Source organism: Synechococcus sp. C9, from assembly GCF_022984075.1.
In the GTDB taxonomy this organism is placed as follows: Bacteria; Cyanobacteriota; Cyanobacteriia; order Gloeomargaritales; family Gloeomargaritaceae; genus Gloeomargarita.
The window spans coordinates 2290364-2348034 of record NZ_JALAAD010000001.1; the positions used below are offsets into that span (position 1 = coordinate 2290364).

Annotated in this window: 46 protein-coding genes, 1 tRNA gene and 1 pseudogene (2 of these 48 running past the window's edge); 28 read left to right on the forward strand and 20 right to left on the reverse strand. The window is 52.1% G+C overall.

What is annotated here, in order from left to right; genetic code table 11:
- The 5 genes from hemH to MLD66_RS11245 form a co-directional block, all read left to right on the forward strand.
- On the forward strand, positions 1 to 530 hold the 3' portion of the coding sequence (hemH, locus tag MLD66_RS11225; RefSeq protein WP_247217916.1) for a ferrochelatase. The gene continues 637 nt to the left of window position 1, outside the view; the window shows 530 of its 1167 coding nt (coding positions 638–1167); the start codon falls outside the window, past its left edge; its stop codon occupies positions 528 to 530.
- 71 nt (positions 531 to 601) lie between these two features.
- Positions 602 to 1072, forward strand: a complete 471-nt coding sequence (locus MLD66_RS11230; RefSeq protein WP_247217918.1) for a hypothetical protein — start codon at positions 602 to 604, stop codon at positions 1070 to 1072.
- A 43-nt stretch (positions 1073 to 1115) separates the two neighbouring features.
- Positions 1116 to 4502, forward strand: coding sequence for a transcription-repair coupling factor (gene mfd / locus MLD66_RS11235; protein ID WP_247217920.1), 3387 nt, complete (start codon positions 1116 to 1118; stop codon positions 4500 to 4502).
- A 550-nt stretch (positions 4503 to 5052) separates the two neighbouring features.
- Positions 5053 to 9180 (forward strand): NINE protein, encoded by a 4128-nt coding sequence (locus tag MLD66_RS11240; RefSeq protein ID WP_247217922.1) that lies wholly within the window; start codon positions 5053 to 5055, stop codon positions 9178 to 9180.
- Positions 9181 to 9337: 157 nt separating this feature from the next.
- On the forward strand, positions 9338 to 9646 hold the full coding sequence (locus MLD66_RS11245; protein ID WP_247217924.1) for a DUF760 domain-containing protein: 309 nt from the start codon (positions 9338 to 9340) through the stop codon (positions 9644 to 9646).
- Here MLD66_RS11245 and MLD66_RS11250 read toward each other — a convergent pair.
- Genes MLD66_RS11250 through MLD66_RS11275 form a run of 6 tightly spaced genes read right to left on the reverse strand, consistent with a single transcriptional unit; the run spans position 9625 to position 14082 of the window.
- The gene (locus tag MLD66_RS11250; protein WP_247217926.1) at positions 9625 to 10215 is read right to left on the reverse strand and encodes a hypothetical protein; all 591 of its coding nucleotides are present in this window, start codon (positions 10213 to 10215) and stop codon (positions 9625 to 9627) included. The two genes, MLD66_RS11245 and MLD66_RS11250, sit on opposite strands and share 22 nt — an antisense overlap.
- Before the next feature lie 44 nt (positions 10216 to 10259).
- Positions 10260 to 11057, reverse strand: a complete 798-nt coding sequence (locus MLD66_RS11255) for a hypothetical protein (protein WP_247217928.1) — start codon at positions 11055 to 11057, stop codon at positions 10260 to 10262.
- A gap of 8 nt (positions 11058 to 11065) precedes the next feature.
- Positions 11066 to 11503 carry a DUF488 domain-containing protein gene (locus MLD66_RS11260; protein ID WP_247217930.1) on the reverse strand — a complete coding sequence of 146 codons (438 nt, stop codon included), beginning with the start codon at positions 11501 to 11503 and terminating at the stop codon, positions 11066 to 11068.
- On the reverse strand, positions 11496 to 12137 hold the full coding sequence (locus MLD66_RS11265; protein WP_247217932.1) for a DUF488 domain-containing protein: 642 nt from the start codon (positions 12135 to 12137) through the stop codon (positions 11496 to 11498). Before MLD66_RS11265 ends, MLD66_RS11260 begins: the two co-directional genes overlap by 8 nt.
- A 52-nt stretch (positions 12138 to 12189) precedes the next feature.
- Positions 12190 to 13341: a homocysteine biosynthesis protein gene (locus tag MLD66_RS11270; RefSeq protein WP_247219092.1), complete on the reverse strand. Its 1152-nt coding sequence runs from the start codon at positions 13339 to 13341 to the stop codon at positions 12190 to 12192.
- A 24-nt stretch (positions 13342 to 13365) separates the two neighbouring features.
- A complete protein-coding gene (locus tag MLD66_RS11275; protein ID WP_247217934.1) occupies positions 13366 to 14082 on the reverse strand; it encodes a heme oxygenase (biliverdin-producing) in 717 nt (238 codons plus the stop codon).
- A 122-nt stretch (positions 14083 to 14204) separates the two neighbouring features.
- Between MLD66_RS11275 and def the strand changes: the two genes are divergently transcribed.
- The 6 genes from def (at position 14205) to rsmA (ending at position 20142) form a co-directional block, all read left to right on the forward strand.
- Complete coding sequence (gene def / locus MLD66_RS11280) at positions 14205 to 14744, forward strand: peptide deformylase (RefSeq protein WP_247217936.1); 540 nt, start codon at positions 14205 to 14207, stop codon at positions 14742 to 14744.
- 81 nt (positions 14745 to 14825) lie between these two features.
- Positions 14826 to 15104, forward strand: a complete 279-nt coding sequence (locus MLD66_RS11285) for an NAD(P) transhydrogenase subunit alpha (protein WP_247217938.1) — start codon at positions 14826 to 14828, stop codon at positions 15102 to 15104.
- A gap of 62 nt (positions 15105 to 15166) precedes the next feature.
- Positions 15167 to 16576: an NAD(P)(+) transhydrogenase (Re/Si-specific) subunit beta gene (locus MLD66_RS11290; RefSeq protein WP_247217940.1), complete on the forward strand. Its 1410-nt coding sequence runs from the start codon at positions 15167 to 15169 to the stop codon at positions 16574 to 16576.
- A 247-nt stretch (positions 16577 to 16823) separates the two neighbouring features.
- Positions 16824 to 17480, forward strand: a complete 657-nt coding sequence (locus MLD66_RS11295) for a Uma2 family endonuclease (protein WP_247217943.1) — start codon at positions 16824 to 16826, stop codon at positions 17478 to 17480.
- Positions 17481 to 17707: 227 nt separating this feature from the next.
- On the forward strand, positions 17708 to 19318 hold the full coding sequence (locus MLD66_RS11300; protein ID WP_247217945.1) for a DUF2079 domain-containing protein: 1611 nt from the start codon (positions 17708 to 17710) through the stop codon (positions 19316 to 19318).
- Positions 19315 to 20142: a 16S rRNA (adenine(1518)-N(6)/adenine(1519)-N(6))-dimethyltransferase RsmA gene (gene rsmA, locus MLD66_RS11305; RefSeq protein WP_247219094.1), complete on the forward strand. Its 828-nt coding sequence runs from the start codon at positions 19315 to 19317 to the stop codon at positions 20140 to 20142. The genes MLD66_RS11300 and rsmA overlap by 4 nt, the downstream gene beginning before the upstream one ends.
- Here rsmA and MLD66_RS11310 read toward each other — a convergent pair.
- Together MLD66_RS11310 and MLD66_RS11315 are read right to left on the reverse strand one after the other, a co-directional pair.
- On the reverse strand, positions 20113 to 21363 hold the full coding sequence (locus MLD66_RS11310) for a hypothetical protein (RefSeq protein WP_247217947.1): 1251 nt from the start codon (positions 21361 to 21363) through the stop codon (positions 20113 to 20115). The two genes, rsmA and MLD66_RS11310, sit on opposite strands and share 30 nt — an antisense overlap.
- A gap of 171 nt (positions 21364 to 21534) precedes the next feature.
- Entirely contained in the window at positions 21535 to 22215 is a 681-nt protein-coding gene (locus MLD66_RS11315) for an FHA domain-containing protein (RefSeq protein ID WP_247217949.1), read from the reverse strand.
- 139 nt (positions 22216 to 22354) lie between these two features.
- Here MLD66_RS11315 and MLD66_RS11320 point away from each other — a divergent pair, with 139 nt between their 5' ends.
- Positions 22355 to 23254 carry an alpha/beta fold hydrolase gene (locus MLD66_RS11320; RefSeq protein WP_247217951.1) on the forward strand — a complete coding sequence of 300 codons (900 nt, stop codon included), beginning with the start codon at positions 22355 to 22357 and terminating at the stop codon, positions 23252 to 23254.
- On the opposite strand, the gene glgX is transcribed toward MLD66_RS11320, so the two are convergent.
- On the reverse strand, positions 23172 to 25244 hold the full coding sequence (glgX, locus tag MLD66_RS11325) for a glycogen debranching protein GlgX (protein ID WP_247217953.1): 2073 nt from the start codon (positions 25242 to 25244) through the stop codon (positions 23172 to 23174). The genes MLD66_RS11320 and glgX overlap by 83 nt on opposite strands.
- Before the next feature lie 156 nt (positions 25245 to 25400).
- Here glgX and MLD66_RS11330 point away from each other — a divergent pair.
- A pseudogene (locus MLD66_RS11330) lies at positions 25401 to 26381 on the forward strand (IS630 family transposase).
- A 231-nt stretch (positions 26382 to 26612) separates the two neighbouring features.
- On the opposite strand, the gene rfbB reads toward MLD66_RS11330, so the two are convergent.
- Complete coding sequence (gene rfbB / locus MLD66_RS11335; protein ID WP_247219096.1) at positions 26613 to 27698, reverse strand: dTDP-glucose 4,6-dehydratase; 1086 nt, start codon at positions 27696 to 27698, stop codon at positions 26613 to 26615.
- A gap of 339 nt (positions 27699 to 28037) precedes the next feature.
- Here rfbB and MLD66_RS11340 point away from each other — a divergent pair, with 339 nt between their 5' ends.
- Entirely contained in the window at positions 28038 to 28259 is a 222-nt protein-coding gene (locus MLD66_RS11340) for a hypothetical protein (RefSeq protein WP_247217954.1), read from the forward strand.
- 185 nt (positions 28260 to 28444) lie between these two features.
- Complete coding sequence (locus MLD66_RS11345) at positions 28445 to 29119, forward strand: NAD(P)H-binding protein (protein ID WP_247219098.1); 675 nt, start codon at positions 28445 to 28447, stop codon at positions 29117 to 29119.
- Here MLD66_RS11345 and MLD66_RS11350 read toward each other — a convergent pair.
- Positions 29090 to 29197 (reverse strand): photosystem II reaction center protein Ycf12, encoded by a 108-nt coding sequence (locus tag MLD66_RS11350; protein ID WP_247219100.1) that lies wholly within the window; start codon positions 29195 to 29197, stop codon positions 29090 to 29092. The genes MLD66_RS11345 and MLD66_RS11350 overlap by 30 nt on opposite strands.
- Before the next feature lie 125 nt (positions 29198 to 29322).
- Between MLD66_RS11350 and MLD66_RS11355 the strand changes: the two genes are divergently transcribed.
- Positions 29323 to 30189 carry a peptidoglycan recognition family protein gene (locus MLD66_RS11355; RefSeq protein WP_247217956.1) on the forward strand — a complete coding sequence of 289 codons (867 nt, stop codon included), beginning with the start codon at positions 29323 to 29325 and terminating at the stop codon, positions 30187 to 30189.
- Between the two features lie 8 nt (positions 30190 to 30197).
- Here the strand turns inward: MLD66_RS11355 and corA are convergent, their stop codons facing one another.
- The 4 genes from corA to MLD66_RS11375 form a co-directional block, all read right to left on the reverse strand.
- On the reverse strand, positions 30198 to 31388 hold the full coding sequence (corA, locus tag MLD66_RS11360) for a magnesium/cobalt transporter CorA (RefSeq protein WP_247217959.1): 1191 nt from the start codon (positions 31386 to 31388) through the stop codon (positions 30198 to 30200).
- 27 nt (positions 31389 to 31415) lie between these two features.
- Positions 31416 to 32798 carry a 16S rRNA (cytosine(967)-C(5))-methyltransferase RsmB gene (rsmB, locus tag MLD66_RS11365; RefSeq protein WP_247217961.1) on the reverse strand — a complete coding sequence of 461 codons (1383 nt, stop codon included), beginning with the start codon at positions 32796 to 32798 and terminating at the stop codon, positions 31416 to 31418.
- On the reverse strand, positions 32764 to 33897 hold the full coding sequence (locus MLD66_RS11370; protein WP_247217963.1) for a glycosyltransferase family 4 protein: 1134 nt from the start codon (positions 33895 to 33897) through the stop codon (positions 32764 to 32766). The genes rsmB and MLD66_RS11370 overlap by 35 nt, the downstream gene beginning before the upstream one ends.
- 337 nt (positions 33898 to 34234) lie before the next feature.
- A complete protein-coding gene (locus MLD66_RS11375; protein WP_247217965.1) occupies positions 34235 to 35932 on the reverse strand; it encodes an extracellular solute-binding protein in 1698 nt (565 codons plus the stop codon).
- A 44-nt stretch (positions 35933 to 35976) separates the two neighbouring features.
- On the opposite strand from MLD66_RS11375, the gene MLD66_RS11380 reads away from it, so the two are divergent.
- The 9 genes from MLD66_RS11380 to MLD66_RS11420 all read left to right on the forward strand — a co-directional run bounded on the left by MLD66_RS11380 (position 35977) and on the right by MLD66_RS11420 (position 47311).
- The gene (locus MLD66_RS11380) at positions 35977 to 36822 is read left to right on the forward strand and encodes a transglutaminase family protein (RefSeq protein WP_247217967.1); all 846 of its coding nucleotides are present in this window, start codon (positions 35977 to 35979) and stop codon (positions 36820 to 36822) included.
- 213 nt (positions 36823 to 37035) lie between these two features.
- Positions 37036 to 38757: a M61 family metallopeptidase gene (locus MLD66_RS11385; RefSeq protein ID WP_247217968.1), complete on the forward strand. Its 1722-nt coding sequence runs from the start codon at positions 37036 to 37038 to the stop codon at positions 38755 to 38757.
- A gap of 60 nt (positions 38758 to 38817) precedes the next feature.
- Positions 38818 to 39042: a DUF6761 family protein gene (locus tag MLD66_RS11390; protein ID WP_247217970.1), complete on the forward strand. Its 225-nt coding sequence runs from the start codon at positions 38818 to 38820 to the stop codon at positions 39040 to 39042.
- The gene (locus tag MLD66_RS11395; RefSeq protein ID WP_247217972.1) at positions 39042 to 40487 is read left to right on the forward strand and encodes an FAD-linked oxidase C-terminal domain-containing protein; all 1446 of its coding nucleotides are present in this window, start codon (positions 39042 to 39044) and stop codon (positions 40485 to 40487) included. The genes MLD66_RS11390 and MLD66_RS11395 overlap by 1 nt, the downstream gene beginning before the upstream one ends.
- A gap of 441 nt (positions 40488 to 40928) precedes the next feature.
- Entirely contained in the window at positions 40929 to 42200 is a 1272-nt protein-coding gene (locus MLD66_RS11400; RefSeq protein ID WP_247217981.1) for a glycosyltransferase family 2 protein, read from the forward strand.
- A gap of 40 nt (positions 42201 to 42240) precedes the next feature.
- Entirely contained in the window at positions 42241 to 43758 is a 1518-nt protein-coding gene (locus MLD66_RS11405) for a UbiD family decarboxylase (RefSeq protein WP_247217983.1), read from the forward strand.
- A 29-nt stretch (positions 43759 to 43787) separates the two neighbouring features.
- Positions 43788 to 43869: transfer RNA gene (locus MLD66_RS11410), tRNA-Leu, on the forward strand.
- A 634-nt stretch (positions 43870 to 44503) separates the two neighbouring features.
- Positions 44504 to 46459, forward strand: a complete 1956-nt coding sequence (locus MLD66_RS11415; RefSeq protein WP_247217986.1) for an iron uptake porin — start codon at positions 44504 to 44506, stop codon at positions 46457 to 46459.
- A gap of 369 nt (positions 46460 to 46828) precedes the next feature.
- Positions 46829 to 47311, forward strand: a complete 483-nt coding sequence (locus tag MLD66_RS11420; protein ID WP_247217988.1) for an SRPBCC family protein — start codon at positions 46829 to 46831, stop codon at positions 47309 to 47311.
- On the opposite strand, the gene MLD66_RS11425 is transcribed toward MLD66_RS11420, so the two are convergent.
- The 4 genes from MLD66_RS11425 to MLD66_RS11440 form a co-directional block, all read right to left on the reverse strand.
- Positions 47308 to 47535, reverse strand: coding sequence for a hypothetical protein (locus MLD66_RS11425; protein ID WP_339396988.1), 228 nt, complete (start codon positions 47533 to 47535; stop codon positions 47308 to 47310). The two genes, MLD66_RS11420 and MLD66_RS11425, sit on opposite strands and share 4 nt — an antisense overlap.
- A 9-nt stretch (positions 47536 to 47544) precedes the next feature.
- Positions 47545 to 48120, reverse strand: coding sequence for a 3-isopropylmalate dehydratase small subunit (leuD, locus tag MLD66_RS11430; RefSeq protein WP_247219104.1), 576 nt, complete (start codon positions 48118 to 48120; stop codon positions 47545 to 47547).
- Positions 48121 to 48296: 176 nt separating this feature from the next.
- A complete protein-coding gene (locus MLD66_RS11435) occupies positions 48297 to 49172 on the reverse strand; it encodes an alpha/beta fold hydrolase (RefSeq protein ID WP_247217990.1) in 876 nt (291 codons plus the stop codon).
- The gene (locus MLD66_RS11440; RefSeq protein WP_247217992.1) at positions 49160 to 51280 is read right to left on the reverse strand and encodes a transglycosylase SLT domain-containing protein; all 2121 of its coding nucleotides are present in this window, start codon (positions 51278 to 51280) and stop codon (positions 49160 to 49162) included. The genes MLD66_RS11435 and MLD66_RS11440 overlap by 13 nt, the downstream gene beginning before the upstream one ends.
- 393 nt (positions 51281 to 51673) lie before the next feature.
- Here MLD66_RS11440 and MLD66_RS11445 point away from each other — a divergent pair, with 393 nt between their 5' ends.
- Genes MLD66_RS11445 through MLD66_RS11455 form a run of 3 tightly spaced genes read left to right on the forward strand, consistent with a single transcriptional unit; the run spans position 51674 to position 56854 of the window.
- Positions 51674 to 52297, forward strand: a complete 624-nt coding sequence (locus tag MLD66_RS11445; protein WP_247217994.1) for a hypothetical protein — start codon at positions 51674 to 51676, stop codon at positions 52295 to 52297.
- A 51-nt stretch (positions 52298 to 52348) separates the two neighbouring features.
- Positions 52349 to 55597: a carbamoyl-phosphate synthase large subunit gene (gene carB, locus MLD66_RS11450; protein ID WP_247217996.1), complete on the forward strand. Its 3249-nt coding sequence runs from the start codon at positions 52349 to 52351 to the stop codon at positions 55595 to 55597.
- 3 nt (positions 55598 to 55600) lie between these two features.
- Positions 55601 to 56854: a folylpolyglutamate synthase/dihydrofolate synthase family protein gene (locus MLD66_RS11455; protein WP_247217998.1), complete on the forward strand. Its 1254-nt coding sequence runs from the start codon at positions 55601 to 55603 to the stop codon at positions 56852 to 56854.
- Between the two features lie 249 nt (positions 56855 to 57103).
- On the opposite strand, the gene MLD66_RS11460 is transcribed toward MLD66_RS11455, so the two are convergent.
- Positions 57104 to 57671, reverse strand: partial view of a 2OG-Fe(II) oxygenase gene (locus MLD66_RS11460; RefSeq protein WP_247218000.1) — the 3' portion only. 17 nt of this gene lie beyond the right edge of the window; the window shows 568 of its 585 coding nt (coding positions 18–585); the start codon falls outside the window, past its right edge; the stop codon is at positions 57104 to 57106.

Sequence of the window (57671 nt, forward strand, 5' to 3'; positions counted from 1 at the left end):
AACAGATTGAAACCGGGGTGGCGCTGATTATCAAAGCCCTCAATCGTCCCAACGCCCATACCCTCGCCTACCAAAGCCGGGTGGGTCCGGTGGAATGGTTGCAACCCTACACGGAGGATGTGATCCCCGAGTTGGGGGCGCGAGGGGTGCGGGATTTGCTGGTGATTCCCATCAGTTTTGTTTCGGAACACATCGAAACCTTGCAAGAAATTGACATGGAATACCGGGAACTCGCCCATCAGAGCGGGATTATCAATTTCCATCGGGTACCGGCTTTGAACGTCCACCCCCGGTTTATTCAGGATTTGGCTGAAGCGGTGGTTCAAGCCAGTACATCCCCACCCGTGCCGCTCAATCAGGTGATCAACATTCAAAAACCGGTGAAAATTTATCCCCAGGAGCGTTGGGAATGGGGTTTAACGCCCACCGCCGAAGTTTGGAATGGTCGGTTAGCAATGTTGGGTTTTATATTTTTGTTAGTCGAAATGATTACCGGCTGGGGACCTTTGCATTTAGTGGGTTTGATGTAATCGCTAGGTAATGGTGAAGGGATGGGCAAGTGGGGTTACGTTAAGATAGACAACATACCCCAAGCAAACCCATGAGCAATCCGGTTACGTTAGAAAGCATTGCCGAAAGTGTTGCCCAAAATGCCCAGCGCATTGAGCAGGTAGCGGAAAACGTTGCCCAAAACACCCAGCGCATTGAACAACTTGCAGAAAATGTTGCCCAAAACACCCAAAGCCTTACCCAGACCAACCAACGGGTGGAGGACATTGCCCACAGCCTTACCCAGACCAACCAGCGGGTGGAGGACATTGCCCACAGCCTTACCCAGACCAACCAGCGGGTGGAGGACATTGCCCAGAGCCTTGTCCAGACCAACCAACGGGTGGAAGCGATTGGTCATGATTTATCCCAGTTGCGGATTGAAGTCACCAAATTTAACGACCGCATGGAAACCTATCAACGGGCGAATGACCGTTTGGTGAATTTAGCACTTTCGATCATTACTGGGGGGACAGTAGCGTTGATTGTGGGGATGATTTTACTAATCGTGCGGGAAGTTTAGGGGATGACCGCCCTAAAATAAAAATCCCTGCCCTTTGCGAGCTATGGTCTGCGCTTCCCTGTGCCAATATCTGGCGCACCTGCCCCTGGTGCAACAGTGGGCACAAAAAATTCACCCCAGTCATCCCCTGGTGCTGTCCGGTCTGCCCCGATTTGGTAAGGTACTGCTGGTGAATGCCCTGGCGCAAATACGGGCACAACCCCTCCTGGTGATCACCCCCAATTTGGAAGAAGCGGCGCAATGGACGGCTTTAACCGAACAGATGGGCTGGTCGCAAGTAGCTTGTTATCCCACCGCCGAAGCCTCCCCCTACGAACCCTTTGACCCGGAACCGGAAACCCTCTGGGCGCAGTGGCAGGTACTCACCGACTTACAAAGTCCTAACCCGCCCAATGTCATCATTACGACCGACCGGGCATTGCAACCCCACCTGCCCCCGCCAGAAGCCTTTGCGGAACTATGTATCACCATCAATCTCCAAGACAGCCCAACCCTGGCGACGCTGGTGCCAACCTTAACCGCCCTGGGTTACAAACGGGTGGAACAGGTGAACGCCGAAGCCGAATTTAGCCAGCGGGGGGACATTTTGGATGTGTACCCGGTTGCCCATGAATTGCCGGTGCGCCTGGAGTGGTTTGGGGATACCCTGGAATCCCTGCGGGAACTCGACCCCCTCACCCAACGGGCGTTGGAACCCCTGACCGAAGTGCGCCTCACGCCGGTGGATTACCGAGCCTTGGTACTGCCCCGAATGCCTGATTTGGCACCCCATTTCACCGGCTACCGGCGGTTTCTCCCCCAAGCCTTTCCCCAGGTAGCGTCCCTGCTGGACTATCTACCCAGCCACACCTTATGCGTCATTGATGAACCCCAGCAATGTCGCCTGCACCATCAACGCTGGTGGGAACACGCCCAGGAACAATGGGAACGTTCGGCGCAATCCGAGGGGATTTCCCCCATCCATGCCTCCTGGGAAACGATACAAAATCAGTTGGTGAACCAGCCGCAAATTCACTGCCACGAGTGGAGTAGCGGAGAAGGCATTAACCTCAATCCCCGCCCAATTCCCAACACCCCCCACCAGTTTGCCCCCCTCGCCGAACTGATCCGCCAACATCGCTCCCAGTGCCGCACCTGGATTTTTTCGGCGCAACCCTCCCGCTGTGTCGCCGTACTCCAAGAGCATGACTGTCCCGCCCAGTTTGTCCCCAACGCCCAAGACCTGAATGCCATCCAACGGCTGGGGCAGGAACATACCCCCATCGCCCTCAAATACACGGGTTTGGGGGAATTGCAGGGGCTGTGGTTGCCCGCCTTGAGCCTGCTGGTACTCACGGATCGGGAACTATTCGGTCAACACCATCTGGGCACCCCCACAGCGAACCGCCGCCGCCGCCAAGCCCAATCGCTTCAAGTTGACCCCAACCGCCTGCAACCGGGGGATTATGTCATCCATCGGCATCACGGGTGCGGGCAGTTTTTACGCCTGGATAAATTGGAAATTGACGGGCAAATTCGGGAATATCTGGTTTTACAATATGCGGACGGTTTACTGCAAGTGGCGGTGGATCAGGTGGGTAGCCTGTCCCGGTATCGGGGGGGCGGAACCCAGAAACCCGAACTCCATCGGTTGGCGAATAAAACCTGGGAAAAAACCCGGGAAAAAGTCCGCAAAAGTCTAAAAAAATTAGCCGTTAATTTACTAGAATTATACGCCAAACGGGCGGAACAGACCCGGACTCCCTATTCCCCAGATAGCCCTTGGCAGAAGGAATTAGAGGATTCTTTTCCCTATGCCCTCACCCCGGATCAAGCCAAAGCCATTCAAGCGGTGAAAGCGGATTTAGAAGCCCCCCGTCCTATGGACCGTTTGGTGTGCGGGGATGTGGGTTTTGGCAAAACCGAAGTGGCAATTCGAGCCATTTTCAAAGTATTACTTGCAGGCAGACAGGTGGCTTTACTCGCCCCCACAACCGTCTTGGCACAACAGCATTATCACACCCTTAAAGAGCGATTTGCCCCCTACCCCATTCAGATTGCTTTGCTCAACCGGTTTCGCAGTCCCCAGGAGCGCAAACAGATTCTTGCCAAACTCAAAACCGGGGAATTGGACTGTGTGGTAGGCACCCATCAATTATTAAGTAATACGGTGACATTCCGGGATTTAGGATTATTAGTCGTGGATGAGGAACAGCGGTTTGGGGTCAATCATAAGGAAAAAATCAAAGCCTTAAAAACCACCGTAGATGTATTAACCTTAACCGCCACCCCCATCCCCCGTACTTTGTCGATGGCTCTATCGGGATTGCGGGAAATGAGCCTGATTACCACGCCACCCCCCTCCCGTCGCCCCATTAAAACCCATTTGATTCCCTACCAACCGGAGACCATTCGTGCCGCCATTGCCCAGGAGTTGGATCGGGGGGGACAGGTGTTTTATGTTTTACCCAAAATTGCGGGGATGGAAGCCGCCATTGCTCAAATTCAACAGATGATCCCCACTGCCAAAATTATGTTGGCGCACGGACAATTAGCCCCAGAGGAATTAGAAGTCGCCATGCTGGCATTTAGTAACGGCGAAGCCGATATTTTGGTTTGCACAACCATTGTGGAATCCGGGTTAGATATTCCCCGGGTGAATACGATTATTATCGAAGATGCCCATCGGTTTGGTCTGGCGCAACTCTATCAACTGCGGGGGCGGGTGGGGCGAGCGGGGGTACAGGCGTATGCTTGGCTGACCTACCCGAGCGAGGAATTGCTCACGGAGGAAGCCAAAGCCCGTCTGCGTGCCATTCAGGAGTTTACGCATCTCGGTTCCGGTTACCAACTGGCACTGCGGGATTTGGACATTCGGGGGGCGGGGGATATTTTGGGAGCGGAGCAGTCGGGGCAGGTCGCCGCCGTCGGGTTTGACCTGTATTTAGAAATGTTACAGGAGGCGATTCAAGAGGTACGGGGGCAGGAAATTCCCAGCGTGGATGACACCCAAATTGACCTGAATTTAACCGCCTTTATTCCTGCGAATTATATGCCCAATTTAGAGCAAAAATTAAGTGCCTATCGTACCCTGGCGACCGCAGAAACTCCCCAGGAATTAACCAAAATTGCCCAGGAATGGGTGAATTCTTACGGTGAGTTGCCAGTGCCAGTAGTGCAGTTGATCTTAGTCATGCGGGTGAAATTACTCGCCAAACAATTGGGCATCAGCCGTATTCGCCCCGATAAACCCCACGTCATTTTAGAAACGGCGATGGCGGCACCCGCTTGGCAACAATTGCTGACAGGATTATCCCCAAAACTCCATTCCCGGTTTGTCCACACCCCCGGCAAAATCACGGTGCGGGGACTGGCGACCCTACCCCCGGCGCAGCAGTTGGAACAATTGCTGAACTGGTTTCAGGCAATGGTGCAACGGCGGTCGGAGTGACCACTCCAGTTGGTGCGGGTACAGCCATATCCCCCGGCAAAAAGGAACGGGCGGTGACAGCAACCAAAGCCACCCCAAAGGTAAGTACCAGCAAAAATGGCAAAATGAAACGGGTAAACCACGTCATCGCAATCCACTCCTGAAGGGGGATAAAAACACTGTTTTCAAAATTTTAACAAATCTTAAATCGTAGGTATAGAGGCATTCTACTTGATTTACAAACAGAAATTCCCCAGAACCATACACCGCAGGTGCTTCTTTTACGGGGGCGATGCCCTGCGACCCTTATTCTAAACTGAGTTGAGATGACTATGTCTGTGAATACCAAGGTTACTAAAAACCAGCACGGGGCGGTGCCCTGCGACCCTTGATTTTGTCAGGATATTTGCAAGTATAAAACTTTTGCTCATAATTCATAATTTGAATGATATTGCTATAGCATTGGCGATAGATTCAACCCTACCCATTTTCACAGCCAGCCAGCCCCACGTATGCAACACATTTGCGATACATTCACGAGATCAATCCGTCACCCACACTACCTTTTACCATGAACGTCAAACCAGGGTATGTCCTGAAATTTTCGCCCCCAACCGCACGGGCACTGGTCGCTGGTATCCAAGATTGGCAGGAGCGGGGATTACTCCAGGGGGCAACGGTGGCACTCCAAATCCAACAACACCAGGGGGAAACGGATTTAATCTTAAACGCTACGACTTCCACACAAATCTCTGAACTGGCACAGGGATTAGCGGCTTGGGCGGAACTGAATCTCATTACTTCGCCCATCCAATGTAAAGTCATTTTACCCCAGTTGTCTGAATCTTTACTCATGGGTTTAGACCATTGGTTAAGCAGTGGATTGGTTGCCGATCAAGTCGTGCGGCAGTTTTGTCAAACCTATTGGTGGCAACCCTTGACCGGGGTAGGAACTCCGGCGGCTGGAGGGGGGAAACCCCTTTCAATGGTCAGAGCTTATGCCTTGTGGGCGTTGGGATTTTTGGGGGTGTGTGGTTTACATCGTCTGTACTTGGGACAGGTAGTGCCGGGGTTGTTGTGGCTGTTTACCCTGGGGTTGTGCGGTTTCGGGCAGGTAATTGATGTATTTTTGATCCCCAATTTGACCCAATCGGCTAACCGGCGGCGGGGTTTGGTTCCGGCTACGGTTACTCCTACTTCTGAGCGAGCGCCCCAACCCCAATTGTTGCGGTCATTTCGGGCGGAATTAAGCGTCCTCTGGCTGGCGCTGGTGGGGGTATTTTTGGTACTGCTTTCTTCGGTGGTATTGGCGGCGAGTGTGTGGGATAGCTTGGGAACCCTGGGGCAATATGGGCTTTTGTGGTTCTATACCCTGGGATTTGGCGGTATGGCATTGTGGTTACGTTCTAAGGACAATGTGCCATTAACTGCCCTCATGCTCCAGGTGGCAACCGTACTGCTGATTCCCGTTAATTTTTGGACAATTGACCAGTTGGGGTTATGGTCGCAGGGCTTGCCAATTGTGCCGTTGGGGGCGGGCTTGGTGTTGACCGGGCTGGGGTTTTGGTTGCAGGGGCGGACGGCGATGCCCTGGGGGTTAGGACTGGTCTTGCTCCTGCCCTGGTTGCAATCTGGCTGGCAAAGTCCTGGCATCATTTACAGTACAGTGTATGGCGGAAGTTTACTAACAACTGCTGTACTTTGGCGGGGTCGCCATGCCCCTTGGTCGAGTCTGACTTGGGTGGGCATTTTTGGTGGGCTGGGTTTGCTGATTGTCCGAGCCATTGATACGCTTGAGCCGCCGTATTATAACCTGGCATTGGCGATTGGTCTCAACGGTTGGTTAATTGTTTGGTTAACCCGTTCTCAATCATTACAAATGTGGGGGTTGGTGGGGTGGATTTTAACGTTTTTGGGTTGGTTTTTGGCGATCCCCACTGGTTTTTTGCCTGATGGTCGTTGGTCATGGCAGGCTTTGGTGATGGTCATTTTGCTGGGTGAATTGCTCTACTATCGCCTGCGTTCACGGCAAGAATTTTCCGCACTGTTGGGCTTGTTTGGTCTGCAACTGCAAGCCCTCTGGTTACTCTGGGGAGCAATTCCTAGCCCGGGACGGGCGCAGATTTTGACCTGGGCGGAACAGGTGGGGGGAACCCTGGGGATGCCTACCGTATTGCTCAGTATTTTGTGGTTACCGGCGGTGGGGTCAACCATGCTGGCAAGACAATTATTTGAGAGTTGGTCAGCCCCAAAGTTAACCAAATTGACTGGCATTTTCGCCCTGGCTTTGGGCAGTAGCTTGTCCATACTTAGTTTGAGCAATCCCACCTGGCGGATTTTGGTTTGGGGGGGCTGTGGGTGTTATTTGGTGTTCTGGTTACGCCGTCAATTGCAGGTGCAACTGGGGTGGATTTACCTTCTGCAAACCCTGTTTTTAAGTACGCTTTTATTTGCAGTGGATCGGCTGGCACCAAATTTGCCAACGGCGATTTGGGTACTGCTTTTGTTTGCACTGGCGGCGGGGCAATGGTGCTGGAGTTGTACCGATCACCCCTGGGGGCGCACCGGTTGGCTGGTGGGGCTGGTACTGATGGGGTTGGGGTATAGGGAATGGTTGCCCTGGGTATGGGGGGGGACTGCCGTCAATGGCTGGGTGTTGAGTGCGTTTATCCCTGGAATTTTTCTCAGTATTTTGTCCTGGCAGTCGCAGTGCATAGCTCCCCGCTGGTGGGTGGGAATTTCCCTGGTGAGCGTGGTGGGGAGTGCCATGTTTCTACCCCCTGGATGGGAAATGCCGGGACTTTGGCTGGCGACGGGGGTGGCGGCGCTGGGGGCTTGGCGGTGGCGGCATGGATTTCCCGGCGTGGTGGCACTGAGTCTGGGGTTCGCCCTATGGGCTAAACTGGTTGCCCAATTTTTGCCCCAGGGCAGTTGGTCGGCGGGGGTCGTCTGGGCTTATGTGCTGTGGGTCTGGGCGTGGCGGCATTACCTCACCCAGCGGTTGCGCTCTGTCAATTCTATCAATAACGTTTATGCCCAAATTTGTGACGCTTGGGCAGGGGTTGTCACGGGAATAATGTTAGTATTTTTTACATATGAAATTTATACAGATTACCGGTATTATTTGGCGGATATGTCCCCGCCATCGGTGTGGTCGCTGTGGGTGGTGGGGGTGCTGACCCTGGGCTTGGGGTATCGCCTCTATCAGCAGGTGCATCCCTGGGTGGGGTATGGGTTGGTGTGGAGTTTGGAAGTGGGGCTGGCTTTGAGTGCATTATTCACCCCCAATCCTTGGCTGATTTTGGGCTTGGGTAATGCGACTTTAGGTACACTTGCACTACTGCTGTTGGTATGGCGGCAGGCTTGGGGTACGGCGTTGGTTGGCGTTCCCCTCTTTTATGGGGTCATCGGTGCGTTGGTGGGGTTGGGGACGAGTTTGACGGCGTTCACCGGTTGGATGTCGGTGGCGTTGGGGGGGATGAGTCTGGGGGTGGGGTGCAGGCGGGAGCGGTGGCAACCGTTGACCTATGTGGGTATGGGCATCATTACCCTGGGCTTGTACCAATTTTTGGTGTACCAATTACTGCAATTACCAGCGGGGAAACCGGGGGATGGGTGGATGATTTTGGCTGGCTTGGGGGTGATTTTGAGCTATGCCTATATGGGCTTGAGGGTGGGGTTAAGCCATTGGTTGGTGCGGTGGAATGTGCCGGTTTTAGCGGTGACACGCATGGGGCATGGGCATTGGGGGCTGGCGGTTGGGTTGGCGGCGATCCGTTTTGGCTTTCCCACCAGTACCAATGGGGTGATTGGTAATGCAATTGTATTGGTTTTATGTGGCGTTTATGCGCTAGGATATGGTCGGCAGTCAGGGCGGTGGGTGTGGGGCGGTTTGGCGACCCTATTGGCAACGTGGGGGGATATTTTGGTGTTGGTGGTGCCGGAACATACCTTGGTAAATTGGGCGGGGACAGGGGCGAGTTTACTGGGTGTACTGCTGATGTCTGCACCCTGGGTTCGTTGGGGTTGGTCGGATGTCCGCCCTTGGCAACAGGTGGGTCTGCTGATTCCGGGGGTGAATGTATTGTTACTCGCTGGGATTGCTGGCGGGGAGATGGTCACTTGGGCAAACCTTTGGGTAACGGCGGCGTTTTATGCCTGGTCTGCCAAGCGGGATGTGCGCCGGAGTTATGTGAGTTTGCTGTTGTTGGATTGGGGGTTGCTGAAATTTTTGCGGGAGCAGGGTTGGCGGACGTTTTTAATTTATGGGCTGATTGTGGGGGTGTCTTTACTTTATATTGCCCAGATTGATCCCTATTGGCGCAGGGATGACACCCGAGAACGGCGGCATTTTCTCCGCTGTGTGGCGACGGGTTTGCTTGGGCTAACGGCGATTTGGGAATCCCAGGGGGCTTGGGTGCCGGGGTTCTTGACGATGGGTTTGGGGTTGGGCTTGGCGGGGTTGGGCTTAGGACTGCGGGTGCGGGCTTATTTGTTTAGCGGTACTTTGATTTTTGCCCTACAAGCCTTAATTCAAGTTTGGATTTTTATCACAACGTACAGTATTTTGCTCTGGGCACTGGGGCTGGGGTTGGGTATGGCAATGCTCTGGGTGGCGGCTACCTTTGAAACCCGACGTACCCAGGTCATGGCACTGATGCAGACCTTTTTTCAGAGGGAATTGGCAAGGTGGGAGTGATCGGGGTAATCGGGATGTCCATTGTAACCATTACCAGGATAGTATTCTCCTAGAATTAATTAAAATGAACCAAGCTAAACAAAGTTCGGTTTCTCCCACTGTAGTTGATGCTGGGGTTTGTTAACGTGATCTTAGGTTGTTATTCATACTTTTGCCTATGCTTGGAGCAAATGAACTAGAGACCAACCATCTTTGGGAATATGTTCAATCCCTGTCCCCGGAGGTCGTGGAACAATTGTCCCTGCCCACCAGCCCGGAAGCCCGTCAGGTGATGGAACGGAACATTTTGGGGCTATTGGGGCATCTGCCTGCGGAACATTTCCGGGTGCAAATTACCGTAGATCGGGAGCATTTGGGGCGGTTGCTGGCTTCAGCGATGGTGAGTGGTTATTTCCTGCGGAACGTGGAACAGCGCTATGCCCTCGACAACTATTATCGTTCCCTTCAGGATTCCAACCCCTCCTGACCAAATTCCTGTAGTGCCCGCACCAATTCCCCGTAGGCATCCGGTGACATCCGTTCTGCCAGCAGGGTGAGCAGAGGTCGAAAAGCGGGTTGGGGTGGAGCCAGAGCCTTGCGCCCCAACTCACTAATCAGTTGTACCAGCTGGGTGACATCCCCCAGACTCCAATTCATCGGTTCAATAATGACGGTCTTGCCATCCCTAACCGTGCGTTGGCGGGTGACAGGCAGGCTCAAAATGGTATCCACTTTTCTTTGTAATGCCCGCACGTAGTCCCACTCGGTTTCCCGCCACTGTTCCTGCCGTTGCCGCCAAACGTCCTGCTGGTGCTGTTGCTGGTTATTGTAATGCTGTTGCCATAACATCGCTAAATACTGATCCCAGGCGGCGGCACGTTCGACCCACTGCCAGCGGTTGAGCCATTTGGACAACTGTGCGAGGGGATAATTCTGACACAGGGGTTCCAAGCGGCGCTGGGCACCCATTTCCCGATAGCGGCAAAACATTTGGTATGCCCGTTGGGGTTCCCGGGGTTGCCGCTCCCAAGCCGGTTCGTGCAGGAGTAACACCATAGCTCTAGTGTAAACCAGAACTTTTCTCCGTTCCAATGGTACTTTTACTCAGGGGTGGGAAGGGTTTGTAGAAATTGCACAACAGCTTGGGCTTCGGAGGCTGTCAATTGGTAGCGGGATTCTTTAGAAAATTGGGTTTGTAAATAACTCCGTCCTTCGGTAATGGTCCATCCTACCCGTTGCATTTCCTGTCCAATGATTTCAATTTCGGGGAGTAGTTCAATGACTCCAGCAACCAAGCGATAACACATCGGTTCTGGATCATTTTCCCCTTGCCAAGGTTGACCAAAACTCATAGATAACAAGCAATGATTACTAATCGATTGCCCCTGGTTTAATTTATTAATCGTGATTGGGTCGGTAACGCTAAAACCTATTTTTTCGGAATCATAAATATCATCTAAAATAAATACTTTACACTTACCATATTGATTCCGTTCCCATCGTAATTGTTTGGCTTCAATAAGTTGCAACGTCTGAGCGGGTTTAATTTTATTCAAATAAGCAGAAGGAATTTTGCGACCAAATTCTGGATAAAGTAATTGCTGTTCACGGTAACGTAGAATCTGAATAACCTCTGCTTTTCCTACAATGTTCCAGTCCTGACTTTTATAGAGGCGATTTTCTCTTTCATACCCAGAACTTCGTTCGTTGGTAAGCGGTATATCTACAATGTCTAATAGGTTAATTTGCTCCGATGGTATCGTACTGTCATTCGTAGGAATTCGTCCATCATCTAACTCGGATACAGGGCGCACCCATTCACCAGAATCAACAGTAATGCCAGCAATACATCGCCCTTGATGTTTATAGGAATTCGCCAAACAAATGACCCGCCGCATAACCACTCCTAAAGATGAATGATTTGGAGATTATTTAACCGAGATTGCAGATATTCTGCCGCTAAACGCCGATGGCAGTAATGGGGTTTATCTTCGCTACACAAAAAGCAAGCCTGGTCTAAATCTTCTGGTTTTAACAAGGATTCTATCTGCCGTTTTTGAATCAGTTCTAAATAGGCTTTTTCGTACTCATTCCAAGAAATTTTTTTCTTTTTATATCCATCTAAAACATCTTGGGTTGGAGCCAATGGTAAACAATGTTCATATCTGATTTGCCCAATTTTATCTAGGAAATACTCCAGGTCAGATTGTTTAGCAAACCCTGATAATTGGGAGGTATTATTTAACCGAGTATCAATTAGTTTTTTCACCCCAGCTTGTTTTAATCCCTCAAAAAATTGAGCGGCAGATTTACGGGTGAATCCAATCGTAAATAATTTAATCATCGTGGTTCTCACCTTGTTCTTTTTCTACATAAGCAATCTTTAACCCTTGGCGGCGGTAGGCTTCCTTTAATCGTTCTTCTTGGGTTAATTTGGGCGTGGGATCATCCGCAAATAAAGAAAGTTGGTCTCCCAATTTTTCCTCCTGTAAGTGGTGTAGTTTTAACATTCGTTCCTCTAAATCCTCGTGATATTCTAAAGAACCATCATGGAGAATATGACCGATTTCTAAGTTAAAGGGCATTAAATGTTGACAAACTAAAATCGCCCGATGGCAGGTGATCGGGTCTTTTTCGGCACACATTAGCGCAATCCGATGGCTTTGCACCCCTTTCAAAATCCGTTTAATTCCCTGGGAAAATTCTGGGGTAGCGGCGATATGTTCATATAGGGCTTTTCCATCCACATAGCAACTGGGATTTTCAGGACGGGCACCTAGTTCTTTCCCCAAAAATACATAACGAATTTCCGCTTGGGGTAAATGTTTTTCTAAAACTTGGCGATTAAATTGCGGCAACCGTCGGCTGTAGGGCATGGAACGCACATCCGCCAAAGCCGTTACATTATGTTGTTGAAGCAGGGCAATAAAATTCTCCAGCGAATGATGAGAATGCCCAATGGTAAACAACGGTTGCATGACCCGTTAAGAATTAATTAAATTCATACCAACTAATAACTCTAGTATAGGGTTACTCCAGACCGTCCTGGGACAAAAATGCCCGGTCCATCGGCAGGGGCGCAATTGGTTCATTCAAGGTAAATTCCCCCCGCTCAATCCAGGATTTGAGAATTTCCGCCACCTCCAGAGACCAGGAAATGCTGGCGAGGGGGGCAGTACGGACTTGTGTCCCGTTAATCGTAATTCGCCCGGACTTGAGTTGGGCATAACTCACCAGTCCAAAGCTGGGACGCACTCGGCGGGGAATGGCAAAATCCATCACCGGCACGACAATATCCTCATCCTGTACTGCACAAGCGACAATCACCTGCTCATCCAGAACCGGGAAGGGTACCCCCACCCCCAGGTACAGCGAGGAACCGTAATGTTTGAAAAAACAGCCCCGCACCCACCGGGATTGCATCTGCTGGGCATCCCCAATCAGTGCCACCGTCGCCGCTGGTCCAATGGGCACCCGATTCGGGAGCCGTTTTTGCAAAGGGAAATGTTGCGTCCCTTCCCAGGCGATGTACCCCACCCCGCCCCCCAGAAATACCTTGGTGCCAATCCCCACACACCGCAAGTCCGGGTCGTTCAACAGGGGAGAAAGGGCACCCGTGCAGGCATACACTGCATTCCCCAATTGCGGCAGGAGGGGTCCCAGATAGGTGTAAAGCGTCCGGTCTCCCCCATTCACCCCCACGATAAAATTTTGGTACAAATTACGGGGATTGTACAGATAAAATTGGTTGATCGTATCTTTGCTAATCCGGGTTTCTAAGGTTGGGCGGGGATAACAATCTGTACTTTGCCCCACCGCCTTGAGGGCAACCGTGTTCCCGGCAATCAAATCGGCAATCACATGACCGCCCCCCCGCTCCGCTCCCTCGTCTTCTCCCAGTTGGGACGCCCCAATCACCACATCCACCGCCCCAAACCCGGTGTAGCACGGTACCCCATCCAACCAACATTGGCGCAGTTTAATCGGCGGGTCCGTCTGCCCCAGATTCAGCACCGCCCCGGAAGCCTCCATCGGCTCGAAGGTTCCCGTAGTAATCACATCCACGGTACGGGCACAGCGGGCGACCCCCCATTCCTTGACCCGGGCTTTGAGTTCTGCCGCCGTCCACACCACCGCTTGTTTCGCCTGGATTTTGGCGTTGATCTCTGCCCAGGTACGCAGGGTCATCGTTAGGAATAATGGGGATTATTCGGTGGCAGGTGCCAACTCCGTACTGCCCTTTTGCCGTCCCCTGACGATGGAGTTGTAGAGCATAATTCCGATGGCTTTGACCAGATTTCCCTCTAGTTCCTGGAACATTTTCATATTCAAGCCAAAGGCGGCGTTGGCTTCCTCCACAATCGCTTGAACCGTGCCCGCATCCACAGGCAGGGTATCCAAAATCTGGCGGTACTGGGCTTTGAAGGCTTTTTCGTCGGGAATTTGCTCAAAGTGGTAAAAAGCCACCCCTTCGTCCCCCAAATTCATGGCGTTTTGGGCAATTTTTTTGAGAATTTGTCCGCCCGATAAATCCCCCAAGTAGCGGGTGTAGGCGTGCGCCACCAACAATTCCGGCTGGGTGCGTGCCAATTCCTCAATGCGATGCACATAGGTCTGACCGGCTGGGGAAAGCCGAATTTCCTCCCGCCATTGGGCACCGTAGTAAAAGGCTAAATCCCGCTCCAGAGCCGGTTGACGCACCAATTCGGGGAAATACAATGGACCAACAACCGGATGTTCCCGGTGCTGTGCCATCGCCGCTTCCAACGCCCCATAGACGAAATAGAAATTCGCCACCAATTTGCGGTAGGACTGCTTTTCGACCACCCCTTTGAGGAAACAGCGGACAAAACCGACGTTTTCCGCCATCGTGTGGGCTTTTTTGGTGCCTTCCCGTAGTGCTAATGCCAATTGACTACTCATGTTAAGAATCCGTTATGATAATGTGAACAGGAACCAAAGCGTGGATACGTGCCTTCGTTCTCCCCCATTAATTAAAAATAAAGCCTGGACTCCCCCAATACTATTAAAAATCGTTAAGCATTATGACGCACACCATTCTGCAACTGGGGCATCCCACCCTCCACCACCCAGCGTCACCCGTTGAGCATTTCGCTGACCCTACCGTCCAGCAACTGATGGGGGATTTGGTGCGGGTATGTCAGGAAGCAAATGGCGTGGGCTTGGCGGCTCCCCAGGTGGGTGTGTCATTACAAATGCTGGTAGTGGCTTCCCGTCCCAATCCCCGTTATCCCCATGCACCCCTGATGCAACCCCTGGTGATGGTCAACCCGGAACTGGTGGCAATGGCTGGGGAACCCATCTGGGACTGGGAAGGATGCCTGAGTGTGCCCAACCAACGGGGGTTAGTCGCCCGGTCGCCCTGGGTGCGGGTGCGGTTTGTGAATGACCAGGGGGAGGTAGTGACCCAAGAGTTTGAGGATTTTGTGGCACGGATTGTCCAACATGAGTACGACCATCTCCAGGGAACCTTGTTCGTCGAACGGCAACCGCAACGATTGCTCACGGAAGCGGCGTACCGGACGGAAATCTTGGGTCAATGTATGGGCAATTGCTCCCCATGATCCCAAAGAATTTCTGTGGTTTGGGTAGGGCAGGGATTTCCTATGCCATATTGAGCTTTAATCTATGCAAATTCGCAATTTATGAACACCGCCTTAATCTCCGCCCTATTTGTGTTTGTACTGGCTTCCTTTGCCGGATTTGAGGTGATTAATAAAGTACCCCCGACCTTGCACACACCGTTAATGTCCGGTTCCAATGCCATTTCGGGGATTGCAGTAGTGGGAGCCATTTTGCTGGCTGGAACTGCCCAGGATACCTTGAGTGAAATTCTGGGAATTACGGCGATTGCCCTGGCGATGGTGAATGTGGTGGGTGGTTTTTTGGTCACTGACCGAATGTTGCAAATGTTCAAAAAATAGTTACTTAATAATAATTCCTTAAAAAAACTGTTCTACCCCTACGGATTTAGGAGCCAAACCCGATGAATTTAGCGAACCTTCTCCCCACCGGCATTGAACTCACCTATTTGGTTGCCATTTCCCTATTTATCATTGGCATTAAAAAATTGGGTTCCCCCGCTACGGCTCGGATGGGCAATGTCTGGGCGGCGGTGGGGATGTTGCTGGCTGTGGTGGCAACGTTATTACAACAACAGGTCTTGAATTACGGTCAAGTTCTCCTGGGTTTGGTGATTGGCTCGGTGGTGGGGGCGTGGATGGCGTACCGGGTGGAAATGACCGCCATGCCCCAGATGGTGGGTTTGTTGAATGGTTTGGGGGGGGCGGCTTCGGTGTTGATCGCCGGGGGAGAATTTTGGCGCAGTACCTTGTCCGGTATGCCCTTGGCAACATCGGCTTTAATTTCCACCCTGTTGGGGGTGTTGATTGGGGGCGTGACGTTTACGGGGAGTTTGCTCGCCTTTGGGAAATTGCAGGGCTGGGTGACGGGGAATCCGGTAATTTTGCCCCTGCAACGCTGGCTGACGGCGGGCTTGGCGGCGGGTACCCTGGCGGCGAGTGGGGTTTTACTGCTTTCCCCCCTGAATCTACCGGCTTTTGCGGCGGTATTGGTTCTCTCACTCATCTTTGGCGTGCTGTTTGTCCTGCCGATTGGGGGGGCGGATATGCCGGTGGTGATTTCCCTGTTGAACTCGTTTTCGGGTTTGGCGGCGGCGGCGACCGGGTTTATCCTGCTGAACGATGCCCTGGTGGTGTCCGGGGCGTTGGTGGGGGCATCCGGGCTGATTTTGACCCAGATCATGTGTAAGGCGATGAACCGTTCCCTGAGTAATGTCCTATTTGGGGCATTCACGGCGACCCAGGGGGGTACTGCTGGGGCGGGGGCAACGGTGGCGGGGACGATTCGGCGCACGGACGAGGAGGAAACGGCGATGATGCTTGCCTATGCCCGGTCGGTGGTGATTGTGCCGGGGTATGGGATGGCGGTGGCGCAGGCGCAACACACTCTGCGGGAATTGGCGGATGCCCTGGAACAGCGGGGGGTGTCGGTCAAGTATGCGATTCATCCGGTGGCGGGGCGGATGCCGGGGCACATGAATGTCCTGTTGGCGGAGGCGAACGTGCCCTACACCCAGTTGTACGACATGGAGGCGATCAACCCGGAATTTGAGCGTACGGATGTGGCGTTGGTGGTGGGTGCCAATGATGTGGTAAATCCGGCGGCACGCCATGATAAAAATAGTCCCATTTACGGAATGCCGATCTTAGAAGTGGATAAAGCCCAACGGACGGTGGTGATCAAACGGGGCATGAGCCGGGGTTATGCGGGGGTAGAAAATGAATTGTTCTACAAAGAACGCACCGCCATGTTATTTGGAAGTGCCCGGGAAGTGATTGCCCAATTGCTCAATGAGGTCAGACAGTTGGGATAATCCCTGATTAGGACACTTCTAAAAATAGGTCGCAGGGGCATTAAAATTGCTTCTTAGAGATTAACCTAGAGCATAGGGATTCGATAGAACCAAGTGCGGGGGCGGTGTCCCTGAAACCCCTGTTTTCGTAGGATTAGCGTAGCCATACTCAATTACCGTTGTTATACAATAGCTTTAAGAAATTTGGCATCTTAGCATAACCTAGATACGATAGGGCTAGTTCAATCCAAACTCCCAGGGGCTATTTATGGTTCAAATGCCGATCAAACCCCAACTTCTGTATCCTGATTCGGATGGTCAACCGATGGCTGACAATACGGTGCAATATCGTTGGATTGTCCGTCTAGTTGCCAATCTCAAGCATCTTTTTAAGGGGCAACCTGCTTTTGTGGCAGGGAATTTGCTCTGGTATCCGCAACCAGTGGTAATGCCACCTGTTCCTGTCCAAGCTCCCGATGTAATGGTGGTTTTAGGGCGGCCTGAGGGTGATCGCGGTAGCTATAAGCAGTGGGAAGAAGACAATATTGCTCCCCAGGTTGTATTTGAGATTTTGTCGCCGAGCAACAGTGCCAGAGAAATGCTGAATAAGCAGTTATTTTATCGAGAGCATGGGGTTTTAGAGATGTTTTTTTATGACCCGGAATCCTATGATTTTTGGGGAATGGTTCGACCTGATTTAGACCACGATTTTGCACCGATTACGGCATTGAATTTTCCCTGGACTTCGCCGACGCTAGGGGTTCGGTTTGAAATGTTTGATGATGGGCTGGCGGTCTTTCATCCCAATGGGGAGCCGTTTCAAGACCCGGATGCGATTTTTGAGGAACGGGATCAGGCACGGCAAGAACGAGATCGCGCCTTTGCCAAGTTGAGGGAACTGGGAATTGACCCAGCACAATTATGAGGCGTTGCAGATATGAATTGAAGTTTATGGTTAATTTAACCCTAGGATGGGAGCGAGGTTGTTCCTGTACTGGTTTTGCGATTGTTATACCCATATTCAGCAACACCTGTTTATCAATCCTGTCATAGGGTTCACCCTGGGGTAATGGCTGGAGCGGGAATAGACCGCCTTGCAAGAATCGCACCAGAAAATGACACAATAATTAGACGAGTTCATTCCCCGGCCCCATGCTCAAAAAATGGGTTAATTACCTGCGCCAACCTGACCAGCCCTACCTGGTAGCCGCTGTTTTTTTCGTGGTGATTTTCAGCCTTTTACTCCTGCGTTACGGCACATTTTTTGCCACCTACGACCAGGGCATTTTTAACCAACTGTACTGGAATAGTCTGCACGGACGTTTTTTTGAAAGTTCCCTTTCGTCTGGGTTATCCGTTGCCGTGCGTTTGGATGGGGATGTTGCCAGTGTGTTTTATCACCGCCTGGGTCAGCATTTCACCCCTGCCCTGATGCTTTGGCTCCCGGTCTATGCCCTGGCTCCCTCACCGGTTACATTAATTTTACTGCAATCGTTATTACTTACTGTTGGGGGAATGGTTCTCTATTTTTTAGCCCGTCATTGGCTGGAAGCCCCCTTAGCTTGGTGGATCAGCACCGGTTATTACACAGCGGGGGCGGTGATTGGACCAGCCTTGGGCAATTTCCATGATGCGGTGCAATTACCCCTATTTTTATTTGCCGCTATCTTAAGTTTAGAACGCCGGTGTTGGTGGCTGTTTTGGGCGCTGATTTTACTTACATTAATGATTCGTGAAGATACGGGAATTGTGGTGTTTGGGTTGGGGGTTTATTGGTTACTTAGCCGCCGATTTCCCTGGGTGGGTTTAACTGTTTGTTGTGTGAGTTTTTTGTATGTGGTATTGGTGACCAATGTTTGGATGCCAGCCTTTTCCGAAGATTTAAGCCGCCGCTTTTTGCCGGGATATTTTGGGCAGGTAACGGGTGATGAAGCCGAAGCGACCAATACCCTGGAAATCCTCAAAGGTATCTTGACCAATCCGATGCAACTCCTGCTCATTTTGGGTCGCCGTCCCCTACGCATTGTACTATATTTGTTAGGACAATGGTTGCCCTTAGCCTTGGTTCCTGCCGTTGCTTGGCCCGCCTGGGTGATGGTGATCTTTCCCCTGGGGCAGAGAATCTTACAAAATTCCCACATTGCCCTGCTGTTGAATGTACGTTATGCAATTAACTTGGTACCTGCACTTTTTTATGGCGCAATTCTGTGGTGGGCACAGCATCGGGAGTGGTTTCAGCGGCGATGGCAGACATTTTGGGGCTGGTGTATGGGGGTTTCAGTGGTGCTGATCATTCTCGCTAATCCCAACAATAGCTTCTCCTGGGTACTGCCAGATTCTGTACAGCCGTGGGTTTGGGTTCCCCTGCATCAACGCTGGCACCATCGGGGAGAAATTCAGCAACTACTGACGCAAATTCCCGCACAGTCAACCGTAGCCGCTACGAACCAATTGATTCCTCCCCTATCCAATCGGCGGGGCATTCTGCGGTTCCCCCAGTACCAACTACGTCTGGACAACAACCAAGTACAATCGGTGGACTATATCATTACGGATTTGTGGTATTGGCGGCGATTTAGTCTGCCTTGGAAAAATGCCTGGGATATTCGGGAATTGCACCAACGGATCACCCAGGGAGAATATGGGATCATTGGTCTGCGGGATGAGGTCGTTTTACTGCAAAAAGGGGCGGTTACATCCCCAGAATTGCAACAACAATGGCAGACTTTGTACCAAGAATTGCTGTCCCTGTGGCAACCATGACCCCCCGCCCCCGCAAATCCCTGGCACAATACTGGCTTAAACGGGAAGATATTCTGCAAAAAATTATAGAGGCGGCTGAACTAAAAACCACCGACAGTGTTTTAGAAATTGGCCCAGGGGCTGGCAATTTAACCCGCTATTTACTGCCCCAAGTACAGGGATTGTTGGCGGTAGAATTAGACCAGGAATTGATCCCATTTTTGCACAAAAAGTATGGGCATCATCCCCATTTTTGGTTAATTCAAAAGGATATTTTAACCTTAGATTTACCAGCGGAATTACGCCAAAATCCCCCATTTCCACCGCCCAATAAAGTCGTTGCCAACATTCCCTACCACATCACTGGCCCGCTGTTGCATTATCTGCTGGGTTCTCCGAGCCGTCCCTGGCCTTCGCCCTTTGAGCGGGTGGTATTGCTGGTGCAAAAAGAAGTTGCCCAACGGTTGACCGCCCAGCCTGGAAGTAAAATTTTTGGGGCATTGTCAGTACGAATACAGTATATTGCCCACTGTGCTTGGGTGTGTGATGTGCCTGCTAGTGCGTTTTATCCCCGCCCGCAAGTGGATTCAGCCGTTATTTGTTTAACCCCTCGGAGTTCTGACCCGATTGTGCGGGAACCCCAACGGTTTGAGCGGTGGGTACAACAGGGGTTTAGCCAGCGGCGCAAAATGTTGCGGAATACCTTGCCGGTGGCGCCAGAGATTTTAACCCCCCTGCTGGCCCAGTTAGGCTATCCCGAAACCGTCCGTGCCGAAGCCATCACCGCCCCAGATTGGGTACGTTTATGTAATTATTTAAGCGAACAATTGCCGGATAAACCGTAAATCAACGATTCCAAAATGCAGACTAAACGCTAATTTCAAGTTTTCTAATACTTTAATCAGCCAGCGCACCTGCCCCTGGGCTTGGTCGGCATAGCGGTTGAATAATAAACAGATCAGCCGTTCCAAATAGCCCTTGACTTTTTTGCAGATTAAAACAATTTTTAATAAAAGTCCTACCATTTTGGTTGGCCCCAACTGGCAAATCAGGTCAATAAAGTTTTTGTGATTGGCATCTTTGTTATTCTCAATTACCAAAAAATTCAGCAAGCGGCTACAGGTACGGGTGATCAGAAAATCATTCACCCCTTGGGTATCAAATTGGGGGAAGAGTTCATCCATGAATTGATACAATTTTCGCTCAAAAATATCCCGGTCTTTGCTAGGAGGAATGGCGGCGATCAGATAGGCGGCTAAATTGTATTTATATCGGCGGTAGTTTTGCCCTTCGGGATTTTCCCGCAAAAATTGCTCCGCCCGCTCCTGATAGGTCAGCCCATTGTCCACCTTTGTCCCAAACAATTTGAACGCCACAAATAGCTCCTGATTGGTGAGCATGGTGGGATTTTTCACCGGCTCTAAATTTTTGGTCGCACCCAAGGCCCGCCGGTACTCGTAGGTCACATAACGACCTAATTGATGTTCAAATTGCTGTTGCACCTGGGTTTGCAACTTATGCACAATGTCCAACTGCTCCTGGAACTGTTGCCGGTCTTCCGCCCCCGCCAACTGCGCTTCGTAGAGATAGGGATACCGACGCAACAAACAGGCCAAGGGCTGGTTCTCGGCGGGTTCATCGGTGGCTTCGAGCAGGGCAATGGTTTGGCACAGCCGTAGGTATAGGTCCGTTCCCTGAAATGCCTGGAATAACCGGCGCAGGGTGCCTACCGTTTTCCCCCGGTCACCGCCTCGCAGAGGGGTAGGGGTCGCCAAAATATCCACCAACTGGCGGATCGCCCAGCGATGTTGGGACTGGTTTTGCCAATGGTTGATGAGAATGTAACAACTGCGGTTGAGGATAAACCGGAACCGCTGGCTGGCCTCCGGGCGCAAAATTAACTGCTCCAGGGTCGCCACCACCGACGGATTGCCACACTTTAACTCGGTGAATAATGCCCGAAACCGCTCCAGTACCGACGTGGGCGCTTCCCGCTGTACCCACTGGTAAATGCAGGTGTAAATCACCTCTTCATCGGCACTTCTAAGCATATCCACAGCGGCCATTACCCCACCTCCTGTGCAAGGAACCCAACCACGGTTATCAGTAATAATACGGACAGGCTGTATGACATTGTTTGTACGTTTAGGTGGAAATACGGAAGGTGCCAATTCCCGATTGGGCGCACGTTTCCCCTAGTTCTTATTAGAAGGGATAAATGTGTTTTGCTGTGTAAGTTAGATCACAAGGGGCTGGCGATCTGGGTTACGGGTCGAGGGTTGGGGCTGGAGCCGTTGCTGGAACCACCAAATACCGCCCATGAGCAGTAATCCCACGGCAATGCCTGCCAAGAGCCACAGCCAAGGTATGCGGGCAGGGGGAGGGGTTGGGGTGGCGGGTGCGGGAGCCAAATGCTGGGTGACTGCTTCGGGGATTGGGTTCGGGGCTGGTTCGACCATCAACCCGGCCACTTCGGTCAGGGATTGTTCCACCACCGGTGCCTTGATACTGCGAAATTCGGCGGCGTGGAGATACTTGCTGATCTGGGGATCCAGCGCAGTGCCGTGGTAATAGATGGCGTGGGCATCGGGGGCAAATTCCACCACGTCCCCGTCGGTCAAGGTATGGTGGGATACGTGGATGCCGTTGACTTTGATCCCGTTGGTGCTGGTTTTGCCCGCCGCATTGCCGTCCTGAATTTGGTAGTGGTACTCGTGGGAGCCGGGGATGGGCACCCGCAGGAGCAGGGCGTGTTGCCGGGAAACCGAGTCCGCATGGAAGACAATGGCACTGGTGGCGTCCCGCCCAATGGAATAGGTGGCCGCTTCCAATGCCAAAACCTGTTGCCCTTGGGGGTCTTCAACGACCAAAATGTGCAAACGTTGGCTGGTATCGTCTGCTGTCAAGGGGGCTGGCATGGCAGGTCACTTTAGGATTTCTACCTAGTCCTATTTTACCCGCCTTAGCGACATCCCAGTCATTTCCCAGGCATGGCTGGCACCACTGCTTCTCGACCTTTACAATGGGGGATGTAACGAAACGTAAAGGCATGAACCCATGACGGCGACTCGGGTGGACAGCCAACATCAGTACCGGATGTGGCAGGGGTGGCGTACCCATTGGGTGCAGGCGGGGAATCAAGGGCCGGCCATGCTACTGATTCATGGGTTTGGGGCTTCGACGGCCCATTGGCGGTACAATCTCCCGGATTTGGCGCAGGACCATCGGGTGTGGGCGGTGGATTTGTTGGGGTTTGGCCGCTCGGAGAAACCGCCGGTGCTGTACACGGGGGAGTTGTGGCGGGAACAACTGCGGGATTTTGTCACCCAGGTGATTGGGGAGCCGGTGGTGCTGGTGGGCAATTCTCTGGGGGGCTATGCGGCCTTGTGTTTTGGGGTGGATTGTCCTCAATGGACGCATGGGGTGGCTCTGTTGAATTGCGCCGGGCCGGTGGGGGAAGATAGCATCCGTCCTAACCCAGTCCAGCGGTTGTTGTTCCAAATTCCGGGGGTGGTGGAACTGGCGAGTGCCGGTCTATTTTTCTATATGCGGAATCCCCTGGTGATTCGGCGGATTTTACAACAGGTGTACAAAGACCATACGCACATTGATGAAGAATTGATCCAAAGTATTTACGAACCAGCCTGGGATGCGGGGGCATTGGGGGTGTTTCGGGCGGTGTTTAAGTCGCCCCCCGGTCGTCGTTTGGACCAGTTACTGCAGGGGTTAACGTCGCCGCTGCTGCTGATGTGGGGTACATCGGATCCGTGGATGACTGTGGCCCGGGCGGAAAAGTGTAATGCCTTGGTGCCTACAGCCCAGGTGGCATGGCTGGATGCGGGGCATTGTCCCCACGATGAACGCCCGGATTTGGTTAATCCGCTGTTGCGTCGCTGGGTGCAAACCGTCGTAGAATCACGCTTGAACGGGGATTTGCCAGGTATTGGGGCGTGGTGACGGGGGGGCCGGCGGAGTCAATGGCACCGGGGAGATGGGTGTCCAAGAGTCGCTGCCAGGGGTGGGGCGGCAGGGTGAAGGGCAAGCCTTCCCAGTAGCTATTGAGAATCACATACAGATGTTCTCCGGCTTTGGGCATGACCATTTCCAGGGCGAGGGCATGGCCGTCCGGGTGCCAGCCTTGTTGTCCCAATTCGGTGCCGTGCCAGACCACGTAGGGATAGGGGACAGGTTCTACCACTGGATAGGTTTCCACCCGCAGGCGGTTTTCCTCTTCAAACAGGCGCAGGGATTGCATCCAGTGCAGGAGTTTTTGCCAAAAGTGGAGCATATCCCGATGCCGATGTACCAAATCCCAGTCAAACCAACTGATTTCGTTGTCCTGCCCGTAGGCGTTGTTGTTTCCCCGTTGGGTGCGGCGCACTTCGTCCCCCATCAGGATCATGGGCGTGCCCTGGGCGAGGGTGAGAATGACCAGAAAGTTTTTGATTTGTTTGATGCGGAGGGCTTCGATCTGGGGGTCGTCGCTGGGCCCTTCCTGCCCACAGTTCCAACTGTAGTTGTCGTTGGCTCCGTCCCGGTTGTCCTCCCCGTTGGCCTCGTTGTGTTTTTGGTTATAGGAAACCAGGTCATTCAGCGTAAAACCGTCGTGGCAGGTGATGAAATTGATGGTGCGGTTGGGGATTTGGTGGGGGTCCCGGTACAGGTCGGGGCTACCCAACAGGCGGGCGGCCAACCAGCCCAGCATCCCCCGGTCGCCCTTAACGAAGCGGCGCACATCATCCCGAAAGGGGCCATTCCACTCGGCAAACCGTTCCCCAATAAAGGAACCCACCTGGTACAATCCGGCGGCATCCCAAGCTTCGGCAATGATTTTGGTGCCCGCCAACACCGGGTCGGATTCGATCAGCCAGGGCAGGGGCGGGTCCGCCAGGGGAAAGCCGGTTTTACTGCGGGATAAAATGGAAGCCAAATCAAACCGAAACCCATCCACGTGCATCACATCCACCCAGTAGCGCAGGGAATCCAGGATCAAGCGCCCGACAATTTCGTGGTTGGCCTTGACCGTATTGCCGCAACCGCTATAGTTGGCATAAAAAGCCGGGTTATGGGACTCCAAAATGTAATAGGCTTGGTTTTCGATCCCCCGAAACGATAGGGTTGGGCCTTCATGGTTGCCCTCGGCGGTGTGATTAAAAACCACATCCAGAATGACTTCGATCCCGGCTCTATGCAGGGCTTTGACCATATCCCGAAATTCGTCTAATGGCCCCAGTAAGGATTGGTCAGAACTATAGGCCCGGTGGGGGGCGAAAAAGGCCAGGGTACTGTAGCCCCAATAGTTGACCAAACCGGGGGGGGCATCCTGGGGGTCAAACTGATGGACGGGCAGTAATTCCACCGCCGTAATTCCCAAGGATTGCAGGTAGGGGATTTTCTCAATCAGCCCCGCATAGGTGCCCCGTTTGCCCTCGCTCACCCCGGAATTGGGATGCGCCGTAAAGCCTTTGACGTGCATTTCATAAATAATGGTGCGGGCGTAGGGAATTTCCAGGGGCACATCCCCTTCCCAGTCGTAGTGAGAGGGGTCAACCACCACCCCCCGCAGGGCGGTCGCACAGTTATCCCCCGCACGGGTGGCCGCTCCCCGGTCATAGCGTTCCCAGCCCACCACGGCCCGGGCGTAGGGGTCAAGTAGCACCTTACTGCCGTCAAATCGATGGCCTAACTCCGGGGCAAAAGGGCCATACACCCGGTAGGCGTACACCTGTCCATGCCCAATCCCAGCGACAAAAATATGCCAATAGTTGGCTGTGCGATGGAGGGGGGCGGTGAGGGAGAGCACATGGGCGGGTTTGGGGTCATCGGCGTGCTCAAAGAGCAATAGCTCCACCCGTTCGGCGTGTTTGGAAAATAGGCAAAAATTCACCCCCCCGGCGGTAACGGTCGCCCCCAGGGGAAAACTGCGTCCCCGTTGTATGCTCAGCATGGTCGGTTTTCTGAAAATCCTACTTGAAATTATGGAGGATCGAGGAAAAGATAGCTGGGATTATGCTAAAAAGATTAATGAATAGATGGGGGTGAGAACCTACAGTCTTTTTTGTTATTATTAGGATACAATCCATAGAAATGAGAGGACAAAGAGATGCCTACCCATTCCTTAGATTTACGGCAAAGAATTGTAGTTGCATACCAAGTGGGAGAACAATCAGGGAAGTAGCTAAGCGGTTTATAGCGAAGCGTGGCGAAGCCATTGGTAACTAAAAGGACAGTACATCGCCTCGTACAACAGTATAAACAGACTCAAGACTTAACACCTAAGAAAGTAGGGACATTAGGCTGTGCCGTGCCGGAGGCATAGCAAGTTGGAATTTTAGAACAAAATCAAGTTGAGATTTTAGCCATTGTTGAAGAGTATCCAGATAACTGTTTGTGGCAATATCTCGAAATAATTGGAGAAAGGCTAGGAATCCATGTGAGCATTAGCACATTGCATTCTTTCTTGAAAAAGCATAAAATCACTCTAAAAAAAAGACATTTCGCAGTGAAAAAGTCAAGAGTGAAGTTGTGCAGAACGCTTAGAATACTGGCATAAGATTGGAAGTGTTCCAGCCGAAGATATAGTTGCCGTAGATGAAACAGAAGGGAGGGCATGGAGAGGCAAGTTGCACGGAGTTTACAAGGGAAAAAAGTTTATAGTTATCGCCAGAAAAACAAGGGTCAAAAATACACGTTAATTGGTGCTATATCTGTGGATGGCATTGTTTGTCATAAAATCATCAAAGGCTCCATGAAGAAACAGGATTTTTTAGAATTTGTGAAAACAGAATTATGCCCAAAATTAAATGAGAAGAAGGTGGTAATTATGGACAACTTGAATAGTCATAAAGCCATAGAAGTACAACAGATGATTAGCCAGACTGGTGCTCGTTTATTGTATCTCCCTGTGTATTCACCAGAATTTAATCCAATTGAAATGATGTGGTCAGTCCTAAAGAATTTTATTCGACAGTTTCATGATTCACCAGTAAAAAATATACAGTCAATTATCCAAGCATCTTTGTTATTGATTAATCCTTCTTCTTTTGCAAATTGGTTTGCCAAATGTTGCTACTGTACCCCATAATAAAAGAAAAGGCTGTATCCAAGGACAGTGATTATATAGCAGTCCTATTCAATTAGCGTTAGCTTGCGTGCCGTAGGCATACAGAAATTTTCCAGAACCAAGAACGGCGGCGGTGCCCCTGCGACCTCTGTGCCATTCTTATTTAGGATTGCTATATATCTTTACAACCACATATTTTGAATCATTGATGCGCCGGAACGGTCACAGGAGAAAATCTTATGTTTGAAACTCTTAATGGGATTCGCCTTTTCCCATTGTATCTCCGTAATTTTTTACTACCCAATCATCGTAGTTTTGAGATTTGCATTGTCTTAACCATTCGAGATTATCTAAATACCAGCGTATTGTTTTTCTCAAGCCACTGTCAAGGGTTTCCGTTGGCTCCCAACCTAGCGTTTGTTTGATTTTACTAAAATTCACACAGTAACGATAGTCATGCCCAGGTCTATCTTTCACGAAAGTTATTAGGGATTGATAACTGAAATTTGACCTCGGCAAAACTTCATCTAAAATTGTACATATTTGTGTAACTAATTCTAGGTTGGTTGGTTGATTACCGCCGCCAATATTATAGGTATCTCCCACTTTGCCTTTCAGTAGGACAAGAGAAATAGCTCGACAGTGGTCTTCGACATAGAGCCAATCCCTAATATTTTCTCCACTGCCATAAATAGGTAATGGTTTTTGATTGATAGCATTAAAAATCATTAAGGGAATGAGCTTCTCTGGGAATTGCCGAGGACCATAATTATTCGAGCAATTGATGGTCAATGTGGGCAAACCATAGGTATGATGATATGCTCTCACCAAATGATCTGAGCTGGCTTTGGATGCGGCATAGGGGCTGTTAGGAGCATAGGGTGTATTTTCTGAAAAAGCAGGTTCACCGGCTTGCAGAGAACCATATACTTCATCGGTAGAAATATGTAAAAACCTAAAATTTTCTTTTTGATCTGGCAATAATTCCTGGTAAAAAGCTCTCACCGCTTCGAGTAATTGGAACGTACCTACCACATTGGTTTGGATAAACTCTTGAGGACTAAATATGGAGCGATCAACGTGACTCTCCGCCGCAAAATTAACAACATATTGGGGCTGGTGTTGTCTGAGGAGTGATAGCACTAATGTACTATTCCCTATATCCCCTTGTTGAAATATGTAGCCAGTATCGTTTTTGAGTTGCTCAAGACTTTTAGGGTTACTGGCGTAGGTCAATTTATCTAAGTTAATAATTTCTGCCATTTCCTGGGAGCGGGCGTAAAGGATGAAGTTCGATCCAATAAACCCACTACCGCCTGTCACCAAAATCTTTCCCATCATGGACTCGCTGACCAGAAATTAAAATACTACAAAAGAATCATAGTTCAAAATTGGCAAAATGGGATAAAAAATTAAGATTGCCAATATATAGCAGTTCTATTTGATTTGCAAACAAAAATTTTTCAGAACCAAATACGGGGGCGGTGCCCCTGCGACCCCTGTTCTAAACTCAGTGAGGATGACTATAGCAGTCCCACTTGATTAGCGAACCAAAATTCTCCAGAACCAAGGACGGAGCATTGCCCTGCGACCTTAGAATCTTTAATTAAATTATTCCGAAATTTTGGTGCATAGATTGCCTTATAATCAAGCGTAATTCGTTGCTGAAGTATCCCGGTGCGGAAACTACTTCCGGCATTCTGCGCTTTTGCCTTGGGTTGGGGTTGGATGGGGCGTGCCTGGGCACAACCGCCAGTGATTTTCACCTGGAATGGGATTTTGGACATCACTGAGGAGGAATGCGTCCGCCGCTCCCAGCAAATGTTACGCCAGCAGGGTTTGTTCAATGTGCAAATTCAGGACATTCACATTACATTGATGGGGAAACCAACCGGGTGAGCGTTAGCATTGCCTGTTTCGGAGGGAGCCAGTCCACCCTAGTCTTTATCATCGTTGCCGCCCCTACCCCCGAGGAGGCCCGAGTGATGCGGGATGCCCTGAGCCGGAATTTTTAACCGCCGAGGTAAGCAGGGGAATGTTACAGTAATTTAATAGTTAGTTACAACATTGAATAAGTGGAATCCATGCGGGCATTAGTGGCGGGGGCGACTGGGGCAACCGGGCGGAGGATTGTGGAAGAATTGGTGCGGCGGGATATGCCGGTGCGGGCGGGGGTGCGGGACGTAGAACGGGGTCGCCGGATGTTACCCCCCCAGGTGGAGGTGGTTTACGCCGATGTCACCCAACCCCGTACCCTAGGGGCGGCGATGGCAGGCTGTACGGTCGTGCTTTGTGCCACGGGTGCCCGTCCTTCCTTTAATGTCACGGAACCTTGGGCGGTGGACTGTTGCGGGACGCAAAACCTGGTGGATGTGGCCAAAATCCAGGGCGTAGCGCATTTCGTGCTGGTGTCTTCCCTATGCGTGTCCCAGTTTTTTCACCCCTTGAATTTGTTTTGGTTTATTTTGTACTGGAAAAAGCAAGCAGAATTGTATTTACAAAATAGTGGTTTGACCTATACGATTGTGCGCCCCGGGGGACTCCTGAATGAGAATATCCCCGGTGGCTTGGTGATCCAGGGTGCTGATACGCTTTTTGAGGGGCGGATTCCCCGACAGAGGGTGGCGCAGGTGTGTGTGGAGGCGTTGCACCAACCGGCGGCTCGGCAAAAAATTGTGGAGGTGATCACCCGCCCGGAACAACCGGAATCTCCGCCGGAGTCCTGGTTTTCACAGGTTGCCGTTGCGGGCCACCAGTAGAAAAATCACCGCTGGCCCGGCCAGTACCACCAACGCAATCAAGACTAACTGCACCAACAATTCCCAGTTATCCAGCAGTGCGGACATAGGACATTCTCCCAGATGAACATCAGCCATTTTAGGAGAAGCGGGTTACAGCCGGGGTAAACGCTACAAAATGTTATAAAAAAGTTAGCCCAATGGGACGGGTGTGAGGAATTGGCATGGTACGGGTCGGGCGATGGCTGGTCTGCATCCTCCTGGCTGTGGTCGCTTTGGTGGCAACTCAGGCGGTGGGCTGGTGGCAACCATCACTGACACCCACCCTAGTGAGCCAACTTTCGCCCCTGCCTGCTGGGCCGGGGTTATGCCCCCCGAATTTATCCCCCGCCAAGTCCTGGCCGGCGTATCATCCCCCCGAAGAGGTGGCTCCTGCCCATCCCAGTAATTACGGTCTGCGGCATCGGTTGGACGTGTGGGGGCAACCGGCGGAGTACCCCCCCTTGATCGTTTTGCATGAAACCGCTGGCTCGGCGGACGGGGCGATTGCTATGTTTCAAAAAGACCATACGGGGCGGGATGACCGGCAGGTGAGTTACCATGTCCTGATTCGCCGGGATGGTACGGTGGTCTGGGTTGTGCCGCCGGAATTGCGGGCCTATGGGGCGGCTCCTTCCGCTTTTCGGGGGCAGGCGGTGAAAACCAACCCGAAAGGGGTGTTTTCGGTGAATAATTTTGCCTACCACATTTCCTTTGAGTCCCCGGTGGATGGCTATTATCGCCCGCCGGATGTCCCCCAACCTACCCCGACCCCCAGTGCGAGTCCCAAGGCGACCACAGCCACCCCGACCCCTGCGCCCACGCCGGTGAATCCCCTGGTCCACAGCGGTTACACGGATGCCCAGTACCAGTCCTTGGCTTGGGTGATTGCCAAAACCTGCGTGCCCTGGGAACGGATCACGACCCACAAGGCGGTGGACACTTCCGGTTCGCGCGCTGACCCCCGCAGTTTTGATTGGCAGAAATTTCGCCGCTATTTGCACCAGTATCCCCGACGGCGGGAAATCTTTTTTGGGTTTAATAATGAGTGAATCGGTGGCTAACTCCGGCGCAGGTCATCCCGCATTTCCCTCAGACCGGCGGAAAAATCATCAAACCAGCCCCGGCGTTTGAAAAAGATCACTAAGGCTATGGCAATCACCAGCATCAACCCCAGGGCAAAGGGATACCCCCAATACCAATCTAATTCCGGCATATTCCAAGGGGATTTGTCCGGGTCAAAATTCATCCCATACACCCCAGCAATAAACGTTAAAGGGATAAAAATAGTGGAAATGACGGTGAGAAATTTCATAATTTCATTCATTTTATTGCCAATCGCCGACAGATACACATCCATCAAACTTGAGGCCACTTCCCGATAGGTTTCCACAATGTCCATCACCTGCACCGTGTGGTCATAACAATCCCGCAAATACACCCGCACGTCCGCCCCAAAAAAATCCCCCGCATCCCGGATCAAACTGTTCATCGCATCCCGCAGGGGCCAAATCAACCGCCGCAAACTGAGCAAATCCCGTTTCAGTTGGTGAATCTCCGCCAAGGTCGCCCGGGTGGGCTGGAGCACCACCTCGTCTTCTAATTCTTCCAATCGCTCCCCGTACAGTTCTAAAACCGGAAAAAAACCATCCACAATCGTATCCAAAAGGGCGTAGGTGAGGTAGTCCACCCCATAGTTGCGAATCATGCCTTTGCCAGTGCGAATCCGTTCCCGTACCGAATGAAAGGTATCCCGTTCTCCCTCCTCTTGGACGGTTACTAAATAACCCCGCAGACCCACAATAAAACTCACCTGTTCCGTTTCAAAACCATAGCCGGATTCTTTTGGGGTAACCATACGGGTAATGAGCAACAAATGATCCGGATATTGTTCCACTTTGGGGCGTTGGGGGACGTTGACCACATCTTCCAAGGTCAAGGGATGCAAACCAAACACCTGCCCCAATTCCCGAAAAATCTCCTCCGCACCCAAGCCCCGCACATCCAACCAGGAAACGGACGGGCTATCCAGGTAGGGCACGCATTCCCGGGGACGGGTCAGGAGTTGCCGGGTGGCCTGTTGCGAGGTGTAATCAATTAAAACCAATTCCGGCGGGGGAGCCTCCGGGTCAATGGTGAGCGTGCCGGGGGCATCACCGGGGTCATCGTAGTAATAATCAATGTACGATTCATCCCCCCAGGCGGACTCCTGACTCCGGGGAGCATGGGTGGGGTTAACCTGGGGACTCATGGCAAATGGCTAAGATATGCCCCTGTACTATAACGGTTTCGGCGCATCGGCCCAACCCCGCACCAATTTTGCCACAAAAAACCCATCCATATCATGCCGTTGCGGCCAAAAGGTGACGGTGTGGGTGTGGGGGTCAAGGGCAGAGCTTAGCTCCGCAGGCAGTACGGGGGGCACTACCGCCCAACCTGGATGTCGTGCCAAAAAGGTTTGCATCTGCTGTAGGTTCTCCTGGGGGTTGAGGGTGCAGGTGGCATAGACCAAAATTCCCCCCGGTTTGACCCAAGTCGCCGCCGCTTGGAGTAATTCCTGTTGCGTTTGTACTAAAGGGGTTACATCCTGGGTTGCCCACCGCCAACGGGCTTCGGGATGACGGTGCAGGGTTCCCCAGCCACTACAGGGCACATCCAACAATACCCGGTCAGCCAACCCCTGCCAATCCCCAAAGGAGCGAGCATCCCCCAGGCGATAGCGCACACAGGTCAGCCCCAACCGCTGGACATTCTCCTGCACCTGGGCTAACCGTTGGGCACGGATGTCCGCCGCCCAGACCACCCCCCGATCTCCCATCAATTCAGCGATATGGGTGGTTTTGCCCCCAGGCGCGGCACAGGCATCCATCACCGTTTCCCCCGGTTGCGGGTCGAGGATCAGGCTCACCCATTGCGCCGCCGCATCCTGCACCAGCCAATGCCCTTCCCGGAACCCCGGCCAGTCCGTCACTCGCCCGCCATCGGTCACCTTGATCCCTTGGGGTAGATGGGGCACCGCCGCCGCTTTGATCCCCACCTGCTGGAATTGTATTAATAAAGTATGTATATCCGTCCGCAGGGGATTCACCCGCAGATACATCTCTGGGGCTTGGTTGAACCATTGGCACAACTGCGCCGTTTCCGTTGCTCCCACCTGGGTTAGCCAGGTTGCCACCAGCCGCACTGGATAACTGTATTGCCGTGCCAGCGCTCGGACGGGTTCTGCCGGTAACTTGAGGGGAAATTGCCGGGGATGATGACCCGCCAGGCGGAGATAATTTCGCAAAACCGCATTCACCAAACCCACCCAGCGGCGACCCACCGTTTGCCCCACCCATTCCACAGTGGTATCCACAGCGGCAAAATCGGGAATCTGCTGGCAAAAGTGCAACTGGTACAGCCCCACCTGCAACCACCACCGCACGGGGGTAGGCGGCGACCGGGGCACCAACTGGTCAATCACCGCATTCAAAAAACCCCGCTGGCGGGTCACCCCACAGACCAATTCCATTAACAAGCGCCGGTCAGGTAAGGCCAGGTCATCCGTTAAATATTTAGCCAAGACCTGGTCCGTACATTGTCCTGTGGCAATATCCCCTAGGGCTAGCCAAGCGAGATAGCGGGGGTCAGCGGGAATAGACCGGGCGGACAATTTCCGCATAGAGGGCTTCCAGGAGGGCTAAATTGCGGCTCAGGGTATAACGTTCCAGCACCCGTTGGCGGGCTTTGGTACCCAAAATCCGACGAAATTCCGGTTGTTCCGCCAGCATCGGCAGTAGCGTGCGTAACTGGGTCGCCACCCCCTGCGCCGCCAGGACAATCCCCGCCCCCTGTTCCAGCACTTCCCCATCCGCCCCAGCATCCGTTGCCACACAGGCCAACCCGCAGGCCATCGCCTCCAACAGCGACAGGGACAAACCTTCCACCAGCGAGGGCAGGACAAACACATCCGCCCCCTGCAACAGGCGAATCCGCTCCTGTTCCTGCGCCACAAACCCCAGCCACAGCACCCCCTGCTCCGGGCCATAGTGGGTCATCAAATTCGCCGCCAAAGGCCCATTCCCCACCATCAGCAGTTTGGCACGACTGCCCATTTCCGCCCGTTTCCAGGCTTGCAGGAGGGCTTCCACATTTTTCTCCAAAGCGATCCGCCCCTGGTAAATAAACAGGCAATCCGCATTAAATTCCTGCTTGAGCGTACTCCAGCCGGGCGTGTACCGCTCCGTATCCACCCCATTGGGAATGATACACAGCCGCTCCCCCGGCACCCCCAACCGCACCAGCAAATCCTGTTGCAAACGGGAAAACACAATCACCCGGTCGTAGTTGCTCAGGCAGGGGGCGTAGAGTTGATAGGTCAAAAATTGGGTGCTGGAGGCAAAATTCAACCCCCGGGCGGCAAAGGGCGGGTGGAACGTCGCCACCAACGGCAGACCCAACTCCCCGCAGATTTCCGGCAGACTGAAATCCAAAGGCGACAGGGTTAGGGAAGCGTGTACCACATCCGGGCGCAGTTTCCGCAGAGTCCGCAGGAGGGTCTGGCTAGCACCGGGGCTGGGCAGGGTGTAGATTTGGGATTTGTACAGACAGGGTAGGGAAAATTCCTGATCCGATGGGACATCCGCATCTTTTTCTGGCTGGGCGGCAAAATGCAAGAAACTCACCTGATACCCCCGATCCCGCAGGGCATTGGTGACCTCCCGACTGTAAGTGACATTCCCACAAAAAGGGGATTTTTTCCCTAACCAGGCAATGTGCATCCCCTCACCCCACCATTCGCTTGGAATTATCTTGGCATCATAAACCCATCATAAGGGGTATCTCTCTCGACTGGCACCATCAGAACCTTATTGCCTTAACATACCCTATGAATAACAAAATAATAACAAGATTACTTAAAACCAGAACGGGGTGATTCCCGGCGACCCTTTGGTTTCATAAATATAAAAATAAATATAAAATTTTCATTCATGATTCAAATGGGATTTCTAAATATAGCAATCCTACTTGATTGATGAACAGAAATTCCCCAGAACCAAGTACGGGGGCGGTGCCCCTGCGACTCCTGTTCCATTTTTTTTAGGATTGCTATAGATTCTAAAACTCTAACTGTAAGTCAGCCATCACATTGGCAATGGTTTCCGGTTTCCCCAGTTTGTAATACCCGCCACTGACTGTGGCAATGCGTTGCAACGCTTGGGGATTAAACTCTCCTTCTTCGCCGTAACCGATGGTGAAAAAGCTGATGCGTTCATCCGTATTCAGTCCACTTTGGCGCAGTTTCTGTTCCAGTTGGGGCAGGGTGATGCGGGAGCCGTTGTCTTCCCCGTCGGTCAATACCACCACCGCATTGATGGCACCAGGGCGGAGATTTTTGCGTAACCAGTTCTGGGCAACCAACACGGCATCGTAGAGTACCGTAGCTCCCTTTGCCTGCAGACTGTTCACAAAAGCCAAACCCTGCTGTTTCCCGGCGGCATCCCCGCGGATGAAGATGGGGGGATCCACCTGGGAGCTAAAGCGAATCAAAGCGAGGTCGTCCTGGGGGCCAAGATTATTAATGTAGGTGTAAAGGGACTGTTGTACGGCAGCCAGCCTTTGCCCCCGCATTGATCCCGAATCATCCACCACCACCACCACCCGGGAGGGCTTTTTCGCCACCTGTTCCCAACCACGCAACATGGCGGCTACCACTTCTGGGCTGGGGGGGCGCAGGGAATTGTAGTTGGGTTGGGGCTGTACACCGTTGGCAGGGGTAAATTGGGCACCCAAGCCAACACCGGGGACACCAGGGCGCAGTCCTAAGCGAGCCGCCAACTCCTGGGTCGGTTGAGAGCGCATAAACTGGATCACCTGCTGGGCGGCTTCCCGTTCCTGGGGGCTGACCCAGGGGGCGTTGGGCAGGATGGCACGCATATTAGAGGTAAACGTGGCTTTGGGGTAAATGGCGACGTAGCGGGTCTGACCGGGGCTGGCTTTTTGGTTCGCCTCAATCACCGCCGATTCATAGACCGAGCCGATGGATGCCCAAAAGGGTCCGTATCTGACCATGTCCCGTGCCAAACTGCCGGTGGAAATGCCGTAGCGGGTCACTTTCGCCTGGATGGTTTTCACCTGGGGAAGATAGGTTTCTACGTCTTTCACGGTCAGTTGTTCCGGGGGTTTGCCGGAGACTTCCGCAAATTGGGTCACCAGGGTTTGTAGCCCGGAATTGGAACGGGTGGGGGCGGTCTGGACAAAGAAAATTTTCAGGGCGGGGGCTTTGGGGTCAATGTCTTGAAAGGTGGTAGCAGGCAGAATTTTGCGATAAACCGAATCCACATTTTTCAAACTATCCGCCACCTGGCTTGGCACCATAAACACCATCGGGCTAAAGGCAATCAGGGGCGTTTCAGTGATGGGAGGGATATAATTTTTACCGGGAAATAACTGTTCGATACGGGCAATTAACTGACTGTGGTAAATATCCCCATCCAAAGAAATTAACGTAGGGAATTGGGGGTTATCTTCCTTAATTTGTCCCTGTTGCCACTGTTGGGCGAGATTCACCACCTGGGTAACCACATCGCCAGTGCCAAGAGTGGTACAACTAATTCGGAAACGGGTGCCATCAGCCAATTTGGGGTTTTGCTGGTTGAATTGGGGTACGGCTTGCTCACAAAATTCCTTCAGGGCACTGCCAAATAACAGCTTGATTTCCAATCCCGGAGCTTGGGTTGTCGGATTGCTCGCAAAACCACACCCACCCGCCAGCAGTGCCAGCCCCAGACTCCAACCCCACCGGTGATGTTTCATAATCATTTCCCCCGATGCAGACGCTCCCCTGCATACTGTATATCATGCGTTATCGGATTCACCACCAGCTTGTTTACACCTATCCAGAGCCGGTGCAGTTGTCGCCCCAAATTCTCCGGCTGTATCCCCGCTGTGACTGTACCCAAACGGTGCAGGCATGGCAGTTGACCCTTGACCCGCCGCCCCTACGTCGTTATCACAATATCGCCCTCGATGGCAGTACCGAGGTGCAGGTGATCTACAACCAAACCATTCGCCACTGGCGGATTCAGATGGCAACGGAGGTGGTGACGCACCGGCAGAACCCGTTTGATTTTTTACTAGACCCCTGGGCGGTGCATTTACCGATTGATTATCCCCAGCGTTTGGCGCAGGAGTTGCATCCTTACTGGGAAGTTCCCCCCGACCCGGTGGCGACGACCCTGGCGCAGGAATTGATCATGGCGACGGATGGGCAAGTCCTGGCGTTTTTGAGTGAATTAAACCAAACCCTGTACCGCGAATGTACCCATTTTATCCGTCCGGCGGGTACCCCTTGGCCTGCGGGGGTGACCTGGCAACAGCGGCGGGGTGCCTGTCGGGATTTGACGGTTCTGTTTATGGCGGTTTGTCGGGCGGTGGGGTTGGCGGCTCGGTTTGTGAGTGGGTATCACGAGGGCGACCCGGATTGGCAACACCGGCATTTGCACGCTTGGGCGGAGGTGTACCTACCGGGGGGAGGCTGGCGGGGCTATGACCCAACCCACGGTTTGGCGGTGAATGACCGGTATGTGGCGTTGACGGCGCGACCCCAGCCCCAGGACACCCTGCCTGTTACGGGCTATATCCTCACGCCGGGGGTAAACAGCCATCTGGAATATGAGATCAAAATTCAGGGCTTGGATGAATAAATCGGGCTATTTTCATTGAGTAATTCTAATTTAAGGGCATCTCTATAGCAATCCTACTTGATTTACATTAGCTTGCGTGCCGTAGGCATACAAAAATTTTCCAGAACCAAGGGCGGGGGGTGCCCCCCTGCGACCGCTAACGTTGAATTTATAGAGGTGTCCTTAAGAATGTTACTGTACAATAGTTACACTACTCCCACTAATTCCTAACCCATGTCCCGCCACATTTATTATCAAATTTCTGCGCCCCAGCCAGCGACCCACTATCTGGAAGTTACCATGCAGATTCATTTTTGGGATCAGGATGTCCTTGATCTGAAATTGCCCGTATGGACACCCGGTTCCTATCTGGTTCGGGAATATGCTCGACACCTAGAACAATTCCAAGTCGGTGGGGGATTGACGTGGCAAAAACTCAGTAAAAATCATTGGCAGATGCAAACCCCAGGCGTAGATAAAATTACGGTTCAATACCAACTTTATGCAAATGAATTATCTGTGCGTACCAATCATGTGGATGAATACCATATTTACATCAATGGAGCGGCTACATTTTTATATATTCCCCAGTGGCGACATTTACCGAGTGAAGTCGAGATCATTCCACCCTACAGCCATTGGCAGGTCACGACCGCCTTGGCACCCTGCGGAAATAACCGTTTTCTCGCCTTAGATTATGATACATTGGTGGATAGTCCAATAGAGGTGGGTTGCCACTCGGTTTATGAATTTACGGTGCAAGATATTCCACATCGGTTAGCAGTTTGGGGCAAGTTAAATTGTGATGTGGAAAAATTACAGCATGATATAATCAAAATCATTGAAACAGAAGCGCAATTATTTGGTGGTTTACCCTATGAACATTATTTATTTCTGCTCCATTTAACGACCCAGGGTTACGGAGGCTTGGAACATAAAAACTGTTGCTCTCTCATTTATAGCGAACAGGGGATGGGTTTGCCCTCAAAATATCAACGATTTTTGAATTTGGTTGCCCATGAATTTTTCCATCTTTGGAATGTGAAACGTTTGAAACCGGCGGAATTTATCCCTTTTGATTACGACCAGGAAAATTACACCCCATCCCTTTGGTTTTGTGAAGGGACAACCAGTTATTACGATTTGGTCATCCCTTGGCGGGCGGGCATTTATGATGCAAAACAGTTCCTCAAACTATTGGGAGAAGAGATTACCCGTTATTATCAAACTCCGGGGCGGGAGGTACAGAGTTTAACCGAAGCCAGTTTCGATGCTTGGATTAAATACTATCGGCGGGATGGAAATAGCCCCAACAGTCAAATTTCCTATTATCTGAAAGGGGCATTGGTAACGTTACTATTGGATTTGCAGATTCGCAAAAAGTATGAAAATCAACGCTCATTTGATGACGTGATGCAAAAAATGTGGCAAAAATTCGGTCAAGCAGAAGTGGGATTTACCCCTGCCCAACTTTATGAAACCATTCAGGCGGTTTTGGATGAAGATTTAACCCTGTTTTGGCAAAATTATATCACGGGTTTGACCCCTTTGCCCCTAGCGGAAACCCTGGCGGATTTTGGTTTAGAATTGCGCCCCATTCCCGGAAAAACCCCCTTTTTAGGCATCATTTTAGAAGCCAATCGCCATGTGGTGAAACAGGTTTTGCGCCATTCTCCCGCTTGGTGGGTGGGGATTGACCCGGGGGATGAAATAGTCGCCTTGGGGGGACGGCGGGTGAAGCGGGAACAATGGTCGGAGCAATTGCAGGAATTTGCGGTGGGGGAAACGGTGGAATTGTCCGTATTTCGGCGGGATGAGTTACGCTCCTATCTGGTGACGTTGGGGGCACCCCAGCCGGAGGGGTATCAGATAGAACCGCTGGCGCACCCCAGCCCAACCCAGCGGGCACTTGGAACGGGTTGGTTGGGAACCTTGGCGTTTTGTCCCCAAACGTAAAGATAAAATTCAGTACAATAAGGATTACGGGGAATTGATGCGGTTGCAAGGAGGGCGGCAATGTTGCAGGACACGAGGGCGATTCGTTTTTATCAGCGGTTGACGGATGCTTTGGTGGAATTGCGCCAGCGTGGCTATTCCCTCGATGAACTGCGATTGTACTTAGATGGCTATTTGGCGGCTCTCCGTCATGGAAGTGAGTTGGAACCCTACTTGGTGCATCGTTTGGAAGAGGAGACGGTGCGGTTTATGTATGACCCGGCGAATTTGACGGGGGTGTCCTAGTGGTGGACTGGGGGCAGGTGGCGGAGGAATTTGCCCGTTGTCTGGAACCCCGGCGGGTGGTGCGGCGGCGGGAGGAATTGTTGGTTTATGAATGCGACGGGCTGACCAGCTATCGCCAGCGACCGGCGTTGGTGGTTTTGCCGAAAACGACGGCGGAAGTGCAACATGCCATCAACATTTGCCGTAAGTACCATATCCCCTTTGTGCCCCGGGGGGCGGGAACGGGCTTGTCGGGGGGGGCACTGCCGGAGGAGGAGGCGGTGCTGATTGTCACGGCGATGATGCGGCAAATCCTGGCGGTGGATGTGCCCAACCGGCGGGTGGTGGTGCAACCGGGGGTGATTAACACTTGGGTGACCCAGGCGGTGAGTGGCAAGGGTTTTTACTATGCCCCTGACCCGTCGAGCCAGACCGTGTGTTCCGTCGGGGGGAATGTGGCGGAAAATTCCGGCGGGGTGCATTGCCTGAAGTACGGGGTGACCACGAACCATGTGCTGGGCTTGACCATGGTGACGGCTCTGGGGGAGGTGGTGGAACTGGGGGGCATGGTGCCGGAACTGCCCGGTTATGACCTGACCGGCGTGGTGGTGGGTTCGGAAGGCACCCTGGGGATTGTCACCGAAGTCACCCTGAATATCCTCAAAACCCCAGAAGTGGTGCAGGTATTGTGTGCGGATTTTGCTACGGTGGCGCAGGCGGGGGCGGCGGTGTCAGCGATTATTGCGGCGGGCATCATTCCCGGCGGTATGGAAATTATGGACAATTTAAGTATCAATGCGGTGGAAAATGTCGTCGCTACGGGCTGTTATCCCCGGGATGCGGGGGCAATTTTGCTGGTGGAGGTGGATGGCTTACCGGGGGAAGTAGCGGAGGCGATGGGGCAGGTGCAGGCGATATGTAAAACCCAGGGGGCACGGGGGATTCAGGTGGCGACCGACCCCCAGGAGCGGTACAAACTCTGGCAGGGGCGCAAGGCGGCTTTTGCGGCGATGGGCAAGATCAGCCGGGATTATTATGTGCAGGATGGGGTGGTGCCCCGCAGTCAACTGCCCCGGATTTTGCAGGAAATTGAGCGGTTGAGCCAGGCATCGGGCTATCGGATTGCCAATGTCTTTCATGCGGGGGATGGAAATTTGCATCCTTTGATTTTGTTTGATGAATCCGTGCCGGGAGCCTTGGAAGAAGTGGAGCATTTGGGGGGGGAAATTCTCAAACTTTGCATTCAGGCGGGGGGTAGCATTTCCGGGGAACATGGGGTGGGGGCGGAAAAACGTTGTTACATGAGTGATTTATTTTCCCCTACGGATTTGGAAACCATGCAGTTACTCCGGCGGGCATTTGACCCCGACCATTTAGCCAATCCCAGTAAAATATTTCCTACCCCCCGCACCTGTGGCGAACGGGCAGAGGCGGCGCAAAAATTCCCGCAATTGCAGGTCTATTAGGGTGGGTTAATCATGCTGATGGTTTCGTTGTGATTGAATTTTGAATAGCGGTCGCAGGGGGGCACCCCCGCCCTTGGTTCTGGAGGATTTCTGGATGCCTACGACACGCAAGCTGACGCTAATCCAATAGGACTGCTATATAAAATTCTTATTCACAATTCAGGTGAGATGACCATAACGCCCAATCGTGGCAGGTCATGACCAACCTACTGCCCCACCAGGGTTTTGCGGATCATTATTCACCAATCGAGTAAAATTTAGGATGTTTCCCCATACACGAAGCTCCTACTCCTCCCCACCGGCAGTGCAAGCGTCTCCAAGCTGGTGGGGGTCAAGAACTTGAACCAATCTGTTAATGTAAATACGGATGTGAGGAAGGAACGTTGTGGCGTGTCTCATCAAGGTCTGGGGCAAAGTAGTTGAGCCGCTGGGAGGGTCATCGTGTCTGGCCTAGCGTGGGTGACAACGATTTTGTTCGTTTTGTCCGCCCTGCTGGGAATTGTCGAGGCCACCGCCACCTGGTTGGGCTACCGTACCATCACCCGCCAACGCCTACGCCGCCAAGTCCAGGGTCGGGATAGCCAACTCCCCCGTTATTCGGTGATTGTGGTCGCCTATCTTCCCAATGAACAGGGAATTATTCTCGATACCCTCACCCATTTGTTGCAAACATTGCCCCGTCCCCAGGCGGGTTTGGAAATCATCCTGGCCTACAATCGCCCCCAGCCCTTGCCCATTGAGGGACAACTCCAGCATTTGGCCGCCCATTACCCGGAACTGAAACTGCTCCACGTGGAAGGCAGTCACTCCAAAGCCGAAAATCTGAATGCGGCTATTCATCTGGTGACCGGGGTGATGACCTTGATTTTGGATGCGGATTTGAAACCCGCTCCGGAGAGTATTCGCCGTGCCTGGCGCTGGTTAGCTGGGGGACAGTACGATGTCGTGCAAGGTCGGAATGTGATCCGCAACGCCCAAGATAATTTTTTGACCCGGGTGGTGGCGGTGGAATTTGAACATCTCTACGGGGTCAGCCATCCAGCTCGTTCCCTGTTGGCGGATTTGGGGATTTTTGGTGGCTCCAATGGCTACTGGCGCACCCACGTCCTGCAGGGCATCCGGTTTAACCCCCAAATGCTCACGGAAGATATTGATGCGACCTTGAAATTGCTCCTGCGGGGGTATCGCATCATTCACGACCGGGATGTGATTGCCACCGAATTGGCACCGGTAGATGGCGGGGCACTCTGGTCCCAACGCCGTCGCTGGGCACAGGGCTGGTTTCAGGTGGGGTTGAAATACACCTGGCCGATTATCCGCTCGGAACATCTGGGTTGGGGGCAAAAAATCTATTTACTTTGTATGTTCGTTTGCGGTATTGCTCTGCACTTTACCATTATCTATTACCCGGTCATTCTCTGCCATGAACTCGCCAGCCTCGATTCCCTGCCCGCCCCGGCACTCCAATGGTTTGGCTGGGTTACGGCTTTACTACTGGTCAGCGGCCCTTACCAAGTATTCGTGGCTCATCGGGGGCGCAGTCATGCTTCTCCTTGGACGGGCTGGGATTCCCTATTGTATTGCTTTGTCCTGCCAGCGTACTCGTTTTTCAAAAACATCGTCTGCTTGGTGGCTGTGTACTACCAACTGATTGGCCGCCGGGATTGGGTCGTCACCCGCCGGGGTTCCCTGTACAGCCATCTAAGCCGTTAAGAATCGTTACAATTAAACATAGATTCATGAGGCAGAGCCAATGGCACGGGATTTGCGGGGGTTTATCCAATTATTAGAAAAACGGGGGCAGTTGCGGCGGATTAAGGCGTTGGTTGACCCGGATTTAGAGTTAGCCGAAATTACCCAGCGGGTGTTGCAAAGTGGGGGGCCGGCGCTCTTATTTGAAAATGTCAAGGGTGCTACCATGCCGGTGGTGGTCAATCTGTTGGGAACTTTGGAGCGGGTCTGTTGGGCTCTGCACCTGGAGCACCCCCAGGAATTGGAAGCTTTAGGGCAAAAATTGGGGCAATTGCAACAGCCCAAACCCCCCAAAAGTCCAGGGGAATTGATTGAATTTGGCAAGTTACTCTTGGATGTGGTCAAAGCCAAACCGGGGATGAGTTTTTTCCCAGTCTGTCAGCAGGTGATTTATCAAAATGAACAGGTGGATTTAACCCAAATTCCCATGATTCGTCCCTATCCGGGGGATGCGGGGCGGGTGATTACCTTGGGATTAGTGATTACCAAAGATTGCGAAACCGGTACTCCCAATGTGGGCATTTATCGCCTGCAATTGCAGTCCCAAAATACCATGTCCGTGCATTGGTTATCGGTGCGGGGGGGTGCCAGACATTTACGCAAGTGTGCCCAGCGGGGGAAAAAGTTAGAAATTGCCATTGTTTTAGGGGTTGATCCCCTGTTAATTTTAGCGGCGGCTACGCCGATTCCGGTGGAATTATCCGAATGGTTATTTGCGGGTTTATATGGGGGAACAGGGGTAAATTTATCCCGCTGTAAAACCTTAGATTTAGAGGTTCCTGATAACGCCGAATTGGTTTTAGAAGGGACGATTACGCCGGGGGAAATGGTGCCGGATGGTCCGTTTGGCGACCACATGGGCTATTACGGGGCGGTGGAGGATTCCCCCTTAATTCGCTTTCACTGTGTAACCCATCGGAAAAACCCAATTTATGCCACCACCTTTAGCGGTCGTCCCCCCAAAGAAGAAGCGTTGATTGCCATTGCCTTGAATCGCATTTACACGCCCATTTTACGCAAACAAATCCCGGAAATTGTGGATTTTTTCCTACCGATGGAAGCCCTGAGTTATAAGGCGGCAATTATTGCCATTGATAAAGCCTATCCCGGTCAGGCACGGCGGGCGGCGTTAGCATTTTGGAGTGCATTACCCCAATTTACCTACACCAAATTTGTGATTGTGGTGGACAAGGAGATTAATATCCGTGACCCCCGCCAGGTGGTGTGGGCAATCAGTTCCAAAGTGGACCCACAACGGGATGTGTTTATCCTGCCGGATACCCCTTTTGATAGTTTGGATTTTGCCTGTCCCAAGGTGGGTTTGGGGAGTCGCATGGGGATTGATGCCACCACGAAAATGCCGCCGGAAACGGAGCAAATTTGGGGGGAACCCCTGACTTCTGACCCGGATGTAGCCGCCTTGGTGACCCGCCGCTGGGCAGAATATGGTTTGGCGGATTTGGCGTTGGGTACGGTTGATCCCCGCCTGTTTGGCTATGAGATTGACGGGGCACTGTAAATAAGGGATAATAGTAAGTTGCTGGTTAAGCGGAACTGGCGGAATTGGTAGACGCGCATGATTCAGGTTCATGTGCCGCAAGGCTTCCGAGTTCGAGTCTCGGGTTCCGCATCAATCTGATGATGTAATTCCTGGCACACAGGGGTTATCGGTGTGGCTTTGGTAGGTAATGTTTTAATGGGCACTTCTAAAAATGGGTCGCAGGGGCGTAGCCCCCGTATTTGGTTCTCAATAGTATGGGCATTCTAGCGACATAACCTTCAATGGGTACAAATAAATAGAGGTGCCCTAATGAGGGATAGAATTGCATAAGGATTTAGTAGCTTTCTAATTAATTAGCCATGAGTACCCCCGTTACCAGTGAAGACATTTACAAATTGTTTCAGAAATCGCAAGCAGAAGCTGACCGACGTTTTGCCAAAACTACACCACCTATGGGGCAGTAGCAGGGATTGAAATCAACGATGGCGTGGATACCTATGCCTACCGCCAGGGTTTGTTTGTGATTCGACCGTCCGGGGATACGGTGGCGATGGTCAATGATGCGAATTTCCAACCCACCGCTTGACAGCCAATCAACACATCCCCAATCATACCCCGCATACCCCCGGAATTTTTAACCTTCTGTTAACCTCAGTACAAATTGGTCTTAAAATTGAGGGGGTAGAGTCACAAACGTGAACGAAGCGTGTATAGTAGAGATATGGGTTCACCAAACTCAGTAGTTCAGGTGTGAGGTGTTGTGATGCGTAGTACATTGCTGAAAATTTTTCAAGTTGCCCCCGCCGCCTTCGGTGCAGTGGTGGCGTTTGGGGGAGTCGCCAGTGCCCAAGCGGTACCTGCCGCTGAGCCGGTCAATCCCACTCTCCAACGGTCGGAACAGTATTATGTCGGTCCTTCGATGATCAATCAGGCTCAGGTGACTTCGGTTTCTGAGTTTGTGGATGTGAAGCCGACGGACTGGGCGTTTTTGGCTCTGCAATCTTTGGTGGAGCGGTATGGCTGTATCGTCGGTTTGCCCACCAATCCCCCGACCTACCAGGGGCGCAGGGCGACCACCCGGTTTGAGTTTGCCGCCGGTTTGAATGCCTGTTTGGATCGGATTAATGAATTGATTGCCGCCGCTGTGGAACCCTTGGCGACCAAGGAAGATTTGCTGGTTTTGCAAAAACTGCAAGAGGAGTTCGCCGCTGAATTGTCCATCATCCGGGGGCGGGTGGATGCGCTGGAAGCCCGCACGGCTTTGTTGGAGCAACAGCAGTTCTCCACGGTGACGAAGCTCCGCAGTGAGGTGATTTTTGCGCCCTATGGGGTGGCGGATACGGGGGTGGCCTACAACCGGATTGAGAATGCTCTGTTGAGCGGGAACCGGCCTTTTACGGGTGCGTTGACTGCGTTTCCTCCGCCTCCGCCGGTTCGGGGTCGGGGTGATGTTGTGGCTTCTGGTGCTAACCCACGGGGACTCAAGGCAAGCACTGCGGATAAGCTGGCGTTTAGCTACCGGGCACGGTTGAACTTTGACACCAGCTTCACCGGCAATGACTTCCTGCGGGTGCGGTTGCAGGCGGCGGATATTGCCAACTTAGCGACGACGGCAACGGGTGCCAACGAGGCTCGTTTGAGTTTTGATACGTTTACTGGCGGCAATGTCACGTTGGATGAATTGTTTTACCGCTTCTCTTTTGATAAAGGTCGGGGAACGATTCAGATCAGTCCAGCCAGTCCTGGTATTGATGCTCAGTTTTTTAGTTACGCTCCTTTGGCTTCGGATGGCACGGCGGCCATTTCCCGCTTTGGTCGGTTCAATCCCCTGTTTTATCGGCCAGGAAATCCCGGCGGTTCATCCTTCTTTGTGAATTATCAATTCAATCCCATTTTTGCCGTTGGTGCCAGCTATCAAGCCACCAACCCCAATTCCGTAGCAGTAACAGGTGCGAAATCCAGTGCCTGGAACCCAGATTTGGGGTTATTCGGTTCCAATTACACCGCCAACTTTTTATTGGATGTGCAACCCCGGCGTGACTTCCGATTTGGGGTGGGTTTTGCTCAGGTGTACAACGAGCATGTGAATCGTGTTGGTGGCACTGACGCCGCTCGCATCAACCTAACTGGTAGTACGGGGACGGATTTTGCCGTGAACCCCTTCAACCCGGCGGGTACACCAACACCCCCGTTGGCTGGTATTACTCGCACTGCGGTGAATATGCAGACCGTGAACCTGATGTTCCAGTGGCGGGCGATTCCCCAGTTCACGCTGGCTGGTTGGTTCGGTTATGGCTGGGTACGGGGTGAATCGGATACTGAAGCACCACCGGGGTTCAAACAAGGCACCCGCAGGGCCAACCTGTTAACGGCCGCTCTACAATTCGCTTTCCCGGATGTATTTGGTCGTCGTGGGGATTTGGGAGGGGTGATTGTCGGGATTCCGCCTTATGTGACAGCGAGTGAGTGGAATGGGAATACTTTGGCAAGTGGTAACAACATTCCTGCAGGGGTTGCTGGTGCTCCGAATACGCAAGGACCTCGTAAGTTGAACCTGCGGGATACTTCGGTGCCAGTGCATTTGGAAGCCTTTTATCGTTTCCAGGTGAACAAATTCCTTTCTGTTACCCCCGGTGCCTTTGTGGTGTTCAACCCCAATGGTCAGTCCGAGAATGACCCCTTGGTAGTTTATACGATTCGGACGACATTTGCGTTCTAAACCCTCACCCCCTGCCCTGCTTCTGGGATAGGGAAGTAACCATGCAAAGCGGCTGGCTCTTAGGGGCTGGCCGTTTTGGTTTTGGGATTGTCATCCTGGAGATAATTGGTTTATGCCTACAGCGATCAGGCAATGCCCAAAGTCTCGGTAAATGACTACATTTTTTATAGCAGTCCGATTCGATTAACGTTAGCTTGCGTGCCGTAGGCATAAGGGCGGGGGTGCCCCCCTGCGACCGCTAACTTTGAATTGATAGAGGTACCCTTCCCACCGGACAGGGTCGGTGAAACTTATATATCTATTGCAAAGTCGGGTCAAAACCCAGTTAAAGTCTTACAATGGTAAAGCAAAAATCTGGGAGACACGGGGATGGAACGGCGGCAACGCCCACAGGCACCCAAAAAAGCCAAAATTATGATCACCTACTACGCCCTGAGCAGTGCCCCAGTGGAACAAATTTGGCAAAAACTCGCCAATCTAGCGGATTTGTCCTGGCATCCCTTGGTGACCCGTCCCCACGTTCCTTGGGGGTTACTGCCCAAACCCGGACTCCTGTACGATGCGGTGTCCCGGTTATTTCCCTTGCGGGTGCGGATTTTTGTCGAGCGGGTGCAACAGCAACAACTGCTGAGCGTGCGGGTATTCGCCCTGCCGGGGTTGGAGGAACGGGTGACCTACCAGGTGCAATCTACGGTCTGTGGCACCCAGATTTCCTATTCCATTACCCTCAAGGGCTGGCTGTCGCCCCTGGTGTGGTCAGTGATTCGCCCCCGTGCCGCCCAGGTTGCCCGCCAACTGGCTCAGGCCGCTGAGGGTCGCCTGGTCAACATGGATGGTATCTCGGTGATTTAAGTTAACGTACCGGGAAACACCTGGGCAAATTCCGCCAGCAAATCGTCCATCTCCTCCAGGGCTTGGGTCACATCAATCCGCAGGGTGCCCAACTCCGGCTGGGAAAGCAATTGCACCAGCACCTCCCGTTTGCTTTGAATGGCTTTGACCTTCTGTTGTAATTCCTGCTTGTCCATAATTCCTCCAGAACCGCCGCTTTCTGACTCTAGGGAATTTTCCGGCAATTGTCCAGATCACCCCTCGGTCAACCGAGCCGCCGTCGCCAAAATCGCCTCCCGATTAGCTAGTAATTGGGCGCAGGCATCCCAGGTGCCTTGGCAAAGGGCCTGTTGTACCCCCGTTTCCATCCGCACCGGCCAGGTTTGGTCAGCGGCTCTGAGGGTCAACTGGGCAATATCCAGGGTCAATTCCTCGGTCGGGTTCGCCGTCAGCCGGTCTTGTAACTGCGCCACCACCGCCGCCTCTGCTGTGACCACCGGCAATCCCAGGGCTAGGCAATTTCCAGCAAAAATTTCTGCAAAACTTTCGCCGATGATGGCACGGATGCCCCAACGGTAGATGGCTTGGGGAGCGTGTTCCCGACTGGAGCCACAGCCAAAATTGGCATTCACCACCAAAATTTTTGCCCCTTGGTACTGGGGTTGGTCAAAGGGATGCCCTCCCTGCGCCCGGTCATCGGCAAATACATGGGCACCCAAACCCTCAAAGGTCACACAGCGCAGAAATCGGGCTGGAATAATCCGATCTGTATCAATATCATTTCCCCGCAGGGGCAAACCCCGGCCTGTAATGCGTTGAATGGCGGTCATGGTCATGGGCGGAGAACTTTGACTATCAGTAATCTTAAGCAATCTTAGATGATTTATGCGCATCAGAATCACATGACGACATCCCCTGGGCGATGAGAACCAAAGCGACCCGTGAGTGTCTCAATATAAATTTTTTCACGGACAATTCCGGTGATACTGCGATATTCAAGCCAAAATTACGCCCCCGTGCCCCATTGGTTCAGCCACTCATCCAGCAATTGATTCACCTGCACTGGTTCCTCATCCTGGGGACAATGCCCAGCAGGTACCACCGCCCAACGGATGTGGGGAAATTGCTGCACCCATTTACGCCCCTGGCGCACCGGGATCAATCGGTCATGTTCTCCCCAAATCAACAGCACCGGGACACTCAAGGCCGCCAAGAGGGGAGCCACCCGTGGGGCATAACCAGGACGACTACTGGCCTGCGCCATGCGACAGAGGGTCAACCCAGCCCCCGGTTCCTGGGCAGGGCGGGCAAACATCTGTACTAATTCCGTATTCACCGCACTGGGGTCGTGATACACCTGGGAACGGCACACCCAGCGAATCACCCCCGGTTGACGCAGGATCGAGAAAAGGGGTAACGTCACCACCGGGATCAACAGCCGCTCCAGCCCCCCCACCCAGGCATTCACCCAAGCCGGTTGCAGGGTCGGTCGTCCCTCCGGCAAACTCACCAGCACCAGCCCCCGCACCATGTCCGGGTGGGCAACCGCAGCGGTCAAACTCACCAACGCCCCCAGGGAATGCCCGACCAAACAGACCGGTTCGCCGATAAACCTGCGCCAAAATTCATACACCTGCGCCACCCATAGCCGCACCCCGTACTGCGCCGCCGCTTTCTGGGAATCCCCAAACCCCAACAAATCCAGGGCATACACGGGATGATGTTCCCCCAACACCGGGGCATTGTACCGCCAATGTTCTAACGCCGCCCCAAACCCATGCACCAGCAGAAGCGGCACCCCCTGGTGTTGACTGCCCTGGTAGCCATACCGCACCCGATAGCCCCGCCAAAACCAGTATCGCTGTTGGTTCACGACAGGCACAGGTGGGGGTTGACCCGTTCGCACACCTCGGGATTGTACAAACGCAAATAATTCCAGTAGTTGCCAAAGACCTGCCGGACATAATCCTGGGTTTCCGGGAAGGGAATCCGCTCCACAAACCGGTCCCAATCCCCCTCACCCTCCCGTTTGAGCCATTCATCCACATTCCCCGGCCCGGCATTGTAACTGGCGACGGCTAACAGGGCGTTTTGGTTGTATAAGCCATCCGTGTACTGCAAAAACCAAGTGCCTGCCCGCAAATTATCCTCCGGTTGACGGAGTTGGAAGGGGGGGCGTTTTAATTTTTCCGCAATCCAATCCCCGGTTTCCGGAAGAACCTGCATCAGCCCCACCGCCCCGGCACTGGAGACAATCTCCGGTTGAAAACGGGATTCCTGCCGGATCAGCGCCGTCACCAGCAGGGGGTTTAACCCATACTGCGCCGCCGCCGTGGGCACCTCCGGCCAATAGGCTAAGGGATAAAGCGCCTGCCAATAGGCTGGTTCCCGTTGCACTTGGGTGTACTGCTGTCGTTCGGTTTCTGTTTGTACCCGCCGTTCCAGGGTCGCCAGCATAAATAACCCGTCCAACCGTTCCCCCACCCCCACCCGCAGGAGACCGTCCGTAAGTTGCTCCGCTAGGGTAGGCTGTTGCCGCTCGGAAAATTCCAACTGCCACTGTTCCCAGGCATCCTGGTATTCCCCCAGGTGGTAGAGTTCCTGCAAGGTGGGCGAGCCAGCCAGCAAATTCAACGTCGCCCGTTGGGTCTGCACCGCCGGTTGCGCCTGGAGGATGCCCGTAAAATCCCCCACCGGCCAGCCCAACCGCACCGCAGAACGCCACGCATAGTAGGAATGGGGATACCGGTTCACCACCTGGGTATAAGCATCCTGCGCCCGCTCCTTCTGCCCCAACTGCCCTGCCCATTCCCCCAACCAAAACCCAGCTTTCGGGGCGACTTGGCTGGTGGGATTGTGCTGAAAAATCCCCTCCGCATAGTGCATGGCTTGGCGGAGATTGCCCCGTTGCTGTTCCCCCTGCGCCAATTCCCAACGCAGATTCGCCGCCGCCTCAGTCTGGGCATAACGGGAAAGCAGTTCCGTCCGGGTTTGACTCACCCGCTGGGTCTGCCCCGCCTGTTCCCACAGGGGTAACCGCTCCCACAGCACCCGTGCCGCCCGCTCCCCGTCCCGTTGGCGCAACTGCTGAAAATACTGCTCCCGTTGCGGGGAAGGTGCCAGGATAGAAAGATAGTACAAAGCTAGTACACCCTGCGGGGTTTCACTGTACTGCTGAAGTAGGTCTTGGTAATAGCCAATCGCCTCGGTGGTTTTGCCCCCCAACTGATGACCCCGTGCCACCCGGTAAAGGTTTTCCGCCGTCAAGGGAGCCAGCAGATAGGCGCGCCCCGCCTTCAGATAACTCTGTTTTTCCCAGTAGGCAAAAGCAATCGCCTGCCATTCCTCTGGAGTGAGTTGCGGGCGGTGCAAGTTGACGAGACGGTCGAGATATACCGTCAAATTGGGCAAATGCAGACCGTAGCGAGCCAGATGCACCAGCAAATCCCGATTATTCGGCTGACGTTCCAGGAGGTTTTGCACCCAGGCGACGGTTTGGGGATGGGCGGGATAGCGTTTTTGGGCTTCCTCGGTGCGTCCCAGGGCGATCAGGGCTTCAGCCGCCAATTCCTGATCCGGGTACTGGTCAACAATTTTTTGCCACCGGCTCTGAGCCGCCGCCAGATTCCCTTTTTTCTGATACGCCCGTGCCTCTTGCCAAAGAATTTGCGCCGACAGGACGGGATAATCCCGCTCCAAATCCGCCAATAACGCCAAAGCCTGTTTGGGGTTCCCCTGCGCCAGGGAATCCACCGCCAGCAGATATTTGGCTCGATACCGCTCTACCCCGTTCCCCTGCTTCGTTAGATGGGTCAATGCCCGTTGTCGCACTGGGGGGGACTGCTGTACCAGGGGGGTCAACGCCCCCAAAGCCGGGGCAGGACTGGACTGGGAAACCGCTGTTGGGCGCCGTCCGCTGTGCCAAAGCCAACCCCCCACGCCCAGGAGAGCGACCACCCCTGCCACCATACCCAAAGATTTCCGTTTCATAGGCATTGATACAAAAATTAACTTTTGGTGTGGGGAAGCGGTTACATTAGCAGGACACCGGAGTCAAAAGAATACCCCAGGATACTTCATTAATTATACTAATACTAATAATATCCTACTATTGTACTAGATTGTACTGACTATTGTACTAGATTGTACTAACAACATCCTAACTGTGATGGTTATCAGGGTGAAAAAGTTGCCGGGAAATATTTTTTTACCTCTAGCTCTTGCTTGGGGGCGGCAGATTGGTAAATTTGCTCAAACCCGATCAAATTTCTGGGTGACCCATGGTCTCTGGGACGTATATGGCAATCACAGATGCATAGCGGTGCCCTACAATTGCGAATTGACAGAGGGGTTCTTAAATCTTGAGTGAAAATGGAGGCGGAGATGCGACATAAAATTTTCCCCATCCTTAGTCTGCTGTGTCTCCTTGGTGGGGGCAGTCCAGTGCGGGCCGATTCCCCCATCACCTCAACCCCGATTGCGGATGTGTACTTAGATATTCCCTTAGTACAAAAAGCTCGGAAAACGGGCACATTAACTCCAGAAATGGCACAATTTTTATCCGACAATCGCTATCCCATCGACCAAAAAGCGGCGTTAGTTAATGCCCTTTCCTGGCGGGTAGAAGGGAAACAAAATGCCCAAATTTATCAAAAATTTTTGGCTGACCGCTATGGGGCAATGAATCTAAAAAAATTAACGCCCCATGAGGTGTTTGCCCTGGCTTATTTAACCGTAATGGATGATTATTTCAACCCAGAACGGGCGATGCCCCTGTTTGACCAAGCCCTCCTCCGCAACCGCAACAGCCTGACCGTGGGCTTGATTCGCATTCTCAACCGGGCGCAAATCGTCATGACCCAACCGGGGGAATGGTGCCGGGTGTGGCGTTTGGCAGAGGGAACGAACCAGAATCGCACCCTCACAGCGGATTTACGCCCCGCCGCCCGCAAAATTATCCTGGACTACATGGTTTTGTACCGGGATAGTTGTCCCCGTAACCCTTAAGTCGCCCCAGATCGTGTACCCTGATGCCAGGTTGTTTGTTTGGGAATGCCCATGCCCCGCCGTCAAGATATTAAAAAAATTCTCCTGATTGGTTCCGGTCCAATTGTCATTGGTCAAGCCTGCGAGTTTGATTATTCCGGTACCCAAGCCTGTAAAGCCCTGCGGGAAGAGGGTTACACGGTGGTGTTGGTCAATTCCAATCCCGCCACGATCATGACTGACCCGGAGTTAGCCGACCGCACCTACATTGAACCTCTGACGGTGGAAACCCTCAGTCAAATCATTGCCCAGGAACGTCCTCAAGCATTATTGCCGACGATGGGGGGACAAACGGCATTAAATCTAGCGGTGCGTTTAGCCAAATCGGGCATTTTAGCGCAATATAACGTGGAATTAATCGGCGCAAAATTGTCTGCCATTGAAAAGGCAGAAGACCGCAAACTTTTCAAAGAAGCAATGGAGCGAATTGGGGTGGGTGTGTGTCCTTCTGGGTTAGCCGAAACCTGGGAAGAAGCCCAACAAATTGCCCAACAAATTAGTTCCTATCCTCTGATTATTCGCCCCGCTTTTACCCTGGGGGGGACGGGGGGTGGTATTGCCTATAATCAGGAAGAATTTGAACAAATTGCCCGTTCTGGACTAGAAGCCAGTCCCGTATCCCAAATTTTGATTGAGCAATCTTTGCTAGGTTGGAAAGAATTTGAACTGGAGGTGATGCGGGATTTAGCTGATAACGTGGTGATCATTTGTTCGATTGAAAATTTAGACCCAATGGGGGTACATACGGGGGATTCCATCACCGTGGCTCCCGCCCAAACCTTAACCGATAAGGAATACCAACGCCTGCGGGATTACGCCATTCGGATCATCCGGGAAATTGGTGTCGAAACCGGCGGGTCAAACATTCAATTTGCGATTAACCCTCTGAATGGGGAAGTCGTGGTTATCGAAATGAATCCCCGGGTGTCCCGCAGTTCTGCCCTTGCTTCCAAAGCGACGGGATTTCCGATTGCTAAATTTGCGGCTAAATTGGCTGTGGGTTACACCTTGCCGGAACTGACCAATGATATTACTAAAAAAACTCCAGCGTGTTTTGAACCCAGTATTGATTATGTGGTGACGAAAATCCCCCGTTTTACGTTTGAAAAATTTCCTGGAGCTACGCCCTACTTGACCACCCAAATGAAATCCGTTGGGGAGGCAATGGCGATTGGACGTACCTTCCAAGAGTCATTTCAAAAGGCGATCCGTTCTTTAGAAACCGGGCGGGCGGGCTGGGGCTGTGACCGAGCGGAAGTATTGCCAACCCTAGAGCAAGTGCGGGCGAATTTACGCACCCCGAATCCTGACCGGATTTTTCATTTACGCCATGCGTTACTATTAGGAATGAGTATTGAGGAATTATACGAATTAACTGCCATTGACCCCTGGTTTTTGCGGGAATTAGCAGACTTATTAAGGGTAGAATGTTATATGAAAATTACCCCATTTGAACAGATTAGTGCCGAGGATTGGTACTTAATTAAACAAAAGGGGTTTAGCGACCGTCAAATTGCCTTTGCCACCCGTAAAACCGAAGCGGAAATCCGTGCCCATCGCCAAAAATTGGGCATCATTCCTGTTTACAAAACGGTGGATACTTGTGCGGCAGAATTTGAAGCCTATACCCCCTACCACTATTCCACCTATGAGCAGGAAAGCGAAATTCGTCCTACGGATAAACCCAAGGTGGTGATTTTAGGGGGTGGACCCAACCGAATTGGTCAAGGTATTGAGTTTGATTATTGCTGTTGTCATGCCGCTTTTGCTCTCAAGGCACAGGGCTACGAAACCATTATGATTAACTCCAATCCTGAGACGGTTTCCACAGACTACGACACCAGCGACCGGTTGTATTTTGAACCCTTGACTTTAGAGGATGTTCTCAATGTTTTAGAAGCCGAAAAGCCCATCGGTATCATCGTCCAATTTGGGGGGCAAACCCCATTAAAACTCGCCTTGCCCCTCTATCATACTCTTAATAATCAAAAGCATCTTATTACCCAAATTTGGGGTACCTCACCGATTTCCATTGATATTGCGGAAGACCGGGAAAAGTTTGAACAAATCTTGCGGGAATTGGATATTAAACAACCCCCCAATGGCATTGCCCGGGATGAACAGGAAGCCTTAAGTATTGCCCGGAAAATTGGTTATCCAGTGGTGGTACGTCCCAGTTATGTTTTGGGGGGGCGGGCGATGGAAATTGTTTATTCCGATGGAGATTTAGAACGCTACATTAAAACTGCAGTGCAAATTGAACCGGAGCATCCGATTTTGGTGGATAAATTCCTGGAAAATGCAATTGAAGTGGATGTGGATGCCCTGCGGGATCAAACCGGGACAATTGTGATCGGAGGAATTTTAGAACATATTGAGCAAGCGGGGATTCATTCGGGAGATTCCGCCTGTGTCTTGCCCACCTACTCTTTATCTGACCAAATTTTAGAGCAAATTCAGACCTGGACCAATGCGCTTGCCGAACGTTTAGAAGTTGTTGGCTTAATGAATGTCCAATTTGCCATCCAAGGGGGACAGGTTTACATTTTAGAAGCGAATCCCAGGGCTTCCCGAACCGTACCATTTATTGCTAAAGCTACCGGTGTTCCCCTCGCTAAACTAGCCGCCAGAGTGATGGCTGGGGAACGATTGGTGGACATAGGCATTACCGAAGCAGTGATTCCGAGTTATTATTCAGTGAAAGAGGTGGTTCTACCCTTTGAAAAATTCCCTGGTACGGATACACTTTTAGGTCCAGAAATGCGTTCCACTGGGGAAGTGATGGGAATTGCCACTGAGTTTGGTCGTGCCTTTGCCAAATCCCAAATTTCTGCCGGTCAAAATCTCCCCCTTGCGGGTCGGGTGTTTGCTTCTTTTAACGACCGGGATAAGCAGATTGCCGTACCGATTATTCGAGAATTAATTGAACTCGGTTTTCAAATTGTAGCCACCCAGGGAACCCGGCAAATATTGCTAGAACATGGCTTAACCGTTGAAAAGGTATTAAAACTCCATGAGGGTCGTCCTCATGTGATTGATTGGATTAAAAATGATCAAATTCAATTGATCTTAAATACCCCTTCTGGTGAGGATGCCCAAGCGGATGGGCAATTGATCCGTCGCACGGCTCTGGCGTACAAAATTCCTTTGGTAACGACGATTGCGGGTGCCCGGGCAACGGTAGCGGCGATTCGAGCACTGCAAGCGGGTATGCCTGCTCCAAAAACCATTCAAGATTATTACCAATTACTTCAGAAGTAAACTGTGACGAATCATCCAGATAGTAACTCAGAAATTGAATTATTTTTTCAGGGGTTACAACGCTTTGGTATCACCCTAGGCTTAGAGCGGATTCAAGCCCTGTTAGATCATCTGGGAAAACCGCAGGATCAGGTACCTGTGATTCATGTTACGGGTACCAATGGCAAGGGGTCTGTCTGTGCCTATTTAGCCAGTATTTTGACCGCCTGTGGTTATCGTACAGGACTTTATATTTCCCCGCATTTAATCGCTTATCAAGAGCGGATTCAAATTAATCATAAACCCATTGAACTAGCAGATTGGTGGCGGATTTTACAGCAGATTAAGCAAGTGGTTGAAACCCATAACATTTCCATTACTGAATTTGAAGCCATTACTGCGATGATGTGGATTTATTTCGCTGAACAACAAGTAGATATTGCCGTGGTCGAAGTAGGTTTGGGGGGGCGATTGGATGCTACTAATGTTGTGCTTCACCCTCTAGTGACTGTCATCACATCTATTGGTTTGGATCATCAGGAACGTTTAGGCCCTCAGTTAACAGATATTGCCCGGGAAAAAGCGGGTATTCTTAAGCCCAATTGTCCCCTGGTGCGTGGGCCAGTTCCCCCCTCGGCGGCTCAAGTGATTGATGCCCAAGCCCATGCCCTCCATTGCCCAGTGATTGTGGTAAATCAGCCCGTGAATTGTGCAGATCAATACCTTGATTTTTGTGGGCACAATTATCCTATTCCCCTGGCAGGAGCGCATCAATTTGTGAATGCTCAAATTGCCCTGGAAGTAATTAGCCAATTGCGGCAAAAAGGATGGAAGTTACCAGTATTTCAAGTCCAGCAGGGAATCGCCAATACCCACTGGCCGGGGCGTTTGCAATGGGTGCATTGGCAGGGGAAAAAAATCCTCTTGGATGGGGCGCACAATCCCCAGGCGGCTCAGATATTGCGCCAATATATTGATGAGCAGAATTTCCCACCAGTGCATTGGATCATCGGTTTATTAAAAACTAAAGATGCGGTTGAAATCCTGCACCACCTATTACGTTCTGGAGAGCGGGTGAGTTTTGTGCCCATTCCCGGTCATCATTACCACGAAACCGCCTATCTCAATGACCTAGCGCAACGCATTTGTCCAGGGATTTTCAGCCAAACTTATGCCGATAGTTGTAGTGTTTTATCAGCTATTGCCCCTAGTGATATAACCGTTATCTGCGGTTCTTTATATTTAATCGGTCAGGTACTCAAATTCATTACATCTTAAACATTTACCATAGGATCAAATCCACCGAACGGAGATGACGGCAACACCATTGATTATCAGGGACTTCTACAACATAAGCATCCTGCCAAGTACTTACCATTTTATTCCTGAAATAATGGGCATCTCTATTGATTTGAGCCAACCAGAAATTCCATCGTTGGCATACCAATATGACCCAGAACCAAGGGCGGGGATACCCCCCTGCGACCGCTAACTTTGAATTGATAGAAGTGCCCTAATGCCATTCCCCTAATGACTGTGGAATAGCCACGTTGTCATGGCATATTTGACCCCCGATTGTACAGGCAGGGACTGGTGTGGATGGGTATAATACGCTGGGAAAACCACCACTGCCCCCTGTTGCGGTTTAACAGTTACCCCCTGCCGGTCAAAATAGGTTTCTCCCCCGGTAAAATCCTCGTTCAAATAGCCCACAATCCCCACATCCCGCGTGGGAATCCCCTGCGCTATTTCCATTCGCCGACTGTTTAGTAAGACATTATCCACATGGCGTTGATAAAATTGCCCCGGTTGGTAACGCAAAATCGAAATAGATTCCATATCATAAAAACCGATGCCATAGGTGCGGTGGAGGAATTTTTGTACCGGTAATAAACAGGCCATAAGCAGTTGATTAGTGGATTTAAGTAAGGGTTGCTCCCCACCCAAATTGAGAATATCGCTGGCACGAATTTGGGTATCCACCGTATCCAGTAAAATACCCGCCATCTTTAGTTCTTGAGAGTTAATGATTTCAATAATATGCTGACAAATTTTAGGGCTAAATACCCCAGGAACAAAAAAAATATCCTGGTCT

What these genes read in the sequence shown, in the direction of transcription:
- MLD66_RS11230 (WP_247217918.1), top strand. Translation starts at nt 602, where the DNA reads ATGAGCAATCCGGTTACGTTAGAAAGCATTGCCGAAAGTGTTGCCCAA.
- mfd (WP_247217920.1), top strand. Translation starts at nt 1,116, where the DNA reads ATGGTCTGCGCTTCCCTGTGCCAATATCTGGCGCACCTGCCCCTGGTG.
- MLD66_RS11240 (WP_247217922.1), top strand. Translation starts at nt 5,053, where the DNA reads ATGAACGTCAAACCAGGGTATGTCCTGAAATTTTCGCCCCCAACCGCA.
- MLD66_RS11245 (WP_247217924.1), top strand. Translation starts at nt 9,338, where the DNA reads ATGCTTGGAGCAAATGAACTAGAGACCAACCATCTTTGGGAATATGTT.
- MLD66_RS11250 (WP_247217926.1), bottom strand. Translation starts at nt 10,215, where the DNA reads ATGGTGTTACTCCTGCACGAACCGGCTTGGGAGCGGCAACCCCGGGAA.
- MLD66_RS11255 (WP_247217928.1), bottom strand. Translation starts at nt 11,057, where the DNA reads ATGCGGCGGGTCATTTGTTTGGCGAATTCCTATAAACATCAAGGGCGA.
- MLD66_RS11260 (WP_247217930.1), bottom strand. Translation starts at nt 11,503, where the DNA reads ATGATTAAATTATTTACGATTGGATTCACCCGTAAATCTGCCGCTCAA.
- MLD66_RS11265 (WP_247217932.1), bottom strand. Translation starts at nt 12,137, where the DNA reads ATGCAACCGTTGTTTACCATTGGGCATTCTCATCATTCGCTGGAGAAT.
- MLD66_RS11275 (WP_247217934.1), bottom strand. Translation starts at nt 14,082, where the DNA reads ATGAGTAGTCAATTGGCATTAGCACTACGGGAAGGCACCAAAAAAGCC.
- def (WP_247217936.1), top strand. Translation starts at nt 14,205, where the DNA reads ATGACGCACACCATTCTGCAACTGGGGCATCCCACCCTCCACCACCCA.
- MLD66_RS11285 (WP_247217938.1), top strand. Translation starts at nt 14,826, where the DNA reads ATGAACACCGCCTTAATCTCCGCCCTATTTGTGTTTGTACTGGCTTCC.
- MLD66_RS11290 (WP_247217940.1), top strand. Translation starts at nt 15,167, where the DNA reads ATGAATTTAGCGAACCTTCTCCCCACCGGCATTGAACTCACCTATTTG.
- MLD66_RS11295 (WP_247217943.1), top strand. Translation starts at nt 16,824, where the DNA reads ATGGTTCAAATGCCGATCAAACCCCAACTTCTGTATCCTGATTCGGAT.
- MLD66_RS11300 (WP_247217945.1), top strand. Translation starts at nt 17,708, where the DNA reads ATGCTCAAAAAATGGGTTAATTACCTGCGCCAACCTGACCAGCCCTAC.
- rsmA (WP_247219094.1), top strand. Translation starts at nt 19,315, where the DNA reads ATGACCCCCCGCCCCCGCAAATCCCTGGCACAATACTGGCTTAAACGG.
- MLD66_RS11310 (WP_247217947.1), bottom strand. Translation starts at nt 21,363, where the DNA reads ATGGCCGCTGTGGATATGCTTAGAAGTGCCGATGAAGAGGTGATTTAC.
- MLD66_RS11315 (WP_247217949.1), bottom strand. Translation starts at nt 22,215, where the DNA reads ATGCCAGCCCCCTTGACAGCAGACGATACCAGCCAACGTTTGCACATT.
- MLD66_RS11320 (WP_247217951.1), top strand. Translation starts at nt 22,355, where the DNA reads ATGACGGCGACTCGGGTGGACAGCCAACATCAGTACCGGATGTGGCAG.
- glgX (WP_247217953.1), bottom strand. Translation starts at nt 25,244, where the DNA reads ATGCTGAGCATACAACGGGGACGCAGTTTTCCCCTGGGGGCGACCGTT.
- rfbB (WP_247219096.1), bottom strand. Translation starts at nt 27,698, where the DNA reads ATGGGAAAGATTTTGGTGACAGGCGGTAGTGGGTTTATTGGATCGAAC.
- MLD66_RS11345 (WP_247219098.1), top strand. Translation starts at nt 28,445, where the DNA reads ATGCGGGCATTAGTGGCGGGGGCGACTGGGGCAACCGGGCGGAGGATT.
- MLD66_RS11355 (WP_247217956.1), top strand. Translation starts at nt 29,323, where the DNA reads ATGGTACGGGTCGGGCGATGGCTGGTCTGCATCCTCCTGGCTGTGGTC.
- corA (WP_247217959.1), bottom strand. Translation starts at nt 31,388, where the DNA reads ATGAGTCCCCAGGTTAACCCCACCCATGCTCCCCGGAGTCAGGAGTCC.
- rsmB (WP_247217961.1), bottom strand. Translation starts at nt 32,798, where the DNA reads ATGCGGAAATTGTCCGCCCGGTCTATTCCCGCTGACCCCCGCTATCTC.
- MLD66_RS11370 (WP_247217963.1), bottom strand. Translation starts at nt 33,897, where the DNA reads ATGCACATTGCCTGGTTAGGGAAAAAATCCCCTTTTTGTGGGAATGTC.
- MLD66_RS11375 (WP_247217965.1), bottom strand. Translation starts at nt 35,932, where the DNA reads ATGAAACATCACCGGTGGGGTTGGAGTCTGGGGCTGGCACTGCTGGCG.
- MLD66_RS11380 (WP_247217967.1), top strand. Translation starts at nt 35,977, where the DNA reads ATGCGTTATCGGATTCACCACCAGCTTGTTTACACCTATCCAGAGCCG.
- MLD66_RS11385 (WP_247217968.1), top strand. Translation starts at nt 37,036, where the DNA reads ATGTCCCGCCACATTTATTATCAAATTTCTGCGCCCCAGCCAGCGACC.
- MLD66_RS11390 (WP_247217970.1), top strand. Translation starts at nt 38,818, where the DNA reads ATGTTGCAGGACACGAGGGCGATTCGTTTTTATCAGCGGTTGACGGAT.
- MLD66_RS11405 (WP_247217983.1), top strand. Translation starts at nt 42,241, where the DNA reads ATGGCACGGGATTTGCGGGGGTTTATCCAATTATTAGAAAAACGGGGG.
- MLD66_RS11415 (WP_247217986.1), top strand. Translation starts at nt 44,504, where the DNA reads ATGCGTAGTACATTGCTGAAAATTTTTCAAGTTGCCCCCGCCGCCTTC.
- MLD66_RS11420 (WP_247217988.1), top strand. Translation starts at nt 46,829, where the DNA reads ATGGAACGGCGGCAACGCCCACAGGCACCCAAAAAAGCCAAAATTATG.
- leuD (WP_247219104.1), bottom strand. Translation starts at nt 48,120, where the DNA reads ATGACCGCCATTCAACGCATTACAGGCCGGGGTTTGCCCCTGCGGGGA.
- MLD66_RS11440 (WP_247217992.1), bottom strand. Translation starts at nt 51,280, where the DNA reads ATGAAACGGAAATCTTTGGGTATGGTGGCAGGGGTGGTCGCTCTCCTG.
- MLD66_RS11445 (WP_247217994.1), top strand. Translation starts at nt 51,674, where the DNA reads ATGCGACATAAAATTTTCCCCATCCTTAGTCTGCTGTGTCTCCTTGGT.
- carB (WP_247217996.1), top strand. Translation starts at nt 52,349, where the DNA reads ATGCCCCGCCGTCAAGATATTAAAAAAATTCTCCTGATTGGTTCCGGT.